Here is a 55,476-nt window from a genome sequence, read left to right as displayed (position 1 = left end):
GCTACGGGCTGGAGACGATGTGCATCGGCGGCGGGCAGGGCATCGCCGCGATCTTCGAGCGCGCCGCCTGAGCATGGCCGATCTTCGTTCTGCGCTCGGGGCCGCCGAGGCCTATCGCGTGGCCGCCGAAACGGCGCTCGCTGACCGACTGACGCAGCGACCGGTCGATCACGAGCAGCGCGCCGCGCATGGCTTTGCGTGGGTGGCGACGACGGTGGCGGCACTCGAAGCGGTACAGGGCTGGATCGAGACCGGGCAGGGTGCGAACCCGCTCGATGCCAAGGTCGCGACGCTCGCCTTTGCCGAGGGGATCGGCCAGCTCGTCGGCGGCTTGCCGATGGGGCAGAACGAGATGTTCCGACCCGCCGACCTGGGCACCGGCGCGGCGGCGCGGGCGCTCGCCGAGGCGTGCGCCGACCTGCTCGACGCCGATCATGCCGCGCTGCGCGCCGATGTTGCCGCGGCGCTCGCGGGTGGCCACTGGCCCAGCGAGACGCTGCACGACGCTGACCTCGACGCGATTCGCGACCAGTTTCGGCGCTTCACCGACGCCGAGATTATACCGCACGCGCATGGCTGGCACCTCGCCAATGCCCTGATTCCCGACGCCACGGTAAAGGCGATGGCCGATCTCGGCACCTTCGGCGTCTGCATCCCCGAGGCGTTCGGCGGACTGGGCCTGTCGAAGCTGGTGATGTGCATCGTCACCGAAGAACTGTCGCGCGGCTGGATCGGCGCCGGGTCGCTCGGCACGCGGTCGGAGATCGCGGGCGAGCTGATCGCGATGGGCGGCACCGACGCGCAGAAAGCCCACTGGCTGCCGCGGATCGCGAGCGGCGAGGTGCTGCCGACCGCGGTGTTTACCGAACCCGATGTCGGATCGGACCTCGGCTCGCTCCAGACGCGCGCGCGGCGGGATGCGGACGGAGCGTGGATCATCGACGGCGCGAAGACCTGGATCACCCACGCCGCGCGGTCGGACCTGATGACGCTGCTGGCGCGAACTTTGCCCGATGCCAAGGGTTACGCCGGCCTGTCGATACTGCTCGTTCCCAAGCCGCGCGGAACGGAAAGCGACCCGTTTCCAGCCAACGGCATGACGGGCAGCGAGATCGAAGTCCTCGGCTATCGCGGGATGCGCGAATATGCGCTGCAATTCGACGCGATGGCGGCGCCCGCCGACGCGCTGCTCGGCGGCGAAGAGGGACAAGGCTTCAAGCAATTGATGCGCACGTTCGAGGGCGCGCGGATCCAGACCGCAGCGCGCGCCGTGGGGGTGGCGCGGCGGGCACTTGAGCTAGGACTGGATTATGCGCTCAGCCGCAAGCAATTTGGCCAGCCGATCGTCCATTTCCCGCGCGTCGCCGACAAGCTGGCGATGAGCCTGGTCGATTTCATCACCGCGCGCGAGCTGAGCCATGCCGCGGCGCGCGCCAAGGATAGCGGCAAGCGCTGCGACATCGAGGCGGGGATGGCAAAACTGCTCGCCGCGCGTGCGGCCTGGTCGAACGCCGATGCCAGTTTGCAAATCCACGGCGGCAACGGCTATGCGCTGGAATATGAGATCAGCCGCATCCTGTGCGATGCGCGCATCCTCAACATATTTGAAGGTGCAGCAGAGATTCAGGCGCGGGTGATCGCCCGCGGCTTGATCGAGCGGCGCAATTGATCGGCGGCTTGCTCGGACGTCATATTTTTATCCGGCCCAAAAAATAATTTGCCCCATAACAGGGTTAATGCGAAAGGCGGCAATCGCCGCGAAGCGAGCATTTTTGGGGGGTTGGATTCCGTTTTGGCCATGCAAAGCGTGGCCGCGTGTCGCCGCCACTAAACTTGATTTCGAATCATGATGCTCTATTCAAATCCCGTGCACGGCGATCCCGACAATTACATCAGCCTGTTGTCTGTCGCGCAGATTGAAACGTTGCGACACGTTTATGAGCACAAAAATTCCAAACAAATTGCGCGGTTGATGCATGTTTCGCCGCATACGGTGGACGAACGGGTTCGACGGGCATTAAAAAAACTCAATGCATCCAATCGGATAGAGGCCGCCCACATCCTGGCAGTTAACGGTGTCTTCGATCATGTTACCCCTTATCAGCCTTTGACATATCAATTGATCGACCTAGCCGACGCCCCCGCGGCCCCCGATGCCGGAACGGGGCGTAGTTCGCTTCGGCGACTTTTCGACATCGGTTTGCCGTTTCCGACCGCGTCCCAGCCGGCCAACCGGCATGGGTTGATGGAAAGGATTATCTGGCCAATCTTGATTGCGTTTGCGACCATTTTGGCTTTCTCCGCGCTCTATTCGATCCTTGTCGGACTTGGTCGGGTGATGACCTGACGTTCGAGCCGAATGCTACGGGGGGGAAACCGGTGGCATTCTTTTTCAAGGAAAAAGAACATGCTGAATGAACGAGTTTCGGCGGCCAAAAAAATCGCAGCCGATCTGCACCAAGCCGAAGACGCCATCGACGAAGCGATGATCCGTATCGCCCAGCTGGCCGCCACCCTGCCCACGGCGCGCCGCGACACGAATATGTCGGCGATCGTCGGTCAGACCGCGATGTCCAAAGTCGCCAACGCGCTCGCAGCGGCCGGCGAAGTCCGCCAGCTGCTCACCGACGCGCACCTGGCGCTGACCGTGACCCAAAAGGAAGTTGGTCTGGGAACGCGCATGTTCGGCGCCGGGGTGAAGCCTGCCAAAGCACAGCTGATCGATCAGGGCAGCAACGATCAGGCGGGTGCCGACATCGCTGCGGTCCCGTTCGCGCAGGCCGTTTAATCATCAGGAAGGGTTAACAGCCACAATGTGGTCCGTGGCGATCTACTATCTGGTACTGCTCATCACCGTGGCCGTCGCGATCAGACGCGGCGGCCCGTTCGAGCGGTGGGCGGCCTATACCGCCTTGATCGCTTCGGTTCTCACCAGCGTTGTGACACCGTTTCCGACCTGGACCGATATTGAACTGAATATCTTTGTGATCGACGTGCTGGTTCTGCTCAGCTTCTGGTTTATCGCCCTGAAGACGCAGAGTTTCTGGCCTTACTGGATCACCGGATGGCAATTAATCGCCATTTTTGGTCACATCCAGAAGTTCATGTTCGCAGAGATATTGGCGCGACCCTATTCGCTCCTGTCGGTTTATATATCCTATCCGATCCTGCTGCTGATCATTTATGCAGCGGGTTCGTCCAGCCGGAATCGCGACGTTCCAACCTGATCCTTGTGGCATCCCAAAAGGTTTTTCGCGGATGCAGCAGTTTTCGAGCCAAGAAGTCGCCGAATTAAAATCGCGGATCGACGCGATACACGAGCTGCTGGCCGGACGCGGCGGCGGCGGATTGTCGGCGCCCGCGCACTCGCGCAACGGGGCCAGCGAGGGGGCGCCGCAAGCGGCGCTGCTGAACCAGCTGTCGCTCAGCATCCAGATCCGGCGCATCCGCCGCAATCATTTTGGCAGCGCCGAACTCGCGGGGCCGATCTGGGATATGATGCTCGACCTGATGCTCGCCGAAAGCCAGGGCCGTGCGCTCAGCGCCAGCGATCTGGCGACGGGGGCCGGGGTGCCGCTGTCGTCGGGGCTGCGGATGATCAGCGCTCTCGAACGGCTCGGGCTGGCGCAGCGGTCGATCGACGAACGCGACCGGCGGCGCACGATCGTCCAACTGACAGCCGACGGCACCGATCGCATGGCAACCTATTTCGAAAAGATCGGCGTGGTCGGGCAGAACAACCAGACGCTTGCCGCCTGACCTCCCTCGACCGGGTGCGATGCCGAACGGGTCGCACACCGCACCCGGTCACTTTTTCGGCCCGTCTCATTCGGTCATCTGGCGCATCATGCGATCAACCTTGGCCATCGCCTCACGCTTGATCTGACAGATCCGCGCTGCGCTGACATCCAGGGTCAGGCCGATCTCGTGCAGATTGAGCTCCTCAAAGAAATAGAGCTGCAACACCATCTGCTCGCGATCCGACAGACAACCGACGCATTGGCGCAGCGCGCCCATCAGATCGGCCTGTTCGCATTGATCCCCGGCGCCGATGCCCTCGTCAGGGAGCAGGAAGGCGCCGATGTCGGTGAGTTCGTCGAGCGAGGTCGATCGGCCATGCGTCGCACTGCGTTCGAGTGCGAAATAATCATCGGCTGACAGACCCAGCGCCGCTGCCATCTCGGTCGCCGCGGGGGCGCGCATCAACTGTTGCTCCAGCGCCGCGCGCGTCGCTTGGATGCGTTTCGTCGCGACCATCGCCGAACGACCGACATCGGCCTCGCGGCGCAGCTGGTCGATCATCGCGCCGCGGATGCGCGTCGTCGCATAGGTGGCAAAGGCAAAGCCGCGCTCTTCATAATTCTGGCTCGCTTCGATCAGCGCGATCAGCCCGGTCTGGATCAGATCGTCGAGTTCGCTCGTCCGCGACACCCGCGAAAATACCTGCCACGCGATCTTGCGGACCAGCGGCGCATATTCATCGACCAGCGCCTCGACGCTTTCGCCGTAACCGCGCGCGCGCGGGGCGCGGGGCGTCGCTGCGGCGAATTGCTCGGCGGGCTCAATTCTCATGCGCTTGGTCCTCCCTGTTGGCGTCCGACCCGGTCGCAAGCCGCGGTACGTCGGCGCCGATCGTCGCAACGATTTCGGTCTGCTTGCTGGCCGGGATCTCGAGGTAGGAAATCACGGCGACGTCGGGGAATGTGGCGCGGATCAAGCGCGACAGCGCCGAACGGCAGATCGGCGAGGCGACCAGCGCAAAGCTGCGCGTCTGGAGCAGCAGCGGTTCGACCGCCTGTCCGACCTGTTCGATGATCTTCATCGCCATGCCATGTTCGAACGGCCATTCGGCCCCCGGATTGGCGCGCACCGACTGGTTGAGCAGCACTTCGATCTCGGGGCTGAAGGTAACGACGGGCAGCGGCATCCGGCTCGGCACGATTGTCTGGACGATCAGTGCGCCGATGCGCTGGCGCACCGCCTCGACCAGGTCGACTTCGCCCAACTGCTGCGCCGCGGTCGCGACCATCGCCTCGGCAATCTTGCGGAAATCGCGCAGCGGCACGCGCTCGACCAGCAGCGACTTGCACAGGCTGGCGACGCGCGGCAACGGATAGCCCTGCGGGCTGAGGTTCTGCGCAAGCTGCGGATAATGGATCTTGAGATTGTCGATCAGCGACTGCGCATCGTCGATCCCGAACAGGTCGGCCGCGGCGCCGACGATGCTGTTGTTGAGGTGGGTGGCGACGACAGTTGCCGGATCGACGACGGTATAGCCCGCGGCGATCGCGTCATTCTGCGTCGCCTTGGGTATCCACAGCGCATCGAGGCCGAAGGTCGGATCCTTGCACGGCCGCCCGATCACCTTGGTGACCAGGTCGCCCGAATCGAGCGCCAGCATCTCATTGGGGAACACCTCGTCCTCGCCGACGATCACCCCGGCGACCGAGATGCGATAGACGTTGCCGGGCAGCGACAGATCGTCGCTGACCTTCACCGGCGGCACGACGAAGCCGAGTTCTTTCGACAATTGGCGGCGGATGCCGGTGATCCGCGTCATCAGCGGCGCACCCTTGCGGTCGTCGACCAGGCTGACCAGCGCGTAGCCGATTTCGAGCTGGCAGGCGCTGGCGTCGCTGACGTCGGCCCATTCGATCAGCGACGGGTCGGGCGCAGGCGCAGCGGGTTCGGGGGCATCGGCGATTGCGGTCGCGGTGCGGCGCAACTGCCAGCCGATCGCAAAAGACAGCGCGGCGGCGGGCAATACGAGCAGCTGCGGCATCGCCGGGACCATCCCCAGGATGAACAGGATACCGCCGACCGCCATCCAGACTGGCGGCGCCGCAAACTGGCTGCTGATCTGACCGCTCAGGTTGAACGGCGATGCGACGCGGGTGACGATGGCCGCGGCAGCGATCGACAGCAGCAGCGCGGGGATCTGCGCCACCAGCGCGTCGCCGATCGCGAGTGTGACATAGGTGCTGCCCGCTTCGGAAAAGCTGAGGCCGTGGCTGAAGATGCCAAGGATCAGGCCGCCGACAATGTTGACGAACAGGATCAGCAGCCCGGCGATCGCATCGCCCTTCACAAATTTCGAGGCGCCGTCCATCGAGCCGTAGAAATCGGCCTCGGTCGCGACTTCGACGCGGCGCGCCTTGGCCTCTTCGGGGCTGAGCAGCCCGGCGTTGAGATCGGCGTCGATCGCCATCTGCTTGCCCGGCAGGGCGTCGAGGGTGAAGCGCGCCGACACTTCGGACACGCGCCCGGCGCCCTTGGTGATCACCACCATGTTGATGATCATCAGGACGAAAAAGACGAACAGGCCGACGACATAATCGCCGCCGATCATCACTTCGCCAAAGGCCTCGATGACATGGCCCGCCGCCGCCGTACCTTCATGTCCGTGGACCAGCACGACGCGGGTCGAGGCGACGTTCAGCGCAAGGCGGAACAGCGTGGCGAGCAGCAAGACGGTTGGAAAAGACGAAAAGTCGAGCGGCTTGGCCGCCGACAGCGCGACCATCAGGATCGCAAGACTGATCATGATATTGGCAACAAAGCTGATGTCGAGGATCAGCGGCGTGACCGGAATGACCATCAGCCCGACGAGGATCAGCATCCCGACGGGGAGCGCCGAAGCGCCTGCCATCCGGCCGATGTTACCGAGATTCAGGCCGCCGGTCATGCCTCGCCGCCCGTCATCGAAGCGAGCCGCCGATAAGCATCGGCGGCAAAGCCCATCGAAAGTTTGCGCGGCATCGGCTGGATTTCCATCATCTGCAGCGGGGGACGTCCCCCGCCGCCCGCCAGGCCGCTCGAACTGCTCGCCGAAGCGTGCCAGCCAGCGGGGGCGAAGGGTTTCATATTTTCGATCTTGCCGCCGTTTTCGAGCTTGACGCGAAAGCGGTCGCGGATCTCGGCCAGGCTGCGCATACTGCCGTCGGGGGCGTAAAAGACCGATCGGTTGGCCGCCGCCGCCTCGGGCATCATCGGCGCTCCGGGCTGGTCGGGATTGGCGTCGAGCGCGGTCAGGAATTTGGCGGCGCCGCCGCTGCCCAGGAAATGCGCGAGATACAGGTCTACGGGTTCGGCGCTGCGGCCGATCCGGCTTTCCAGATAGTCGCGATTGTCGCCGGTCAGCGCCGCGGCCATCGTTGACGCCGCAGCGGGATCGTCGCGCAGGTCGAAAATCTGTTGGCGCAGCGCCGGGTCGGTGACGGTCAGCCGCCCCGATGGATCGCGGCCGATCGCATCGGCTGCCCAAGCCATGCCATGGTTGGCGCCGTGGCGGTCGAGCGTCGCCAGCCAGGTCTGCTTGGTGAATTGGTACAGCCCGCGCGCCGACGAGGTCGATGCCTTGGCGGTCGGATTATAGCCGCTCTCGACGCGGGCGACATCGACCAGATAGTCGAAATCGACGCCGGTTCGCGCCGACGCGTTCTGCATCGCATCCATGACGGGTGCGGCGACGCGGCGCGCGGTTTGAGGATTGTTGATCGCATTCATAATCTGGTTCCGCTGATGCAGCAGGGCTGTCTCGGCAAACCAAAAGCAATCATCGTGCCATTTACGGTTAACGGCAGAAACCTCTTGGGCAATCAGTAGCTTAACGCGGCTCCGCGGTGATGGGTGCCACGGATGTCATGGTTCCTGTCAATCCGCTGACGCGTCCAGTCCTTCAGGACATTGACGCGGATCGCCGCGGCTTCGAGCTGGCGCAGCGTCTTGCCGATCAGCAGTTCGGCGCGCTGTTCGCTGCCGCGCGGGATGCCCGCGCCGCGAAACAGGATGACCGCGGTCGCCAGCTCTTCGGTGGCGGCAATGATCGCCCCGGCGTCGTGGCCGTCGAGCGCACCGACCAGCGTATCGAGCCGCGATTGGACGTCTTCGAGCATCATTCGACCCCACCGGTGTGGAAATCGATCATCGCGCTGGCAATGATCGCGGGATGGACGCCATAGCTGCCGTTTGCGATCGCGGTGCGCAGCGATGCGACGCGTGCGACATCGACCGGGGGTGCCTGGGTCGCGAGGCTGCCTGCAAGGCGGATCAGCCTTGCGGCGGGCAGGTTGTCTGGGGCCGCTTGCAATTGCGTCGCCGCCCGGGCCGGTTGAGCGGCGGTTTCGCTGGTGGCGCTGCGCAGCGGGGTCGTGCGGGCAATGCCGCCGACGGGTCCGATCTTGCTGCTGTCACCTGACATAAAGGCCTCCATCCCGTGCCGTCAGAAAAGTGACGGCGCGGTTCACGAAGGCTTTAACGGACGCAGATTGGGGCGATTAAGTCAGCTTGCCGCAAAAAAGACAAAAGAAAGGCCCGGTGACGTCGGAAAGCCGACAGTCACCGGGCCAGTGGGCAGGGTAAGGTGGGGTAAATCAGTCGCTGAGCCGCGCGCGCCCGGGGCCGATCACCGTGGCGCTCAGCGGTGATTTGGCGTCGCTGCCGCGCAGGCCGATCGTCTCGCCGACCCTGCCATCTTCGGTCGCGACGGCGGTATAGCTGACCGAAAAGCTTTCGGTGTCGATGGTGACGCGTACATTGTCGCCGCGGCGGATCACCGGGGCGCTGGCCGCGGGGCGGCTGTAGCCGGCGGTTACGGGGGCAGCGCCCGCTGGCATCGTCATCGGCACGCGCAGGCGCCAGCCGAGCGAGGCGCAGCGCACTGCCAGCGTGTTGGCGTCGATTGGGGCGACCGATGCCTGTTCGGGGCAGCGCGCCAGCTTGATGCGGCGATCGACCGGGGTAGCGGTGCGGCCCAGGGCGCTGGCGACCATGGCGGTCAGCGCGTCGATCGTCTGCCAATCTTCATTGGCCTGCTGGGCCACAGCGGGATTGGCGGCGGCGGTAAAGGCGGCGAGGCCGAGCGCCAGGCGGGCAGTGATCTGCTGGGACACGATCCATCTCCTTCGGTCCAAAATGGTCATCCGCCATTTTGCAGGAAGCGTGCCAGTCGCGGATTGCCGCGCGATTGGCGTCCGCGCCGCGCGGCGTTGTCGGTTTTTTGACGAGCGCGGCGGCGAGCCATGGACCACTCGTACTAAGCAACGAAAAATAAACGGAAAAACGTGTTTGGCACGGCGATTGCATCGTTCTTTGTGTTTTCCGCGCGTCCGTGTCGCAATCCGGCCCGGACCCCGGTGAAAGGAATTTGATGATGGCATCCGAGAAACTGTTTGGCCTGCACGCGACGGCGCTCCAGCTGCGCAGCCAGCGCATGATGATGCTCGCGTCGAACATCGCCAATGCCGCGACGCCGGGGTACAAGGCACGCGACCTCGACTTTTCCAAAGCGCTCGATCTCGCTCAGCGGGGCGGCTCAACCGCCGATGCCATGCAGGGCGCCATTGCCTATCGCGTCCCGGTCCAAGCGTCGCTCGACGGCAACACCGTCGAAATGGCCACCGAGCAGACCGCCTTTGCCGAAAACGCGCTCGCTTACCGGTCCAGCCTCTCGTTCCTCAGCGGCCGCGTCAACACGCTGACCCGCGCGATCAAGGGCGAATGACGATGGCCAGCAACTTCTCGGTCTTTGACATCAGCGGCCGTGCGATGTCGGCGCAGCTCGTCCGGCTCAACACCACCGCATCGAACCTCGCCAATGCCGGGACGATCGCGGGCAGCGAGGCCGAAGCCTTTCGCTCGCTCAAACCCGTCTTCCGCACCGTGATGGACGATCATGGCCGCGCGACGGTGCAGGTCGATCAGGTGACGACGTCGAAAATGGCGCCGTCGAAACGCCACGATCCGTCGAACCCGCTCGCCGACAAGGACGGCAACGTCTGGCAGGCCGCGGTCGATAGCGCCGCGGAGATGGTCGAGATGGTCGAGACTGCGCGCCAGTATCAGAACAACGTCCAGGTCCTCGAAACCGCCAAGGGCCTGATCAACGAAACCCTCAGGATGGGACAATAACATGGCCGTCAACAACGTCACCAACGCCAACAATGTCGTGCTTCAGCCCAAGGGCGCCGGGCAGCAGATGGGGCAGAGCGATTTCCTGCGCCTGATGACCGCGCAGCTGTCGCAGCAGGATCCGTTCAACCCGGTCGATAACCAGCAGATGGTTGCCCAGATGGCGCAATTTTCCAGCCTCGCCGGGATCAGCGAAACCAACACGACGCTGCAGAAGATTTCCGAACAGCTCACGGCGCAGACCCAGCTGCTCAAAGACATCAAGGCCGCCACTCCGGCGCCTGCCCCCACCACCTAAGGAAGGATAAGCCATGTCATTCTATACCTCGCTTTCGGGCCTCAAGGGCGCCCAGACCGACATGTCGGTCATCTCGAACAACATCGCCAATGCCGGATCGATCGGGTTCAAGCGCAGCAAGGCGCAGTTCGGCGACATCTTCGCCTCGTCGCCGACCCAGTCGACAAAGATGATCGCGGGCCAGGGCCAGCGCCTCAACGGCATCACCCAGCAGTTCACCCAAGGGTCGTATGAATCGAGCGAAAAGACGCTCGACATGGCGATCGTCGGAGAGGGCATGTTTGTCGTCAAAGGCGATCCGCCGCGCGAACAGGTGACCTACACCCGCAACGGCGCCTTCACCGCGACCCCCGATCGTAACGTGATCGATTCAACGGGGCAGAAGCTGCAACTGCTGCCCGTCGATGCGAACGGCAATGTCACCAACAACACGCTGGCCGGGGCGTTCGATTTTGTCCTGCCGCCGGGCGCACCGAGCGATCCCACCGCGCAGCTCGTCAATGTCTCGATCGGCCTCGACGGCCTCGTCACCGCGACCTTCGCCAATGGCGAAGCGCAGACGCTCGGCAAGGTGGCGATGGCGACCTTCCCCGCAATGGAGGGGCTCCGTCCCGTCGGCGACGCGCATTGGCAGTCGTCGGGCGAAAGCGGCCCGCCGACCATCGACGCCGCGACCAACGGCCCGATGGGCGCGATCCGCTCGGGCGCGCTCGAACGCTCGAACGTCGATATCACCGAAGAACTGGTGATGCTGATCGGCGCCCAGCGCAATTTCCAGGCAAATGCCAAGGCGATCGAGGGCGCGTCGCAGCTGTCGCAAACCATCATCAACATGCGCTGATCCAGCGCGACTGACCGACTGCCGGGAGCTTCCCAATGGACCGCCTCATCTACACCAGCCTTACCGCGATGCGGGGCAGTCAGGCCCGGCAGACGGCGATCGCCAACAATCTGGCGAATGCCCAGACCCCCGGGTTTCGCGCCGACATGGCCGAGGCGCAGGCGCTGTGGCTGAACGGCAGCGGGCACGATGCGCGCGCCATGTCGTCGGAGGAAGTGCTCGGCGCCGACATGCGCGCCGGCACCGTCACCGCGACCGGGCGCGATCTCGACATCGCGGTGCAGGGCGATGCCCTGCTCGTGGTACAGGCGAAGGACGGCAGCGAGGCCTATACGCGGCGCGGCGACCTTCAGGTGTCGCCGAGCGGGCTTTTGACCACCGGAGACGGCCACCCTGTCCAGGGCGGTCAGGGTCCGGTGACGATCCCGCCCGCCGACGCGGTCACGATCGACGTCGAGGGCCGGGTATGGATCGTCCCCGCAGGCGGCGATGCCGAAAATCCGCAGGAAGTCGACCGGATCCGCCTCGCCACCCCGACGGGTTCGGACATCGCCAAGGGTCTCGACGGCCTGTTTCGCGTCAAGGGCGAGGGCATTTTGCCCGACGATCCCGAAGCGCGGCTGATCACCCGCTCGATCGAAGGATCGAACGTCGCTGCCACCACGGCGCTGGTCGACATGATCGAGGCGAGCCGCAGCTGGGACACCCAGCTCAAGCTGGTCAGCGACGCGCGCGACATGGACAACGCGACCGCCAATCTGATGCAGCTTCCCCGTTAAGGAGATAGAATAATGAGCTTCGGTGCCTTGCACGTCGCGCGAACCGGTCTGGATGCCCAAGGCTTCCGGATGCAGGTGATCGCCAACAACCTCGCCAACGTGAACACCACGGGCTTCAAGCGCGACCGCGCCAGCTTTGAAACGCTGAGCTATCAGATGATGACCGCGCCGGGTGCGCCGTCGTCGGCCGAAAACCGTTATGCGACCGGGCTCAATCTCGGCACCGGCGTGTCGCTGGGCGGCACGTCGCGCATCGATACGCAGGGGACGTTCGCCACCACCGGCAACGCGCTCGACATGGCGATCGACGGCGCCGGCTATTTCCAGGTCGAAATGCCCGACGGGCGCACCGGCTATACCCGTGCGGGCAATTTCGGCCGCTCGCCCGACGGCACGATCGTGACCTCGGACGGCAAACCGCTGACCCCCGCGATCCAGATTCCCGAGGATGCAACCAATGTATCGATCGGCGCCGACGGCACCGTGTCGGCGACTGGCGCCGACGGGACGCTGACCGAACTCGGCCGGATCGAGCTTGCGCGCTTTGCCAATCCGGCAGGCCTCCAGGCGATTGGCGACAATATGCTCGTCGAAACCGCCGCCTCGGGCGCGCCGCAGGTTGGCGCCGCCGGGCTGGAAGGCCGCGGCAGCTTGCGCGGCGGGATGCTCGAAGGATCGAACGTCAATGTCGTCGAGGAACTCGTCGACATGATCGAGACGCAGCGCGCCTATGAAGTCAATTCGAAGATGATCCAGGCCACCGACGAAATGATGAAAAATGCCGCGCAGACGCTCTAATCTGTCGATCGGCGTGGCCTTTGCCCTCGCGCTCGTGCCGTTCGGCGCGGCGGCGAAGGACAAATTGCCGCCAGACGCTTTTGCTGCGGCGACGCCGGTGCCCCCGGCGCCGCTGCCCGGCAATGGCTCGATCTTTCAGGGCAGCTATGTGCCGCTGACGTCGGGCGGCCGCGCCGGACAGGTCGGCGACATCCTGACCATCCAGCTCGTCGAGCGCACCGCGGCGACCAAAAGCAATGCGGCCGGAACGCAGCGCGACGGAAATATCGGCCTGACGCCGCCCGCCACCGGGCCGCTGTCGCTGTTCAACCCCAGCGATATCGCGATGGGTGGTGGCCAGGCATTCAAGGGCAAGGGCGATGCGTCGCAATCGAACGCCTTATCGGGTGAGGTCAGCGTGACGATCGCTGCGGTCTATCCGAACGGCACGATGCTGGTGCGCGGCGAAAAGCTGCTGACGCTTAATCGCGGCGACGAACGCGTCCAGATTTCAGGGATCGTCCGCGCGATGGATATCAGCCCCGACAACCGCATCCTGTCGACCCGCGTCGCCGACGCCAACATCCGTTACGTCGGCAAGGGCGAGATCGCGCGCGCCAGCAAGCAAGGCTGGTTGCAGCGTTTCTTCTCGATCATCAGCCCGTTCTGAAAAGGATCATAAAGTGTTCCAGCGTCCCACCCTGCTTGCCCTGATCGCGCTCCTGATCGCCAGCCTGACCTTTGCGGCACCGGCGCAGGCGCAGCGCATCAAGGATATGGGTCAGTTTCAGGGGCTGCGCGCCAACCAGCTCACCGGCTACGGCATCGTTGTCGGGTTGGCGGGGACGGGCGACGACAGCCTCGACTATTCGACGCTGGGCATGAAGGGCGCGATCTCGCGCTTTGGCCTGACCTTGCCGCCGGGGGTCAATCCGGCGCTGAAGAATGCCGCTGCGGTGATGATCACCGCCGAACTGCCGCCTTTTGCCAAGCCGGGTCAGCGCCTCGACGTGACCGTGTCGGCGATCGGCAAAGCCAAAAGCCTGCGCGGCGGCACCCTTGTGCTGGCGCCGCTCTATGGCGCCGACGGTCAGATTTACGCGATGGTGCAGGGCAATCTCGTTATCGGCGGGCTCGGCGTCGATGCCGCCGACGGATCGAAAGTGACGGTCAATGTCCCGTCCAGCGGCCGCATCGCCAATGGCGCGACGGTCGAACGCGCCGTCGATACCGGCTTTGCCTCCAGCGAGTGGCTGACCTTCAACCTCCACCAATTCGACGCCACCAATGCCAAGCGCGTCGCCGACGCGATCAACGCGGCGATCCCGGGCAGCGCGTCGATGATCGACGGCGCCAGCATCGCGATCCGCGCCGCGGGCAATGGCGACGACCGGATGCGGCTGATGTCGCAAATCGAAAATTTGGGCGTCCAGCGCTCCGAACCCTCGGCCAAGGTGATCGTCAATGCGCGCACCGGCACCGTGGTGATCAACGGCGCGGTCCGCGTCGGCACCGCCGCGGTCAGCCATGGCAAGCTGACCGTGTCGATCAAGGAATCGCCGACGGTCGTCCAGCCCGCGCCGTTCAGCCGCGGCGAGACCGCGATCGAGCCGTCGAGCGAGATCGACGTCGCCGAGGAGGTGCGCCCCGCCTTTTTGATGAAACCCAACGCCTCGCTCTCCGAACTCGTCGATTCGATCAACCGCCTGGGCGTCTCGCCCGGCGATCTGGTCGCAATCCTCGAGGCACTCAGCCAGGCGGGTGCCCTCACAGCAGAATTGGTGATCATATGACGACGCCTATTTCTTCGACGCCCGCAGCGCGGCCGTTCGTGCCGGCTTCGGCCACTCCGACGCTTGGCGGCGGGGGCGGTGATGGCGGGCTGCGCAAAGCCGCCGAACAGTTTGAGGCGGTGATCCTGCGCCAGCTGCTCGCGTCGATGCGCCAGGCCAAGCTCGGCGATGACATGATGGGATCGAGCGCGACCGACAATTTCCGCGAAATGGCCGACGCGCGCACCGCCGACTCGATCGCCGCGATGCGCCGGTTCGGCATCGCCGACATGGTCGAGCGCCAGTTCCGCGGCCAGCTCGGCGCCGCGGCTGGAGGCATACAATGAGCGATCTTCTCGGCATCGGCTACAGCGGGCTCAAGGCCTATTCGCGCGCGCTGTCGACGATCGGCGACAATATCGCCAACGCGCAGACCCCGGGTTACGCGCGGCGGCGGCTGGAGATGATGGAGCCCGTCAGCGGCAGCGATTCGATCTTTTACCGTGGCAATGTCAATCCGGCGGGTGTCGAGATCCGCGGGGTCAGCCGCTCGGTCGATGCCTGGCTGATCGAGGATTCGCGACTCTCATCGGGCGATTCGGAGCGCGCGGCAACCAAGCTCGGCTGGCTGGGCAAGGTCGAAGGCGCGCTGAGCGACGAGAGCAACGGCATCAAGACCGGGCTGACCAAATTATTCACCACCGCCGACCAATTGACCGCCGATCCCGCGAACAAGACGCTGCGCAGCCAGTTCCTCCAATCAGCTGACGACATTGCTTCGGGTTTTCGCACCGCGGCGGGCCAGCTCGACAAGATGTCGGACGGGATCGAAGGCGCGGCGGCGAGCACGGTCGAAGATTTCAACGCAAACCTGAACGCGCTCGAACAAATTAACATCGGCTTGCGCAAGGCACGGGCGGGATCGACCAACCAGGCGAGCCTGATGGACGAACGCGACCGGCTGCTCGACCGATTATCGTCGCAGGCCGGGGTCAGCGCGACCTTCGAAAACAACGGGTCGGTGACCTTGCGCGCCGCCGGGTCGGGCGACCTGCTCGTCGGCGGCGGCGCGGTCAACCCGATCGCGGTGACCGCGGCGCCCGACGGCCGCCTGTCGTACAGCGTTGGCGGTTCGCCGCTGACGGTAACAACAGGTTCGCTGGCCGGGCAAGCCGAAGCAGCGAACCATGTCGCCGACCAGCGCGCCGGACTCGATACGATGGCGACATCCTTCGCGGCGCAGCTCAACGCGGCGCATCAGGCGGGCACCGACGCCAATGGCAATCCGGGCGCGCCGCTGTTTACCGGAACCAGCGCCGCAACGATGACTGCGAGCGCGCTGACCCCCGAACAGGTGGCCGCCGCCAGCGCATCGGGCAGCAACGGCAATATGCTCGCGCTCGGCACCTTGCGCGGCGCGGGTGATCCCGAAGCGCGCTGGTCGGGACATCTCGCGACGCAGGCGCAGACGACCGCAGCAGCGCGCGCGCAGGACGCCGCCGCGATGACCCGCGCCGACGCCGCCGCCGCAGCGCGCGACGGGGTGAGCGAGGTCGATCTCGACAAGGAAGCTGCCGAACTGCTGCGCTTCCAGCAAGCCTATCAGGCCGCGGCGCGCACGATCCAGGTTGCGCGCGAAACCATGCAAACGCTCTTGAGCTCGATCTAGGAAGGCGACGACGATGATTAACGCCGTGGGCAATCGCATGACGCGCGAAATCGCGCGCCAGCAGAAACTGGCCGACCAGATCGAGCGGACGCAGATCCAGATTTCGAGCGGTAAGCGGTTGCAACGCATGTCCGACGATCCGGTATCGGCGCGGCGGATCGCCACGATCGGCACGTCGCAGGCGAGTATCACCGCTTGGAACAGCAATATCAACACCGCGACGGCGCTGGTGTCGCAGGCCGACGCGGCGCTGAAATCGGTTAGCAATTTGATGACGCGCGCGCGCGAACTGACGGTTGCCGCGGCGAATGACACGACCAGCGCCGCCGATCGCGCGACGATCGCCGCCGAACTTGGCACGATCGCCGACGAAATCGACAGCCTGGCCGCGGCGCGCGATTCGAACGGCGAGCCGGTGTTCGCGAGCGGCACCGCGCGCGTGATGCGCTTCGATGGTGACATCAGCTTTGCGCCGGTTCCCGCCGCCGCCGACGTGTTTGTCATCGCCGGCAACAGCCTGTCGACCGGCATCCGCGATGCCGCCACCGCGGTCGCCGCGGGGAACAAGCCGGCAATGGGCGCTGCGCTGACCGCGCTCAACACCGCGATCGGCCATGTCGCCGACCGCCATGCCGCGCTCGGCCTGTCGGCGGGGCGGCTCGAACGCATCGGCGACGGTCTCGCCGCGCGCAGCATCACGCTGAAGGACGAGCGCTCGTCGGTCGAGGATACCGACCTGTCGGTCGCGATTGCCGAACTCAATGCGCAGGATCTGACGCTTGGCGCCGCACAGGCGGCCTTTGCCAAGATCAACCGGCAGACCTTGTTCGATATTTTGAACTGATCGGCTCAATCTGGTGGCGCTGCTGCCGTTAAGCATGAAGACGCATTTTGAATTTGGGGCTTTCGGCCCGGATGGAGTTGACCCCGCATGTTTCCCGTAATCGGCATCGTTGTTCTGCTGCTGCTGGTGTTCGGGGGCTTTGCGCTGACCGGCGGCAATCTCGGCCCGGTCATGCACGCGCTGCCGCACGAGATGCTGATCATCGGCGGCGCCGCAATCGGATCGCTGATCATCGGCAATTCGGGCGCCGACCTGAAGGCGCTCGGCGGCGGTCTCGCCAAGGTGTTCAAGGGACCGCAATATAAGAAGCAGGATTATCTCGACTGCATCCTCCTCGTCTCGACGCTGATGAAGATGATGCGGACCGAAGGCCCGGTGGCGGTCGAACCGCATATCGAGGATCCAGACAATTCGACATTGTTCCAGCAATATCCCAAGCTGCTCAAGGACAAGACGCTGGTCCACCTGATCTGCGACACGCTGCGCCTCGTCGTCGTGTCGTCGGGAACGCTGGATCCGCATGCGGTCGAGGACGTCATGGACGCCGCGCTCAAGAACCATCACCACCACGCGATCAAACCCGCGGACGGCTTGCAGAATCTCGCCGACGCGCTGCCCGCGCTCGGCATCGTCGCCGCGGTGCTTGGCGTGGTGAAGACGATGGGGTCGATCGACCAGCCGCCCGCGATCCTGGGCGGCATGATCGGGTCCGCGCTCGTCGGCACCTTCCTTGGCGTGCTCCTCGCCTATGGCCTTGTCGGCCCATTCGCGACGCGCGCGCGCACCGTGATCGAAAGCGACGGCGCCATCTATCATACGGTGAAACAGCTGATCATCGCCTCGCTCCACGGCCATCCGCAGCCGCTGGTGATCGAAGCCGCGCGATCGGGGGTCGAACATTCGAACCAGCCGAGCTTCGCCGAAGTCTTTGACGGGATGCGAGGCCGCTAATGGCCGCGCGCCCGAATACCCCGCCGCGTCCGATCATCGTCAAGAAGATCATCGAGGCACCGCACGCCGGCCATCATGGCGGCGCGTGGAAGGTCGCCTATGCTGACTTCGTCACCGCGATGATGGCGTTCTTCCTGCTGATGTGGCTGCTCGGCGCGACGACCGAAAAGCAGCGCAAGGCGCTCGCCGACTATTTCGCGCCGACGATTGTCCAGTCGAAACAGGATACGGCCGGGTCGAACGGATTTTTCGGCGGCGACTCGCTCGTTGCCGTCGATAAATATCCGCATGGTCCGGGCCAGACCGGGACAAAATCGATGACAATCCCGCGCGATGCGAAGGGTGGACCGAAAGAGGCGTCGGGGCGTGAACGCGAGCGGCTGAAGTTCCAGCGTGTCGCTAAGGCGCTGACCGAACGGGTGCAGGCCAAGGGCGAGCTTAGGCGCTTCGCGCGCAACCTGCGCTTCACCGAGACGGTGGAAGGTCTGCGGATCGACGTGATCGACGATGCCGATTTTTCGATGTTCGCCATCGGGACCAGCCAGCTGACCCCCGCCGGTGTGCGGCTGTTCAGCGAGATTGCCGGTCCGGTCGCCGAAATGCCCAACCAGGTGATGGTGCGCGGCCACACCGATGCCGCGCCTTGGTCGGCCAAGTCGGGGACTAACAACTGGCGCCTGTCGGTCGACCGCGCCGAGGTCACGCGGCACTTTCTGGAGTATCGCGGCATCGACAAAACGCGCTTTCAGCGCATCGAGGGCGTCGCCGATCGCGAGCCCTATGTCCCCGCCGACCGATTCGATCCGCGCAACCGCCGCATCTCGATCACGCTCGGCTGGCGTACCGCGTCCGACAATTAGTGCCAGTTTGGCAGTATATTGGATCGTTAACGACGCAATTGCGCCGCTATTACATCCAATCTGGCAATAACCCTTTGTTTTGAAGGGGTTATGACCACATGGATAATCTTTTGTTTACCACTTTCGTCAATCTCTGGGTCCATCGAAAAGGCGCCGGATTTGGGGGGCGCGGTGGAGACCAAAATGACCGTGGGGCAGAACAACAATGCAGCGCTTGAGGCGCTGATCATCGGCAGCAGCGCGGCCGCCGCGCAGCTGCGCGACATGATCCGCCGCGTGGCGCGCTCGAACGCTTCGGTCATGCTCTGCGGTCCCTCGGGCTCGGGCAAGGAACTTGTCGCCCGCGCCATCCACGACGAAGGCGTCCGCGCCGGCAAGGCCTTTTCGGCGATCAACTGCGGCGCCATCCCCGGCGACCTGATCGAATCCGAACTGTTCGGGCATGAAAAGGGCAGCTTCACCGGCGCCCACGCCCGCCGCATCGGCCATTTCGAAGCGAGCGAGGGCGGCACGCTCTTCCTCGACGAAATCGGCGACATGCGCTTCGACATGCAGGTCAAACTGCTCCGCGTGCTCGAAGAACGGACGATCGTCCGGGTCGGCAGCAGCGAAGTGAAGGCCATTGACGTCCGCGTCATTTCGGCCACCCACCAGGATCTCGGCGCCGCGATCGCCGATGGCAAATTCCGCGAAGACCTGTTCTTCCGGCTCGGCGTGGTTGTGTTGCAGGTCCCCAGCCTCGCCAGCCGCGTCGAGGATATTCCCGCCCTCATCCGCCACTTCCAGCGCAAGATGCCGGGTGAGGCGAAATGCCGCTTCGACGGCGACGCGCTGGCGCTGCTGATGCAGCATCGCTGGCCGGGCAATGTCCGCGAACTCAGGAATTTTGTCGAACGCGCCAGCGTGTTGCACGGCGGTGAAACGCTCGGCGCCGACGATGTCACCATTCTTCTGAACCCCACCGCAGCGCCCCGGCCGCGGCAGGCTGTCCCCGGCAGCCTTGCCGCGGTGCAGGCCAGCGCGGATGAACCCGCCCCGGCGATGCCCCACACCAAGGCACCGGCACCGGGCCGCCCGATCGACCTCAAGCGCGAGATCGAAACGATCGAACTCGAACAAATCCACGTCGCGCTCGACCTGGCCGACGGCATCATTTCCGAAGCCGCGCGCCTGCTGACGCTCAAGCGCACGACCTTGATCGAAAAGATGCGCAAATATGGGGTTCAGCAGCAGGCCGCCTGACCGGCGCCCGCGACATAAGTTTCAGCACCCGCTGAAAAAAGGGGGCTCTGGTCCGCCCCCTGACCACCCGGCCGCCCGTCCCCACCCAGGGCGGCCGGGTACCCAGCGGGAATCATTGAAACGGCATCGGCCCGCACCCCTACCCCGGGGTGCGGGCCGATCCTGTTTTAGGGACATGGATTAGGCCGGGTTCAGCGCAGCTGGCGCCAGGCGGCGCTGACCGTCAGCACCCCGTCGAGCAGGTCGGCGAGCGCCTCGCCATCATTCTGCGCCACCGATTCGTCGAGCTTGCGGCGCATGCTGCGATAGACGCGCGACAATGCCGCGGCGACGTCGCCGCCGGCATCGCGGTCGAGACCGGCGTCGAGGCCGATCAGGATCGCGCGCGCACGGTGCGCGGGTTCGGTTGCCGAAATGCGCTGGCCCTGCCGCACCATCGACCCGAGCACGCCGATCGCGGTTTCCAGCTCGTCATAGAGCATCGTCACCAGCTCGATCGGATCGGCGGCGGCGGCGCGGCTTTCATGCTGCAAGCGGCGGTAAAGTCCGGTCGCCCGGACGGTCGAGGCGGTAGCGGTCACGGTCGATGTCCCTAATCGTTACCCTGGTTGGACCAGAGCTTGATCTGTTGTTCGAGATAGGATTGCGTCGCCTTGAACGCCGCAAGCTTGGCGTCGAGCGAGCCATATTGTTTCTCGAGCCGGGCACGATAGGCGTCCTCGCGCGTCTCGATGCTTTCCAGCTGGTCGGCGAGCGTTTCCTTGCGGCTGTTGAGCGACTTGGTCACGCGGTCGATCACCCCGTCGGTGGCGATCGCGCGGTCGCGGATGCTGTCGAGGACAAAGGCGATGCCGGGATCGCTTGCTTCGGTACGCCCGCCGTCGCGGCGCGGGTTGAACAGCGCCTCGACCGCCCCGGCGTCGGATGCCAGAACCTGCGCAAGCTTGGTTTCGTCCAGCGCCAAGAGGCCGTCCTTGGTCGTCGATACGCCGATGTCGGTCAGCTTGTTGATCGTCGGATGGCTGGAAATGACGGTGCCGATCAGACCTGATAATTCGCGTTCCAGTTCGCGCAGCGACGTCGTCGAGCCCGACTGGCCGGCGGCCGACGACAGGCTCTTTTTCAGCTGGTTATAGACCGAAACGAAATCGCCGACGGTCTGTTTGATGATTTCGAGCGGACGGCTGGCGCCGATATCGACCGGCTGGCCGGGAGCCGCTTTCTTCAGGGTCAGCGAAATCCCGGGGATGACGTCGTCGATGGTATTCGACGCGCGGCTGAACGCGACGCCGTCGATGGTGAAGTCGGCGTTGGCGGCGCTCTGGCCCAGCGTCATGCCGCCGCCCGCGCCATAGGCAAAGGCGGAGAGACCCGGATCGGCGCCCGCGTCGGCAGCCAGGGTGAAGGCGTTGGCGGCGCCCGACGGACCTTTCAGGATCAGGCGATGGCCGCCCTGATCGGCAATGATCGATGCGGTGACACCGCCACCGCTCGAATTGATCGCGCTGGCCAGCCCGTCCAGGCTGTTGTTGGTGCCATCGATGGTGATCGTCTTGGCGACCCCGCCGACGGTCAGCGTCATCGTCCCGGTGCCGATCGCCGCGGTGCGATCGGTAACGACAGCAGAATAGGTGCTTTGCGCGCGCGCCAGCTGGCTGACGACGACGGTCGCGGCAAAGCTGTCGGCGTGCAGTCCGGCGCGCGCGGTGGCGCTCAGCACGCTGTCGTCGGATACCGTCGGGGTGCTACGCAGCGTGCCGTCGCTGATCATCTGGCCCAGCGAATCGGCAAAACCTTCCAGGTCGGAGCGCGCCTGCGCCAGCGCGCTGATCCGCGTCTGGTTCTGCTGGGTCAGCGTATTGATGCGCGCGACCTTGGGTTCGCGCGATGCCGCGGCCAGGTCGGTGACCAGCTGTTTGGTGTCGATGCCCGACCCGAAACCCAGGCTGTTGATGATGGAGGTGGTGGCCATGGCAAAATATCCTTCGCACCTGTTAACGGCGGCGCGCGGACGAATTTAAGCCTGACGGCGCCCTTCGGGGTCGAAACGGTGCGTCGGCGGAATATCGACGACCGGCGGCGCGGCACCCTCGGCGACCATGCGTTCGAGTTGGAAGACAAAGGCCAGCACCGTCGCCACGGCGACGAACAATTCCTCGGGAATGACGCGCCCGGCGCGCGCGGTGAAATAGATCGCGCGGGTCAGCTGCGGATATTCGAGCAGCGGGACATTGGCGCCGCGCGCCAGCTCGCGGATCGATAGCGCAACGTCACCGCGCCCGCGCGCAACGACGACCGGCGCCGCATCGACCCCGGGGCGATAACGCAGCGCGACCGAGAAATGGGTCGGGTTGGTAAGCACGACAGTGGCGTCGGAGACCGCCTTGCGCGCCGATCCGCTCAAAATGTCGTGCGCGCGCTGTCGCTGCGCCTGTTTAAGTTCGGGGGCGCCGTCGGACTGGCGCATCTCTTCCTTGATTTCCTGTTTGCTCATCATCAGCCGCTTGTTGCGCTGCAGCCATTGCACCGGGACGTCGATCAGCGCGATAATCACCAGCCCGCCGGCGAGCACCAGCATCGCATGGCCGATCGCCTGCCCGGCCAGCCCGATCGCGGCGAGCAGGTCGGTCGATGCCATCGTCATGATCGCGGGCAAATTTCGGGCGACCAGCCAGTAACCGATGGTGCCGAGCAGCAACACTTTCGCAAGCGCCTTGCCGAGTTCGGTTGCGCCTTGCAGTCCGAACATGCGCTTGAGCCCGGTCAGCGGGTTCATCCGGTTGCCCTTGAAATGCAGCGCCTTGCCGCGCCAGCCGAAGGAACCGAGCAGCGCCGGCCCCGCGACCGCGGCGCCGAGCGCGAGCGCAAACAGGCTGGCGAGCGGCAGCAGGATTTCGGTGCCGTTGCGCATCAGCGCCTCGGCGGGGGCAAAATCGGCGACATCATTGGCGGTCAGGGTGAGCCCGCGGCGCAGCAGGTCGCCGGCCGATTGCACGAACCAGCCGCCCGCGGCGACGATCCAACCGGCGGCGGCGAGCATCATCAGCGCGGTCGCCAGCTCGCGCGACATCAGCACATCGCCTTCGCGCGCCGAGTCTGCCAGCTTCTTGGGGGTCGGCTGTTCGGTTTTCTGGTCCTGCTCGGGTTTGCTCGCCATCGCGTCAGAGCCCCGCGAACATCCGCGCGGCGTCGAGCGCGTCGGACAGGATGCGCATGATCGCCTCGGCCATTGCGGGGGTGGCAACGCCGAGCAGGATAATCCCGGCGAGCAGGGTCGCCGGAATGCCGACCGCGAACAGGTTGAGCGCAGGCGCCGAGCGGCCGATGACGCCCATGATGATCTGGACGAGGATGAGGACAAAGCCGACCGGCATCGCGATCGTCAGCGCCGCGGCGAACATCAGGCTGCCGAACCGCAATATGCCGCCGATCGCGTCGAACGAGGGCAAGGCGTTACCGGGGGGCAGCGCAGCATAGCTGTCGACGATGATCCCGATCAGCACCAGATGGCCGTCGGCGGCCAGGAACAGCGCGGTTGCCAGCATCGACAGGAACTGGCCGATCGCCGAGCTTGATGCGCCGCTGATTGGATCGACCATCGACGCAAAGCCCAGCCCCATCGCGTTACTGATCGCCTCACCCGCCAGCAGCGCGGCGGCAAGCCCCATTTGCAGGACGAAGCCGATGCCGAGCCCGATCACGACTTCGCCGATGACCAGCAGCAGTCCGGGGACCGACACAATGCCTTCGGGGGGCAGCGCCATGCCCGACGCAGCGACCGCGGGCACCCCGACCGCGAGCGCGATCACCAGCCGCAGCTGGACCGGCACGCTGGTTGCACCGAACACCGGCGCGGCGATGAACGCAGCGCCGGGGCGGATCATCCCCAGCATCCACAGCTGGAGCATCGCCTCGATATTCGGGATGTCGGCTGGGTCCACGGCCGGTTTAACGGACGAGGTTGGGGATCTGCGCGAAGATATCGCGGGTGAAATCGGTGAGCAGCACCAAAATGCTACCGCCAAAGATCGCAAGGCATATCGCCGCGACGATCAGCTTCGGGACAAAGGTCAGCGTCTGTTCGTTGATCGACGTCGCCGCCTGCACCATTCCGAGCAGCACGCCGATGACGAGCACGGGGAGGAGCAGCGGTGCCGAGGCGAGGGCGAGGATCCACAACGACTGCTGCGCCATGCCGATGAAATAGTCGGTTTCCATGTCAGGCCCCTGCCTAAGTCCCGAACGAGGCGGCGAGCGACCCCATCGTCAGCGCCCAGCCATCGACGAGCACGAAGAGCAGCAGCTTGAATGGCATCGAGATGATTGTCGGAGAGAGCATCATCATGCCGAGCGACATCAGCGCCGACGCAACGATCAGGTCGATGACGAGGAAGGGCAGGAAGATCAGAAAGCCGATCTGGAATGCGGTCTTGAGCTCGCTGGTGACAAAGGCGGGGAGCAGGATCGAAAAGGGCACGTCCTTGGGGCTGGCATAGGTCGGCGCCTTGGCGATCTTGGCGAACATCATGAGGTCCGATTTGCGCGTTTGTGACATCATGAAGCCATGCAGTGCGACGCCGGAGCGCGACACCGCTTCGCCGATGTCGATCTGTTCCTGACCATAGGGCTCGATCGCGACGCGGTTCACTTCGCTGATCACCGGCTGCATCACGAACAGCGAAAGGAACAGGCTCAAACCGACGAGCACCTGATTCGGCGGGGTCTGTTGCAGCCCCAGCGCGTGGCGCAGGATCGACAGCACGATGATGATGCGGGTGAAGCTGGTCATCATCAGCAGCAGCGACGGTAGCACCGTCAGCAGGCTCATCAGGACCAGGATCTGAAGGGACAGGCTGAGCGGTCGGCCATCGCCGCCGATGTCGTTCACCGCGCGGCTGAGGCCGTCGGCGGTCTGGGCATAAGCGACGGGCGCGGCGATCAGCAGCGCGAGGCCGCCGATGACTGCGGCACCGCGCAGCCAACGCGCGTCAAACAAATTCCGTTTGCCCTGAGCTTGTCGAAGGGCTGTTCTTTCTTCCGGCGGCGTCAAAGAAAAGAACGGTGCTTCGACAGGCTTAGCACGAACGGTGCGAGGAGATGGTGTTGCCTCAGTCGACATGGAAATCCCCCTGCGCGTCATCGGCAATGCGGGTGATGCCGTTGCGCGAGACTGCGACGAGGATCCGCTGCCCGGCAAATTCGACCACCGCGAGCTTCGATCCCGGACCGAGCGGCAGCACGTCGACCATTTCGACCGCGCGTGTCTTGGTACCGCCGCCGACGAGCGGCACGCCCATCTGGACGCGCTTCCACAGCCACAGGCTGCCCCACGCCATGCCGCCGATCAGCGGCAGCAGGATGAGCAGGCGGAGGATATATTCGAACATCAGGCTCTCCGCTCGAAACCTTCGAGGCCGCGCGCCGGGGCGACGACTTCGGCGACCTGAATGCCGTAACGGCCATCGACGCTGACGATCTCGCCCTTCGCGATCAACGTGCCGTTGGCGTAGATGTCGAGCAGGTCGGTTGCGGCGCGGTCGAGTTCGATCACGCTGCCCTCGTCGATCGCAAGCAGTTCGGCGAGGGTCATCGAGGTCGATCCGACCTCGACCGACACGCGCAGCGAGACGCCGGCGAGCAGGTCGAAATTGGGCGCTGCGGCGATCGTCTTGTTGTCGCGGCGGTCGGCGCGGGGCGCCGTCGGCGCGTCGCTGAGATCAGTCATGGTTCGGTCCTTTTTCGATATGTTCGATCATGATGGCGGCGTTGCCATTGGCCTCGCCGATGCTGCCGACCGCAAAGCTGCGGCCCGCGACGGTCACCGGCACATGGCGCGGCATGCCGAGCGGAATGATGTCGCCGACCTCCAGCGCGAGCAGCTTGATCAGGCTGATTTCGGGGCGCGCGAGCACCGAACGGACGGGCAGTCGCACGTCGCGCAGCGCCTTGTTGAGCGCGCTCGCCCACACCGGATTGGCGGCGCCGGGCATTTCGGCCGCGGGCTCGGCGCCCGCGATGCCGCGCAGCGCGGCGAGCGGATAGGCGCAGGCGATCGTCCGCCCCTCGAACGGCGCGCCGCGCAGGATGAAGCGCTGGACGAACAATTCGTCGTCGGCGCGCACCGCGGCGAGTTTGGCGGGGTCGCAGGTGACGCAGTCGAGCTCGGGTTCCAGCGTCAGCTTGTCGCCCCATGCGGCGGCGAGTTGCAGCCCCATGTCGCGCCCGAGCCGTGCCGCAAAGCGGTCTTCGGCGTCGGTCAGCTCTTCGCGCTCGGCAGCCAGCCCGCCCTTGCCGCCATAGAAAATGTCGACAAGCTGGAGCAGCAACGGCCGCGGCGCCGCGAGCAGCACCGGCCCCTTGAGCGGCGGCGCATGATAGCGCCAGAAGATCGCCGGGGCGGTCGCCGCGGTCCAGTCGGCAAAGCTGATCGTTTCCGCCTCGCCGCGCTCGACCTGGATCGACGGCACGCCGAGCGCGCGGATCAGGTCGCGCAGGCTGCGGCCGAACTGCACCGCGACGCTGTCGAGCGCCGGAAAGGCATAGCTGTCCGCCGCCTTGCGCAGCAGCAATGACGCCTTGGCGTCAACCGCGTCGGTCGTCGGCGCGGCGGGCGGCTTCACGGCTTTGACGGATTTTTCGCGCACGCTCACTGGATCACCAGGCTCGTGAAATAGACATTGTCGATACCACCAAAGCCTTCCTTCTCGCGCAGCACATCGTTGATTGCCGCGGTCAATTGCCGCTGCAGCCGTTGTTTCCCCTGCGATGTCGAGAGCAGCGCCGGATCCTGTTCGGACAGGACCATAAGCACGACCGAGCGGATCGGCACCGCCTGGCGTTTGATATTATTGATAACCTTGCCGTCATAAAAGGTCGAAAGGCTGATACCGGCCTGCAAAAAGCCCGACCCGTCGGCGAGGTTGGTGGTGAAGGCATCGGGGATCTGGAAGTACGTGACTTCATATTTGCGCGGGTCGACCTTGAACTTGTCGTTGGGCACCGCGACGGTGCCGACCTTGGGCGCGGCTTCCTTGTCGTCGCCTTCGGCGGCGGGCGCTTCTTCGTCGCCGCTGCTGCGCACGACCAGCTTGGGAAAATGATCCTCTGGCTTGGCCTCATGCGCCGACAGCGCACCGAAATAGATGCCCGCACCAGCGCCCGCACCGATCAGGACGAGCGCGCCGACACCGATGAACAGCAGCTTCTTGAGCTTGCCCTTCGGTTTGGGCGCGGCGTCGGTTTTATCCTTGGTCATCGTCATATCCCTTATGCTCAGGCGAAGCGGCCGCGGCGATCGGCGGCCTCTTCTGCGTCGCGCGCCTTGACGCGCTCGGTCACGGTTTCGATCAGGTGGCTGACGTCCTGCGCGCCGCCGCGGCCCTGACCCTGCGACTGGCCCTGCATCTGGCGGCTGGTGTCGCCGGGGGTGCAGGTGACTTCGCTGGCGGAGACGCGGACGCCCTGCTGGCGCAGGTCTTCGACCAGGCGGCCCTGCGCCGCGGCGACGATCGTCGCGGTGGCTTCATGCTGTGTGTCGAGTTTCAGTGAGACGCCCGCGTCGCCCATCACCATCGCGACGTCGAGACGGCCAAGGTGGCGCGGCATCAGGCGAAAGCTGATGTCGCCGCTGTCCGATTTGGTCGCGGCAATGTCGTGCGCCAGCTGGTCGATCCACGCGCCATCGCTGGTCAGGTCGAGCACGCGTTCGGCCATCGTGACCGGCGCGGCGGTACCCGCCAGCATCGCGGCGCCCGCCGTCATCGGCTGGGCGAACTGGATCGTCATCGACGGCGCCGCGTCGGCGGGCTTGGCGGCGACAGGCTCGGCACCCGTGAATACAAGGTCAGGCTGCGGCACGGCGCGCGGCTTGCCTGCCGCGGGCGCGGCGATCACCGTTTCGATCTCGGGTACAGCGGGTTTGGTTTCGGCGTTGCGCGGTTTGTCGGCGGTCGGCGCGGTGGCGACGACCTCAGCGGTTGGCGGTGCGTCGCTGGTCGAAGCCGTGGTGGTGTCGCCAGCCTTGACGGGCTTGCCCACGACCGCCGCAACCACTGCCGCTGCGACAGGGGATGCGGCGATGGGCAGCGCGGTTGCGGGGGCCGGGGTTGTCGTCGTAGCGGGGGTTTCGGACACCGCGACCGTTTCAGCGGATTTGGTGGCTGTCGTATCGTTTTCAGCGGCTGCTGTGCCGTCGGTCTTGACCTCGGTTTCGACCGCTTTGAGCGATTTCGTTTCGGGCTTGGCGGCGCTGCCGTTCAATTCGATCAGCAATTTTGCTGCCGATGCAGCGACCGTATCGGGGTCGGCCTTAGGCGCGGCGTTCGTGGCGTTCGCAACCGGCGCTTCGACGGTGACATCCATGGCGGCCACGTCGCTCGTAGCAGCCGGGGGGGCGACAACGGTCGTAGCCGCGACGGCGGTTGGCGTCACGACGGCAACCGGCGTGACCGGCGCGGTCTTGGGCGCAGCGACATCGATCGCCGGAATGGCCGCGAGCAACTGCTCAAAACCCCCGTCTTCGCCGCTGCCGGTCGGCGTCTGGCCGATCGTGCTAAGGAAGGCGGCAAAGCCCGCGGGTGCCGATGCCGGCGGATTGGGGAGGGAGGCGCCCATCATGCCGCGCCGCCTTCGATCAGGCGCAGGCGCATGCCGCCGCGCGCGCGGTGCGGGCGGTTGGCGTCACGGCGGCGTTCGGCCTCGGCTTCGGCCGATTTACGGCTGCGTTCGTACAGGCGCACGGCGGACTCTTCCTTGGCCATCGCGCTTTGCGCGAGCACCCCGGCCTGGTCGCGGCGCGCGCTGGCATTCACCAGCGGCGCGGTCAGATTTTCCTGCGCGATGTCGAGCCGCATTGCGAGCTCGCCGATCGTGTTGAGCGCGCCGCCGGCGACCGCGCCCTTGGCCATCGCCAGATCGACGCGCAGCGTTTCGAGGCGGCGGGCAAGTTCGACCAGGCTGGCGAGTTCGCCATTAGCCCGCGCCAGATTGGCCTCGGCCATCTGATGTTCGACGGTGCGCACGCGGATGATACGTTTGCGGCGTGCGGTACGGGCGGTCATGCGGAATATCCTTCAATCAGGGTCTGGCGGGAAATATCGTAATCGACCTGCGCCATGGCGGGCTGGGTCACAAAGGCGAGCTGGTCGGCGTGGCAGGCGATGGCGGTGTCGAGCACCGGATCGCTGCCGGCGACATAAGCGCCCATCAGCATCAGATCGCGGTTCTCTTCATAGGCGGACCACAGCTGGCGAAAGCGCGCGGCGGCGGCGGCATGTTCGGGATCGACCGAATCGACCATCGTGCGCGACAGCGACCGGGCGACGTCGATCGCCGGATAGACGCCCTGTTCGGCCAGCTGGCGCGACAGGATGATATGGCCGTCGACAATCGCCCGGGCGCTGTCGACGACGGGGTCGTCGATGTCGCCGCCATCGGCGAGCACGGTGTAGAGCGCGGTGATCGATCCGCCGGTTTCGCGGTCGATCCCGGCACGTTCGCACAGCGAGGGGATCAGCGCGAACACCGACGGCGGATAACCCTTCATCGTCGGCGGCTCGCCCAATGTCAGCCCGATCTCGCGCTGCGCATGCGCGACGCGGGTCAGGCTGTCGATCAGCAGCAGCACTTTCTTGCCGTCGGCGCGGAACGCTTCGGCGATCGCGGTGGCGCGCATCGCGGCACGCAGGCGGAGCAGCGGCGGATGGTCGGCGGGAACCGCGACGACGACCGCCTTCTTGCGGACTTCGGGGGGCAGCTTGGTTTCGACAAAGTCGCTGACTTCGCGGCTGCGTTCGCCGATCAGCCCGACGACGATGACGTCGCATTCGGTCCCGGCGATCATCTGGCCCATCAACACCGATTTGCCGACGCCCGATCCGGCGATGATCGCGACGCGCTGGCCTTCGCCGACGGTGAGCAGGGCGTTGATCGCGCGCACGCCCATATTGAGCGGCCGGGTGACGCGGCCGCGGCGCAGCGGATTGACCTTGCGCCCGGCGAGCGGCCACTGAAATTGCGATTGGACCGGGGGGCGGCCGTCGAGCGGGTTGCCCTGCGCGTCGATGATGCGGCCGAGCAGCGCCTTACCGCACGCGACCATGCTGCTCGCGCCATGCGGTTCGACCGGCGCGCCGGTGACGAGCGGCATATTGGTGTCGAAGGGGAGGACGAGGCTGCTCTGGCCGCGAAAGCCGACAACCTCGCCATAGACATAGTCGTTGTTCGCCGACTTGATGCGGACATTGCTGCCCAGCGGCTGCGGGAACCCCGACACTTCGAGCATGATGCCTTCGTGCGACACGAGCGTGCCGATGCGGCGCGGGCTGGCATTGGTCAGGTCGATCGGGTCGAGCAGTTGCTGTGCGGAGAGGGCGAGACGGCGCGTCATGACGCGGCCCCTTCGCCCAAGGCAACGCGCAGTTCGTCGAGATAGACGGCGCGGCCATGTTCGATCCAACCGGTCGATGTTTCGATGCGGACGGTGCCGCGCATCATCCCTGGGTCGCTGGCGAGCGCCAGCGGCAACGGACAATCGCTCAGCAGCGCGGCATCGTCGGGGTGAACCCACAGGGTGCGCGCCTTGTCGGCGTCGGCGACCAGCGCTGCGGCGGTTTCGGCCTGCGCCTGAAGCCAGGCGGCGTCGATCGGGGCGTCGGCGACAATCTGATGCACCAGCCGTTCGACGGTGCGTGCGATCAGCTGCGCCAGTTCTTCGCTCGGTTCGTCCTGCAAGGCTTCGGCATTGGCGAGCAGCGCGAGCAGTTGGTGGCGCTCGGCGACATAGGCGGCTTCGGCGACGCGCTGCCCTTCGGCCAGGCCGCGGGCAAAGGGGTCGTCGAGGTCGAGTTCGGCGGCGCTGCCGTCGGCGGCTTGCGGCGCGCGGGCACCACCGCCAAAGGCCAGCGGGCGAAAGCCGCTGCTGCGTGCCATCGCTTCGGCGAGGGTAACGGGGGCAAAGCCGGTTTCGGCGGCGCGATCAGACATAATCGTCGCCCCCGCCCGCGATGATAATTTCGCCTGATGCCGTCATCTGGCGGACGATCGTCATCACGCTCTTTTGCGCGTCATCGACGTCGGCGCGCTTGACCATTGTCATTTCGGCCATTTCGTCGCGGATCGTTTCCGCCGCGCGCTGCGACATGGTGGCAAGGCACAGCTCGACCATGTCCTCGTCGGCACCCTTGAGCGCGACCGCAAGCTGCGCGGCATCGACCGAACGCAGCACTGCGCTGAGGCTCTTCTTGTCGAGATCGCGGAGATTTTCGAAGATGAACATTTCTTCCTCAATCGCCTGTGCCAGCGCCTTGTCGGTTTTCTTGAGGGCGCGGATCGTGCGTTCGCTCAGCGATTTCGGCATCTTCTTCATGATCTTGGCGACATCGCTCGGGCCGCCGATCGCCTGTTTGGCGACGCGCTGGCCATCGACATTCGCGCTGGCGAGCACCGATTCCAGATCTTCGATCGCCGCGGCGGGGACCGAGGTCAGCATCGCGGCGCGCAGCACCAGGTCGGCCTGCAAAATTTCGTCGAGCGTTTCGATCGCGCGCGCGGCGACGTCGGGGACGAGCACCGACAGGATCAGCGCGCCGACCTGCGGATGTTCCTGCGCCAGCAGGCCGCTGATCGCCTCGACGTCCATCCAGCGCAGGATTTCGAGCGACGCGGCGCTGCGCTGCGGCGCGACGGCGGCCAGGATATTGTCGGCGCGGACATTGCCCACCGCCTGGTTCATCACGGTGCGGATGCGGACGTCGGCGCCGATGGCGAGCGCGCTGACGTCGCGGCTGCGCACGACGAAGCGATCGAGCGCCTGCCCGATCTGCTGCTCGCTGGCATTGGCGGTGTCGAACATCGCTTTGGCCAGCTGGCGCACTTCGTCGGGGGCGAGATGTTTCAGGATCGTCGCGGCTTCATTTTCGTCGAGCAGCATCAGCAGGATCGCGGCGGCGGCCGATCCTTCGATGGCGGGTTTTGTCGGCGCGTCCATCATCTCGGCGGCGTCAGGCACGGGCGCCCTCCTGCATCAGCTGGCGGACGACGAGCGCGGCGCGCGCCGAATCCTGACGGACAAAGGCGCGGACCAGATTGGCGCGCGTTTCATAGCTTGGCGCCTGTTCGATCATTTCGAGGGTGATTTCGCGGCCCGCGGCGGGGCCGGCGAGCGCGGGGCGTCCGTCGGTCGCGGCGAGCAGTGTTTCCTCCAGCGCGGCATGGCGTTCGGCGCGCTCGGCGGCGCGCGCCTTGGCGGCGCGGATCAGCGGACGACCGATGAACAGAAAGGCGAGCAGCGCGGCAAGGATCGCACCGACCTGCTTGACGAGCGGCAGGAACCACGCCTGATCGTAAAAGGCCGGTTCCGCGGCTTCGACCTGCACGAAAGGACGCTGGCTGATCGCGACCTGATCGCCGCGCGTCGCGTCGAACCCGATCGCGCCTTTGACCAGGCTGTCGATCTTGGTCATGTCGGCCTGGGTCAGCGCCTTCTTGCCCTGATTGAGCGCGACGGCGACCGAGACGCGGCGCAGTTTGCCCTGCGGCGAGTGCGTTACTGAAATCTCGCGGCCGACTTCAAAGGCGCGCGCGGCGTTTTCGTTGCTTTCGGTGCCGGGGGTGGGGGCAGCGGTCGGCGTCGGGGTCGGTGCGTTCGCGGTGACCGTCGTCGCCTGCGGCGGCTGGTTCGACAGCGCACCGGGGATGCCGACGGCGGGCGGAGTGCCAGAGCCGCTGACCGTGCGGGTGACCTGTTCGCTGGTCATTGCGCGGTCGTTTTCGGGAAAGCTTTCGCGCGTCGCCTGGCTTTCGGACATATCGACGTCGGCGTGGACCTCGACGCTATAATTGCCCGCGCCAAGCATCGGGCTGAGCAAGGTATCGAGCGCACGGCGGAAACGGTCTTCGACCTGCACCTGCAGCTGAAACGCTTTCATGTCGCTACCCGACGCGGTGTCGGACAGCAGCGCACCGCGCTGGTCGATTACCGACACCTGATCGGCGTTCATCCCAGGGACCGACGAAGCGACGAGGAAGCGAATCGCCTGCACCTGACCGTCGCTGAGCGAGCGGCCGTTCTGCAGCGTCAGCATTACCGACGCGGTGGAGGGCTTGTCGTCGCGGACGAACAGGCTGGGTTCGGCGGCGGCGACATGGACGCGCGCGCTTTTGACCGCATCGATTGTTTCGATCGTGCGCGACAGGTCGGCTTCGCGCGCCGAACGCAGCGCTTCGCCTTCGATCGCGCGGCTCGACCCCATCGGCAGCGCCGCGATCAGGCTGTCGCCGCTCGGCGCCGCCTTGGGCAGGCCTTGTCCGGCGAGCGCGATGCGCGCCTGATGCAATTTGTCGGCATCGACGGTCAGCGCGCCGGTGCTCGCGTCGATGCTGTGCGCGATGCCCTGCGTCTGGAGCGCCTCGGCGACCGCGGCTTTGTCCATGTCGTCGAGCCCGGCGAACAGCTGCGCCTGCGGCGCCGCGTTCATCGTGAAGTAAGCGAGCGCGGCAATGCCGATCGCCGACGTCATGGCGATCGCGGGCAGCGCGCGCTGCACTGCGGGCTGGCGGACGAAACCAGTGAGCGGGGCGAAGCGGTTGCCGAACGCGGGGGCGGGCAGGCGGTTGGTGTGGCCGTCGTCAACGGGGGTGAGGATCTGGGTGTCGGCCATGGCTTAAACCGGCATGTTCATGATGTCGCGATACGCGGACAGCAGCTTGTTGCGGACCTGCAACGTGGTTTCAAAGCCGAGCGAGGCCTTCTGCCGCTCGATCATCACGCTGACGATGTCGTGGGTGTCGCCGCGCTCATAGGCTTCGGTGATCTCGCTCGCCTTGGACTGCTGGGCGTTGACCTGTTGCAGCGCGTTGTTGATTGCCGCGCCGAAATCGGGGGTTCCGCCAGCGCCCTCGACGCCGCCCTCGATGCCGCCAATGCCGCCGCGACCGGCGGCGCGTTGCAGCGCCTGGTTCTGATTGAGGATCGAACTGCGCATCTGCAGCAGCCGGCTCGGGTCAATCGTGCTCATTGCTTTCCATCCGTCCTGTGCGCAGCGGTGCGCCGCACGGAAAGAACAATGCAAAGGCCATGCCAAAAGGATTAGCTCAGTTTTTTCAATTGCTTGAATTGTCAGGCCAGTCGCCGTGGACAAGCTTCGGCATTTTTTTGACGGCGCGCCCTTAAGCGCCGCCGCCGCCCGCCGTTACTGCTTTCCGTGACCGCTCCTCGAGCCCTCACATCACGGGAATGGCCATCGAGGCCGGAAAGGAACAACAATGACTGTCATCAACACCAATGTGAGCGCGCTTCGCGCCCAGAATAACTCGCGTGTTGCCGAACGCGCCCAGTCGCAGGCGATGGAACGTCTGTCGAGCGGCAAGCGCATCAACAGCGCCAAGGACGACGCCGCCGGCCTCGCCATCGCCACCCGCATGGACGCCAGCGTCCGCGGCCTGACGCAGGCCGTTCGTAACGCCAACGACGGCATTTCGCTCGCGCAGACCGCCGAAGGCGCGATGGGCGGCATTTCGAACATCCTCGTTCGTATGCGTGAACTGGCAGTTCAGTCGGCCAACGGCACCAACAGCGCGACCGACCGCACCGCGATCCAGACCGAAGTCACCGCGCTGCTGTCGCAGATCGGCGATATCGCCACCCGCACGACCTTCAACGGCACCAACCTGCTGTCGGGCGGCGCCAGCATCGACATCCAGACCGGCACCGCTTCGGGCCAGACGGTCAACATCGCGATCGGCGACCTTACTGCCACCGGTCTTGCGGTCGGCGCGGTCGATCTGTCGACCGCGGCTGGCGCCGGCACGGCGCTCGGCCTGCTCGACACGGCGATCCAGACGGTTGCCACGCAGCGCGCCAACCTCGGTGCCCAGCAGAACCGCCTCGAATCGGCTGTCGACAATTTGACGTCGACTGTCACGAATCTGTCGGCATCGAAGTCGCGCATCGAAGACGCCGACTTCTCGGCGGAATCGACGAAGCTGGCTGCCGCTTCGATCCTGTCGCAGGCATCGACCGCGATGCTCGCCCAGGCGAACCAGAGCCAGCAGGGCGTGATGAACCTGCTCCGCGGCTAATCCCCGCGAACGACTTTCAGGCTATATTCGGTTGGTCCCTTAGATAGCCTGATCCGATGCCCCGGCCCCCACAGCCGGGGCATCAACTTTTTTGCCGTTCGGCATAGCCGAACAGGGAGCGGGCTGGTGCCGTTCGCCGACGTCAGCCTCCCACCATCAATGAAAATCCCGCGACCTGGGCAGGATGCGAACGTCGCGCGGATGACCGTGTTTTGCCGCATAGCCCCGCGGCAGCTGCGGATGCGCGACCTCGTCGGCGCGGCACAGCTCGGGCCGTACTTTGCGCCCGTCGCCCAAGGTGTCGAGCATCGCCGTTCGATCGACAATCCGCGTCGCCATCAGGTGGATCACCCCCTCCTTGCTCCGCTGCACTTCGCCCTCGGCCAGCATCAGCCGCGACGCCATGACGGCGCGGCGATAGCGCTCGAAATGGCGCGCCCACAGCAGGATATTCACCACCCCGCCCTCATCCTCAAGCGTGATGAAGATCGCATTGCCCTTGCCAGGGCGCTGGCGGATCAGCACGACGCCCGCGGTGCGGACGATCGACCCGTTCTTTGCCGCTATCACCTGCGCCGCGCTCAGCACCCCCTCGCGTGCGAAATCATCGCGCAGAAACGCCATCGGATGCCCTTTCAGCGACAGCCGCGTCGTCTGGTAATCGGTCAGCACATTTTCGACGAGCGGGGTCGGGGGCAACTGTGCGTCGGCTTCGGCGCCCAGTTCGTCGGCTTCGGCGGCGCCGAACAGCGGCAACACCCCCTGCCGCACCCGCCGCGCATCCCACAGCGCGGGACGGCGGTCGAGCCCCATCGACCGGCAGGCATCGGCTTCGGCCAGCAGGCGCAGCGCGCGCGAGGGCAGGCCGGCGCGGCGAGCGAGTTCTTCGATGCTGGCAAAGGGCGATGTCCGGGCATCGACGATCTGCGCCGCCCACGCTTCGCGGAACCCATCGACCTGCCGAAAGCCGAGCCGCAGCGCGAGGCTGCCGTCATCCCGGCGCTCAAGGCTGTTGTCCCACCCGCTGGCGTTGACATCGACCGCGCGCACCTCGACCCCATGTTCCTGCGCATCGCGCACCAGCTGCGCGGGAGCGTAAAAGCCCATCGGCTGCGAATTGAGCAGGCCGCAGGTGAAGACGGCAGGGTGATGGCATTTCAGCCAGGACGAGACATAGACGAGCTTGGCAAAGGATTGGGCATGGCTTTCGGGGAAGCCATAGCTGCCGAAACCCTTGATCTGGTTGTAACAGCGTTCGGCGAAGTCGCGTTCATACCCACGGCGAATCATGCCATCGATCATTTTCGCTCCGAATTGATCGATGGTGCCGACGTTGCGAAAGGTCGCCATCGCCCGCCGCAGGCCATTGGCTTCGTCGGGGGTAAATTCGGCTGCGACGATCGCCAGTTTCATCGCCTGTTCCTGAAACAGCGGCACGCCAAATGTTCTGTGAAGAAGATGGTTAAGCTCGTCGGGGTCGTGCGGCGGGGCGGGTGACGGATAATCGACCGGTTCCTCGCCATTACGGCGCTTCAAATAAGGGTGGACCATATCGCCCTCAATCGGTCCCGGTCGGACGATCGCGACCTGGATGACAAGGTCATAAAATTCCTTCGGCCGGAGCCGCGGCAGCATGTTGATCTGCGCCCGGCTTTCCACCTGGAACACACCGATGCTGTCGCCCTTGCACAGCATGTCGTATACGACCGGATCTTCGGGTGGCACGCTCTTGAGATTGTGGTCACTCAAATCGTGCAACCGCATCAGGTCGAAACATTTGCGGATGCAGGTCAGCATCCCGAGCGCGAGTATATCGACTTTCATCAATTTCAGTGCATCGATGTCGTCCTTGTCCCATTCGATGAAGGTGCGGTCTGCCATCGCGGCGTTGTGGATCGGCACCATTTCGTCGAGCCGGTCTTCGGTCAGGACATAGCCGCCGACATGCTGCGACAGATGGCGCGGGAAGGTCAGGAGCTGTTCGACGATCCATTTCAATCGGGCAACGTCGGTCTGTTCGATATCGAGCCCCGCTTCGGCAAAGCGTTCGTCGGGCATCTCGCTACCCCAACTGCCCCAGCTGGTGTCGGCGAGGCGCGCGGTGACATCCTCGCTGAACCCCAGCGCCTTGCCGACCTCGCGCACCGTGCTGCGCGGGCGATAATGAATCACCGTGGCGGCGATCCCCGCGCGCCGCCGGGTGTAGCGGCGATAGATATATTGCATCACCTCCTCGCGCCGCTCATGTTCGAAATCGACGTCGATATCGGGGGGCTCGCGGCGTTCTTCGGAGAGAAAGCGGGTAAAGAGGAGGTTGTTGGCGATCGGATCGATCGAAGTGATTTCGAGCAAATAACAGACGAGCGAATTGGCGGCAGAACCGCGCCCTTGGCACAGGATCGGAGGTTTTTGGGTCCGAGCAAAATTGACGATGTCGTGAACGGTCAGAAAATAGCAGGCAAAATTGCATTTGCGGATGAGCGACAGTTCTTCGTCTAGGGCGTCCTGCCAGCGTTTGGGCAATCCATCGGGGTGATGTTTTGCCGCCGCGTCCATCACCAGATGTTCCAGCCAGCGTTGCGGATTCCATCCTGCAGGGACCGGCTCGTGCGGATATTCATAGGCGAGTTGTTCGAGCGAAAAGGCGATGCGATCGAGGATCGCTATGCTTTGCGCGATCGCTTCCGGGGCATGACGGAACAGGCGCTGCATTTCTTGCGGGGATTTCAGATGCCGTTCGCCATTGGCATGCAGGCGGCGACCGGCATCGTTGATGGTCGTGCCTTCGCGAATGCAGGTGACGACATCGTGAAGGGGGCGCTGTTCGCGCGTCGCATACAGCGCGTCGTTGGTGGCGAGCAAAGGAATGCCGACACGGTCGGCCAAGGCGTGCAATCGGGCGAGACGGCGGCGATCGCTGCCACCCCTGGGCATGGTGATCCCGAGCCATAAGGCGCCGGGTGCGGCTTGGGCGAGGCGGCGCAGGACGACTTCGTCTTTCTCCGTCGCCATCGCGATCAACAACATATCCTCGCAATGGATCAGCAAATTTTTGAATTTCATCACGCAATCGCCTTTTGTGGTGCGACGATTGCCGATGGTGAGCATGCGCGTCAGGCGGCCCCAGCCGTGGCGCGTGATCGGATAGGCGATGATGTCGGGGGTGCCATCGTCGAAAACCAGTCGGGCGCCGACCACGAGTTTAAAGGGCGGAAGCTCCATCCCTCCTTCAGCGGCTTTTTCGCCTAACTTTCGCAGCCCGACCAGCGCCCGCACCACCCCCGCCACGCTGTTGCGGTCGGCGATGCCGATGCCGGTCATGCCCAGATTGATCGCCTCTGCCACCATTTCGGCGGGGTGTGAGGCGCCGCGAAGGAAGCTGTAGTTGGTCGCGGCGACCAGTTCGGCGAAAACGGGCTCGGGGGTGGGCGCCTCCCTCATGCGAACAGCCCGTGGATGTACCAGCGCGGATCGGGCTTTTCGTCGTACAGCCCGTGGCGAAACAGCCAGTAGCGGCGGCCGCGCTCGTCCTCGACGCGGTAATAGTCGCGGGTGAGGCCAGCATTGTCCTTGCGCCGCCACCATTCGCTCGCGATCCGTTCCGGCCCCTCGTAACGGCGGATCGCGTGGGTCGCCCGGCGCCAGCGAAAGCGGTGCGGCGGGCCGTCGGGCACTTCGGCGATCACTTCGATGACCTGCGGCGGATCGAAGAGATAGAAGGGGCGGAGCGGCGGCTCGCCGGGTTCGGGGGCGGGCCAAGGCGTGGGCGGCGCGGCATCGATCGCGGGCAAAGCGAGCTGTGCCTGTTCGGGGATGTGGGTATCGGCGGCAATGAATTTGCGCACGCTGCCGCGGCCGATCCGCGTCGCCAGCCGGTCGACCAGTTCGGTCATCGCCGCGGCGCGCACTTCCCCGCCTTCGAGCTTGAGCTGCGTCGCGGTCAGCGCTTCGAGCCGCGGCACCGCGAGGCGCATCATGTCAAACCCGAAACCCGGGTCGAGCGGATCGCGCAAAGTATCCATCCGTTCGGCGAACAGGCGCATGACGAGGGTGCTGTCCCGCGTGGGATGGCCGGTCTCGACCGCGATGCTGCGCGCCAGACCGTCGCTGCGAAAAAAGGTGGCACGGAAATGGCGCCCGCCTTTGCCGCGCTCGGCCAGCTCGCCGATCGCTTCATCGACCAGTTCGGTCAGAATCTGGGTCGCATGGGGCATATTGGCCACGGGTTCGGCGAAGCGGCGTTCGGTGGCGACCGGCGGCGGAGCAATGCGCGGATCGAGCGGACTCGGCGCGTCGCCGAGCAGGCGGCGCAGCGCGGTCGCGGTGTTGGCGCCAAAACGCGCGGCGATATTCGCCATCGGCCGCGCCGCGAGGTCGCCGATCGTCTTGAGCCCGGCGCGGACGAGCGCGGTCCCCGCCTCGGCGTCGAGTTCGAGCGCGGCGACGGGCAGGCGGCGGATCGCGCTGGCTTCGTCGGGGGCGGGGCGCGTCTGGTAGCGCGCCAGCGCGCGGGCGGCGTCGGCAGTGGGGCCAAGCGCATGGCGCAGCGTCATCCCGAGCCGGTTCAGCCGCCGGTCGATGTCGTCGATCAACCCCGCCTCGCCCTCGAACAAATGGGTGCAGCCGGTGATGTCGAGGATCAGCCCGTCGGGCGAATCGAGCGCAACGAGCGGGGTGTAGCGCGCGCAGCCCTGCGCCAGTCGGTCGAGCCAGTTCTGGTCGAGCACAGGGTCGTGCGGCACGATGGCCAGATCGGGCACCTGCGCCCGCGCGTCGGCGAGCGGCATGCCGACCCGAAGCCCAAGTGCCTGCGCGCGCACATCGATGCTGGCGAGGCGCAGCGCGCCGCGCTGCTTCTCGGCAAAGACGAGGGGAAGGTCAGGCGGCTTCGGCGCCGAGCGGTTGAACCGTTCGGCGGGCAGCCAGGGGAAGAACAGCGCCAGATAGCGCCGCGTCCCGGAAAACTTGCTCATCTTTATCCCAATCGAGTCGCCAGCGCGTTCCGGCAGGGCCGCCGCGCCAGCGCAGCAGTTCGAGGTCGAAGGCGGGTGCGCCGGGGGCGTCGGCTTCGAGTTCGCGCGACGGTGCGGCGACGATGCTCCAGCGCGTTTCGGCGACGCTCGGGGTCGGCGCGGCATTCAACCGCAGCATCAGCAGCGTCGTCCCCGCATCGCGCGCGCCGAGCGTCAGGCGGCGTCCCGCGGTGAGATCGAGCAGCGGGAATTTGCCCCAGCTTTCGACGATTACCGCCGCCGATCCCGCGCAGCGCACGGCATCATTGGCGCAAGCGAGCAGCATTTTGGGATCGGGGGTCTCGATCAACAGCAACCGATCGGGATCGCCGCCGAGTTCGGCGATGCCGGGGGCATAGATGTGTCCGGTGCGGCGTCCGGCATCGACGGTGCGCAGCCACAGCAGTGGTGCCTGGCCCGGGGTGCGCAGCGCGAGCAGCGCCGCGAATGCGGCGGCGCTGGCGCCATCGAGCGCGTCGGCGGCAAAAAACTCATGCGTGCGACCGACCATCAACCCGCCGCCGATGGCCGCATCGAACGCGCCATGTCCCGACGCCAGCCAGCCCTCGGCCGGGCGGCTTTCGGGGCCACCCGTGGCGGCCAGCCGGGCGATGCGCTGGCGCAGCCCGGCGAGAGGTTGAGACGACTCGCGCATATATGTTCCTGATTTGTTCTATTAGCGCGCGAGCGAAGGGGATTGTCAAGAAAGAGTCGGATTTTCCAAAGTCTCGTCATGCCGGACTTGATCCGGCATCCATGCAGCGTCGTCGTCATGGACCCCGGATCGAGTCCGGGGTGACGAGGGTTGCTAGGAGTTGGGAGGCGCCGCCCCCGCGCCGCTGTCGCCGCCCAGCGCGCGGAACAGCGCGATGCGGGTCTGCACAAGCAGCAGTTGGATCGCGATTTCGCTGCGCCGCGCTGCATAGAGGCTGCGCTGCGCGTCGAGGCTGGCAAGGAAGTTGTCGATGCCGCCCTTGTACCGCGCATCGGTGAGTGTTGCGGTGTCGGCGGCGGCGGCGGTGTTCGCGGCGGCGGCGCGCGCCCGTTCGGCGATCGTGCCTTGCACCGCGAGCGCGTCGGCGACCTCGCGAAACGCCGTCTGGATCGCGCCTTCATAGCCCGCCAGCGCGGCGTCGCGCTGCGCCTCGCTCACCGCCACCCCGGCGCGGCGACCGCCGGCGTCAAAGATCGGCGCGGTGACGTCGCCGCCCGCCGACCAGTTGAACGATCCGCTGTCGAACAGGCTGGACAGCGCGTTGCTGGCAAAGCCGAGCAATCCGGTCAGCGAGATCGACGGGAACAGCTGCGCGCGCGCAACCCCGATGTCGGCGTTGGCGGCGCGCAGGCCATATTCGGCTTCGATCACATCGGGACGGCGGAGCAGGATTTGCGAGTTCACTCCCGCCGGAAGCGAGGCGATCGCAGGCGTCACGTCGGCCAGCCCGGTGGGAAGCAGCGCACGATCGACATCGCCGCCGACGAGCAGGCGGATTAGATTCTCATCCTGCGCCAGCGCCGTCCTTTGCTGCGCGATCGCATCCTCGGCGGTCGCGAGTATCTGTTCGGCCTGGCGCAGGTCGGTGCGCGGCGCGACGCCGCCGTCGAGCCGCGCTTTGGTCAGCCGCACGCTTTCGCGCGCATTCGCCGCGGTGTCCTCGGCGATTTTCAAGAGGTCGCGGTCGGCGCCATAGGTCGCCCAGGCTTCGGCCAGATTGGCGATCAGCGCGAGGCGCACGGTGCGCGACGCGGCCTCGGTCGCCAGCGCGCGGTTACGGTCGGCCTCCGTCGCATTGGCCAGCTTGCCGAACAGGTCGAGTTCGAACGCGGTGACCCCGCCGCGCAGCGAGAAGTCACCCCTGCCGCCTCCGCCGCCCGTGCTGCTTCCGCTTCCGCTGCTGCTGCTGCCATCCGAATAGCCGGCGCCGCCGCTGATCCCGATTTCGGGGAATTGTCCGGCGCGGGTGACACGCGCCTGCGCGCGCGCCGCGGCGACATTGGCGTAAGCGACGCGCAGGTCGCGGTTGTTGGTCAGCGCCTGCTCGGTCAGTGTCTGCAACCGCGGGTCGGTAAAGACGCTTTGGTACGACAGGATCGGCAGCGCCGCCTCGCTTTGCAGCAGATAAGCGTCGCCGACCGGCCAGCTTTGCGGCACCGGCGGGTCCGGTAGCACCGTCTTGGGCGCCAGCGAACAGCCCGCGAGCGCGAATGTGCTGGCCAGCAGCAGGGCGCGGATGCCGATCATGCCGGAACCCCGGCGGCGCCGTCAGTCTTGCCCTTGCCATAGCGCCTGCGAACCGCCGCGATCCCGTCGCGCACCCCGCGGCGGACGAGGACAAAGAATAACGGAATGAAGAAGATCGCGAGCAGCGTTGCGGTCAACATGCCGCCGATCACCGATGTGCCGATCGCGATGCGACTGTTCGCGCCGGCCCCCGACGCCAGTGCCAGCGGCAGCACGCCGAAGATGAAGGCAAAACTGGTCATCAAAATCGGGCGCAGGCGGATGCGTGCCGCGGTGATCGCGGCTTCAATGACACGTTTGCCCTTGCGCTCTTCCTGCTCGGCAAATTCGATCATCAAAATCGCATTTTTGGCCGCCAGTCCCATTGTCGTCAGCAGCCCGATCTGGAGATAGACGTCGTTTTCGAGTCCGCGCAGCGTGACGGCAAAGACCGCACCGACCAATCCGAGCGGAATGACCAGCAGCACGGCAACCGGGATCGACCAGCTTTCGTAAAGCGCCGCGAGGCACAGAAAGACCACCAGCAGCGATAGGGCATAGAGCAAGGGCGCCTGCCCCGACGAGAGCCGTTCCTGATACGATGCGCCCGACCAGGCGACACTGGTGCCCGGAATTTCCGCCGCGAGCGCCGCAATCTCGTCCATCGCTTCGCCCGAGCTGGTACCAGCGGTCGGCTGGCCCGAGATTTCGAAGGCAGGAACGCTTTGAAAGCGCGAGGTCGTGCTGGGCGTGGTCGACCAGCTGATCTGCGAAAAGGCGGAAAAAGGGGACATCTCGCCATCGGCCGAGCGCACATACCATTGGCTGAGGTCTTCAGGCTTCGACCGATAGGGCGCATCGCCCTGGACATAGACGCGCTTGACGCGCCCTTCGTCGATGAAATCATTGACGTAGCGGCCGCCCCACGCGGTCGATAGTGTGTTGTTCACATCGGCGTTGGTCAGCCCGTAAGCAGTGAGCCGCTGGGTATCGACGTCGATTTTCAGCGTTGCCAAGTCGGGCAGGTCGCTCAGCCGCACCGAGGTGAGCTTGGGATTGGCATTGGCGGCGGCGATCAGGCGATCACGCGCCGCGGCAAATTCTTCGCGCGTCATGCCGCTACGGTTCTGGAATTGCATCGTAAAGCCCGACGTATCACCCAGCCCCCGCACCGCGCCGGGGACCAGTGCAAACACCTGCGCGTCACGCAGACCGGCAAAGGCCTGACGGGTGCGCTCGGCGATGGCGTCGGCGCTATTTTCCTTGCCGGGCCGGTCGTCCCAATGGGCCAGGTTGACGAAACCTTGTCCGGTGTTCTGTCCCGACGCGCCGCCCCCGCCGCCGCCGGCGTTGAGGAACAGCGATTCGATATTCGCCTTTTCGGCGCTGAGCAGATGATCCTCGATCGCATCGCGGACCTCCAGCGTGCGTTCCTGCGTCGCGCCCGCAGGCAGGCGGAACTGGATCTGCACCCGGCCCTGATCCTCACCGGGCAGGAAGCCGCTGGGCAGACGCAGGAACAGAAACGCCAGCAGGACCAGGATGATCAGATAGAGGCCCAGAAAGCGCCATTTGCGCTCGACCACACGCTCGACGCTGCCGACATAGCGGTCGGTCGTGCGCTCGAAGCTGGTATTGAACCAGGTCTTGGCACGCGTCAGCGCGGCATCGACGCGCGGGAACCGTCCGGGCCGCGTATCGCCGTGATCGCGCGGTTTGAGCAGGGTCGATGTCAATGCCGGGCTGAGAATCAGCGCGACGAACACCGACAATACCATTGCCGAGACAACGGTGATGGAAAACTGGCGATAAATGACGCCGGTCGATCCGCCGAAGAAAGCCATGGGCAAAAAGACCGCCGACAGCACCAGGCCAATGGCGATCAACGCGACCTGAAGCTCTTTCATCGACTGAACGGTCGCCTCGCGGGCGCTCATGCCGGGATTTTCTTCCATCAATCGCTCGACATTTTCGACGACGACGATCGCGTCATCGACGAGCAGCCCGATCGCCAGGACCAGGCCGAACAACGTCAATGTGTTGATGCTGAACCCCGCAAGATAGAAGATGGCAAAGGTGCCGAGCAGCACGACCGGCACGGCAATTGCGGGGATCAGCGTTGCGCGCCAGCTTTGCAGAAAAACGAACATGACGATGATGACCAGCAGGATCGCTTCGAACAGCGCTTTCTGCACTTCGCTGACCGACAGCTTGATGAAGGTCGTCGTGTCGTTGATATAGGCATAGTCGAGCCCGTCGGGCATGTTCTGCGCCAGCTCGGTCATCCGCGCCTTGACGCGTTCCACTGTCGCCAGTGCGTCGGCTCCCGGTGACAGCGAGATGGCCATGCCCGAGCTTGGTTGGCGGTTCAGGCGCCCGACCGAGCTGTAATTTTCTGCCCCGATTTCGACCCGCGCGACGTCGCGAATGCGAACCGCCGACCCGTCGGGCAGCGTCTTCAGAACGATGTTCTGGAACTCCTCCGGCGTTTGCAGTCGCGACTGGGCGGTCACCGTAGCCGTCAACAGCTGGCCTTGCGGCGACGGCAGACCGCCGACCTCGCCCGCGGCAACCTCGCTATTCTGGGCGGTGATCGCCGAGATCACGTCGCCGGGCATCAGCGACACCGCGGCCAGTCGCTGCGGGTTCAGCCAGATCCGCATCGCGTGCGGTGAGCCAAAGATGTTGACGTCGCCAACCCCCTCGACCCGCGACAGCGGATCCTGGATGTTGGTGGTCAGATAATCGGACACGTCATAATTGTTGCGGGTGCGCGTCTTGTCATAAACGCTGACGATCAACAGCGTGTCCGCATTGGATTTGCTGACCCGCACCCCCTGTTGCTGCACCTGTTGCGGCAGGCGCGACACTGCCGATTCGATCTTGTTCTGGACCTGCACCTGGGCAATGTCGGGGTCGGTGCCCTTGTCGAAGATGGCCGTGATGCTTGCCTGTCCGCGCGAGCTGGAACTCGAACTGAAATAGAGCAGCCCGTCGATCCCGGTCAGCTGCTGCTCCAATATCTGGGTGACGCTGTTCTCGATCGTTTCGGCTGAGGCGCCGGGATAGCTGGCGCGGATATTGACCTGGACCGGCGCGATGTCGGGATATTGTTCGATCGGCAGCGCGCGCAGCGCGCCAAAGCCCGCCAGCATGACGACGATCGCCAGTACCCAGGCAAAGATCGGCCGGTCGATGAAGATACGGGACATGAGGGGCTATTTACTCTTTTCTGCTGTCTGGCCCGCCGGGGGAGCCCCCACCCGCTGCGGACTGCTGGCCGGGACCGGCCGAATGTCGGCGCCGTCGCGCAGATTGCCGACCCCCTGCGTGATGACGCGGTCGCCGGCGCGCAGGCCCTCGGTGACGATCCAGCTGCCACCGACGGTGCGCGATGTGGCGATCTTGCGGCGGATCGCCTTATTGTCCTTGCCTGCCAGATAGACAAAGGCCGATCCGTCGAAATCGCGCTGGACGGCGGGTTGCGGTACCAGGATTGCGGTCGGATCGATCGCTTGCTCAAATGTTGCGGTTACAAACATGCCAGGCAGCAACAGGCCGCCCGGATTGGGGAAACGCGCGCGCAAGGTCACCGTGCCGGTCGCCTCGTTCACCGTCATTTCGGAAAATTCGACCGAACCGGTCAAGCCATAAGCACTGCCGTCCTCAAGCCGCAGCCGCACCGCGGCGCTGCCTTGCGACACGCCGCCATTGGCGATCGCTTGGCGCAGTGTCGTCAGTTCGGCGCTCGATTGCTGCATATCGACATAAATCGGGTCGATGCGCTGGATCGTGGTCAGTGGCGTCGCCTGGCTCGCGCTGACCAGCGCGCCGGGGGTGGCAAGGCTGCGGCCGATACGCCCGCTGATCGGCGCCGTGATCGTCGCATAGCGCAGGGTGATGCGCGCGGTTTCGAGCGCGGCGGCATTTTGTGCGACGGCGGCCCGCGCAACGCGGGCCTCGGCCAGCGCGTCGGTATAATCCTGTTCGGCGATCGCCTGCATCTTGGCGAGCGGGGCGAAGCGGCGGACGCGCTCGTCCGCCGCCTGCGCGCTGGCGCGGGCGCTGGCAAGATTGGCGGCGGCCTGATCGGCCGCGGCCTGATAGAGGCTGGCATCGATCTGATAGAGCGGCTGTCCGGCGCGCACGAATCCGCCTTCGGTGAACAGGCGGCGGCGGATCAGGCCGTTGACCTGCGGCCGGACTTCGCTGGTCTCGAACGCGACAGTGCGCCCGCCAAGCGACGTCGTAACCGGCACCGGTTCGACCTTCACAACAACAAAGCCAACCTGCGGGGCGCCGCGGCCGCCCTTGCGCTCGTCGTCCTGACCCGAACAGGCGCCCAGCGACAAGGTTGCGGCGCATAAGGCTCCGGCCAGCAACAGCGAGCTCTTCTTCGGCATAATGGTTATTCTCGTATCGGCGCGCCGCACGGCGGGGGAGGAATCGCGCCTATTCAACCGATTGATTTGTCGCTGGCAAGCGCAATGCAGGATTTGCGACAAATTACGACAAATTTTCTCTCGCTGGCTACTCTCGCTTATCTTTGCGACAGCAACGCCCGGCTGTCCCGGACTTCCGCGTCGAGCCAGTCGATAAAGGCGCGGATGCGCGGTTGCGGCGCGACGTCGCGGTGCAGTGCCAGCCAGAAACTGCGCCCGATCATCTGATCGGGCCGCACCCGCACCAGTGCCGGATCGCCCGCTGCAAGGAAGCAGGGCAGCACGCCGACCCCCGCGCCGCCCGCAATCATCCGCCGCTGCGCCAAAATGCTCGATGACCGGATCGTCGCGCGCAGCCCCGGTTCGATCTCACCCAGATAGTCGAGTTCGGGCGCATAAAGGATGTCGGGCATATAACCGATCACGGGAATGTCGGCGCGCGACAGCGGCAGGGCCGTTGCCGCATCCTGCCAGTCGCGCCGCTCGGCGGGGGCATAAAGACCGAGGCTGTAATCCGACAGTTTGCGCGTGATCAGCGGGCCTTTGCGCGGCCGCGCCAGCAGCACCGCCATATCGGCTTCGCGCCGCGACGGATTGAGAAAGCCCGACGAGGCGACGAGGTCGATTTCGAGTTCGGGGTGCGCGGCCGTGAACCGCGCGAGGCGCGGCGCGATGAAGCTGCCCCCGAAACCCTCAGACACGCTGACCCGCAACTGTCCCGACAATCCCGCGCCGCTGTCGGCCATATGGATGCGCGCCGCCGCCGCCGCCATCGCCTCGGCATGCGGGACCAGCGCGCGCCCGGCTGCCGTCGGAATGAAACCGCTGGGCGCGCGTTCGAACAATGTCTGTTGCAACGCGCCTTCCAGTGCGCGCACCCGGCGGCTGACCGTCGTGGCGTCCAGTTGCAGCGCCTGCGCGGCGCGGGCCACCGTCCCTTGGCGGGCTACCGTCAGGAAAATTTGCAGGTTATCCCAATCCATGACCTGCGAATATGCAGGTTACTGCTGCAAGTCTATCCCTTGCAAATCGCGCGTACATCGTCTGTTGCAACGGCAACCAGAAACGGGAGACTCGACCATGCGACAGATTGATCACCATATCGTCGGCGGAGCCGGCGGCAGCGTCCGTCAGGGCGACGTGTTCGACCCCAATAATGGCAGTGTGCAGGCACAGGTCGCGCTCGGTGACGCCGCACTGCTCGAACGCGCCGTTGCCGCTGCGAAAAACGCGCAGCCCGCCTGGGCCGCGACCAACCCGCAGCGCCGCGCGCGCGTGATGTTCGAGTTCAAGCGCCTCGTCGAAGCCAATATGGACAGCCTCGCGCACATGCTGTCGAGCGAACATGGCAAGGTGATCGCCGATTCGAAGGGCGACATTCAGCGCGGGCTGGAGGTCATCGAATTCTGCTGCGGCATCCCGCATGTGCTCAAGGGCGAATATACCCAGGGCGCCGGTCCTGGCATCGACGTCTATTCGATGCGCCAGCCGATCGGCATCGGCGCCGGCATCACCCCGTTCAACTTTCCTGCGATGATCCCGCTGTGGATGTCGGGCGTCGCGATCGCGACCGGCAACGCCTTCATCATCAAGCCGAGCGAACGCGATCCGTCGGTCCCGGTGCGCCTCGCCGAGCTGTTCATCGAAGCCGGACTGCCCGAGGGCATCTGCCAGGTCGTGCACGGCGACAAGGAAATGGTCGACGCGATCCTCGACCATCCCGACATCGGCGCGGTCAGCTTCGTCGGCTCGTCGGACATTGCGCATTATGTTTACAATCGCGGCGTTGCCAACGGCAAGCGCGTGCAGGCGATGGGCGGCGCGAAGAACCACGGTATCGTCATGCCCGACGCCGATCTCGACCAGGTCGTCAATGATTTGACCGGCGCGGCATTCGGCTCGGCGGGTGAGCGCTGCATGGCGCTGCCGGTCGTCGTCCCGGTTGGCGAGGACACCGCCAATCGCCTGCGTGAAAAGCTGATCCCCGCGATTGCGGCGCTGCGCGTCGGCGTATCGACCGATGCCGAGGCGCATTACGGGCCCGTGGTGACGCAGGCGCACAAGGAAAAGATCGAAGGCTGGATCCAGAAATGCGCCGATGAAGGCGCCGAACTCGTCGTCGACGGCCGCGGCTTCAGTCTCCAAGGCCACGAAAAGGGCTTCTTCATCGGCCCGACCCTGTTCGACCATGTCACCACCGACATGGAAAGCTACAAGGAAGAGATTTTCGGGCCGGTGTTGCAGATCGTCCGCGCCGCCAATTTTGAGGAGGCGCTCGCTCTCCCGTCGAAGCACCAGTATGGCAACGGCGTCGCCATCTTCACCCGCAACGGCCACGCCGCGCGCGAATTCGCCGCGCGCGTCAACGTCGGCATGGTCGGCATCAACGTGCCGATCCCGGTACCCGTTGCCTATCACAGCTTTGGCGGCTGGAAGCGCTCGGCTTTCGGCGACACCAACCAGCACGGCATGGAGGGTGTGAAATTCTGGACCAAGGTCAAGACAATCACCCAGCGCTGGCCCGACGGTTCGCCTGACGGGGGCAACGCGTTCGTCATCCCGACAATGGGTTGACGGGGCGAACGCATGAAACCCGGCTCGGCCATCGCGCATTTCCCTTCGCAAAGGAGAGAGGCGATGATGCGATGGACGATGCCTGCCGTTCTGTTGATGCTCGCCGCGTGCAGCGGCAGCGAGGACAAGTCGCAGCCCGAAGACAGCGCCGCGATCTCGCCGATGCAAAAAGCCGAGCCGCCTGCCCCCGCCAAGACGGTAGAACCGGCGATCGACGCTGACCTGCCCGATGGTGCGGACGAAACTCTGGCAAAGGTCGAACCTAAGACCGCGGGCGACGGTCAAACGATCCCGGCCGCGATTCGCGGCCGCTGGGCGCTGAAACCCGCCGATTGCGCCGCGAAGAAGGGCACCGACCTCACCGCGCTGACGATCGACGCGACCAACCTGCGCTTCTACGAATCGCACGGCGAACTGACGCGCGTTCGCACCAGCGAACCGGGCCGCATCGACGCCGACTATAAATTCAGCGGCGAAGGCGCGACTTGGGATCGCCGGATGCAGCTCGACCTCGCCGATGGCGGCAAAACGCTCGTTCGCCGCGATCAGGGCGAGGGTGCCGCCGCCGGTCCGATGCGCTATACGCGCTGCACCTGATGGTTTTGAAAGGGAGAGACTCATGATGGACATTCGCTTGCTTGCCATGGCCGCCGCGCTGCCACTCGCCGCTTGCACCCAGGAACGGCCGCCCGAATCGACCCCGACGCCGCCCACCGAAATGACGTGCAAGGCTGACGCGGCACAAAGCTATATCGGCCAGACGGCAACGCCCGACCTCGGCGGCGCAATCGTCAAGGCGACCGGTGCGCGCACGCTGCGCTGGGGGCCGCCGCGCTCGGCGATGACGATGGATTATCGTCAGGACCGGGTGAACGTCATGTACGACGACGCCTACAAGATCACGCAGGTCACCTGTGGCTGATTCCAGTCGTCGCAATCACAGCTCGGCGTCTCCCTTCGAACCGATCTACGGCTACAGCCGCGCGGTTCGCGTTGGCAACCGCATCGATGTCGCGGGCTGCGCACCGATCGAGCCTGACGGCACCTCGACCCCCGGCGACGCAGGCGCGCAGGCGGCGCGCTGCATCGCGATCATCGGCGAAGCGCTCGCAGCGCTCGGCGGCAGCTTCGCCGATGTCGTGCGCACCCGCATGTATATCACCGACGCTGCCGACGCCGATCTTGTCGGACTGGCGCATGGTGCGGCATTCAAAAACGTCCGTCCGGCATCGACGATGCTGGTGGTGCCGGCGCTGATCCGGCCCGAATGGAAAGTCGAAATCGAAGCCGAAGCCATTATCGAGAAACGACCATGACCGACCAGTTCCAGCTTACCGACGACCAGCTCGCCATTCAGGACATGGCGCGCAAATTCACCGCCGACCGCATCACGCCGTTCGCGGCGGAGTGGGATGAGAAATGCCATTATCCCGTCGATGTGTGGAAGGCGGCGGGCGAGCTGGGTTTCGGCGCGATTTATGTCGCCGAGGAATCGGGCGGCATCGGTCTGGGCCGGATGGAGGCGGCGCTGATCATGGAGGCGATGGCCTATGGCTGCCCCGCGACCAGTGCCTATATCTCGATCCACAATATGGCGGCGTGGATGATCGACCGCTTCGGCGGCGCGGCGATCAAGGACCGCTTCCTGCCCGACCTCGTCAGCATGGAAAAGATCGCGAGCTATTGCCTGACCGAACCGGGTTCGGGGTCGGACGCCGCGGCGCTCAAGACGACCGCCCGGAAAGACGGCGACCATTATGTGCTCAACGGCACCAAGCAGTTCATCTCGGGCGCCGGGATCAACGACATCTATGTCTGCATGGTCCGCACCGGCGAGGAAAAGTCGAAAGGCATCAGCTGCCTCGTCGTCGAAAAGGACACACCGGGACTGAGCTTTGGCGCGCCGGAGAAAAAGCTCGGCTGGAACGCGTCGCCCACCGCGCAGGTAATCTTCGAGGACTGCCGCGTGCCGGTCGAGAATCTGGTCGGCGCCGAGGGCGACGGCTTCCGCTTCGCGATGGCGGGGCTCGATGGTGGCCGCCTCAATATCGGCGCCTGCTCGCTCGGCGGCGCGCAGCGCTGCCTCGACGAAGCGGTCGCCTACACCAAGGACCGCCAGCAGTTCGGGCAGCCGATCGCCGATTTCCAGAACACCCAGTTCATGCTCGCCGACATGGCGACCGATCTGGAGGCGGCGCGCGCGCTGCTTTACATGGCGGCTGCGAAAGTCACCGCCAACGCCCCCGACAAGTCGCGCTTTTCGGCGATGGCCAAGCGGCTCGCGACCGATAGCGGCAGCAAGATCGTCAATGACGCGCTGCAATTGTTCGGCGGCTATGGCTATTTGAAGGATTATCCGATCGAGCGCTTCTGGCGCGACCTGCGCGTCCATTCGATCCTCGAGGGGACCAACCAGGTGATGCGGATGATCGTCGGAAGGGACTTGCTGCGCCAATGATGATGACGATGCCGATCCTCCCCCAAGGGGGGAGGGGGACCATGCAAAGCTTGGTGGAAGGGCACGCGCCCCGATACGCAGTGTTTGGGCGAGGGTACCCCTCCACCACCTTCGGTGGTCCCCCTCCCCGTTCCGGGGAGGATCGGCGATGACCGAAGACGTTCTCATTTCGACCGAAGGCCGCTCCGGCCGCCTGTCGCTCAACCGCCCCAAGGCGATCCACGCGCTCAACCTGGCAATGTGTCAGGCGATGATCGACGCGCTGCTGAAATGGCGCGACGACGACGCCATCGAAGCGGTGATCATCGACCATAGCGAAGGCCGTGGTTTCTGCGCGGGTGGCGACATTCGCATGCTCGCGGATAGCGGCGCGAAGGACGGCAAGGAAGCGCGTCAATTCTTCCACACCGAATATCGCCTCAATCACCTGCTCTTCACCTATCCCAAGCCCATTGTCGCCTTCATGGACGGCATCACCATGGGCGGCGGGGTCGGGATTTCGCAGCCGGCGAAATATCGCGTCGCGACCGAACATACGCGCTTCGCGATGCCCGAAACCGGGATTGGCCTGTTCCCCGATGTCGGCGGCGGCTGGTACCTGCCGCGGCTCGAAGGCCGCGTCGGGGTGTTCCTCGCGCTCACGGGCGCGCGGCTCGACGGCGCCGAATCTTTGGCGCTCGGCCTCGCGACCCATTATCTGCCGTCCGAAAAGCTGGATGACGCAAAGGCGCGTATCGCCGCACATCCCGACCGCATCGGCGGGATCCTGGGTGAGCTGTCGGTCACCGCGCCGCCTGCCGCGATCACCCAGCATATCGACAAGATCAACCGGCTGTTCGCGAGCGACACCTATGAGGAGATCCTCGCCGCGCTCGAAGCCGACGGCGGCGAATGGGCGACGAAGGAACTTGGCGTCCTGCACAGCAAATCGCCACAGACGTGCAAGGTCGCGCTGCGTCTGCTGAAGGAAGGCGGCGAGATGCACGACTTCGCGGCGCAGATGACACAGGAATATGCGATCGGCAGCCGCGTCGTGCAGATGCACGACTTCATAGAAGGCGTGCGCGCGCTGATCATCGACAAGGACAACAGCCCGAAATGGGATCCGGCCAAACCCGAAGCGGTGACCGAGGACTGGATCGACGCCATCTTTGCGCCCTTGCCCGATGATGAGAAATGGACGCCGCTCAATTAGCTTCGTCACCCCGGACTTGATCCGGGGTCCATTCGGCCCCGTCGGAATGGATGCCGGATCAAGTCCGGCATGACGATTTTCAGGAGATCATTGGAATGACCTACGAAACCCTCCTCGTCGAACAGCGCGGCGCCGTCACCTTGGTGACGCTCAACCGCCCGCAGGCGCTGAATGCGCTCAATTCACAGGTGCTGGGCGACCTGATCGCCGCCTTCGCGGCCTTCGAAGCCGACCCCGGCCAACGCTGCGCCGTGCTCACCGGCTCGGGCGACAAGGCGTTCGCCGCGGGCGCCGACATCAAGGAAATGGCCGACAAGCCCGCCTCCGATTTCTACCTCGAAGACTTCTTCTCGAAATGGACGAGCGATTTCGTGAAGAAGGTCCGCAAGCCGTGGATCGCCGCGGTCAACGGCTTCTCGCTCGGCGGTGGCTGCGAACTCGCGATGATGGCCGATTTTATCATCGCGTCGGACAAGGCGAAATTCGGCCAGCCCGAAATCAAGCTCGGCGTTGCGCCGGGCATGGGCGGGTCGCAACGGCTGACCCGCGCGATCGGCAAGGCGAAGGCGATGGAAATGTGCCTGACCGGCCGGATGATGGACGCCGCCGAGGCCGAACGCTCGGGCCTCGTCGCGCGTGTGGTTCCGCATGAGACGCTGGTCGAAGAAGCGGTAAAGACCGCGACTGTCATCGCCGCAATGCCGCCGATGGCCGCGATGGTGAACAAGGATATGGTCAACGCCGCGTTCGAAACCACGCTCGACCAAGGACTGATCTACGAACGCCGCCTGTTCCAGATTTTGGCTGCGACCGAGGACAAGGCCGAAGGCATGGCGGCGTTTATCGAGAAACGCGAAGGCGTGTGGAAGGGGCGGTGACATGAGAATTGCATTTATCGGACTCGGCAACATGGGCGGCGGCATGGCCGCAAATCTCGCGAAGGCGGGGCATGAGGTGCGTGCTTTCGACCTTAGCGAAGAGGCGCTCGCGCGCGCGGCCGAGGCCGGTTGCATGCGCGCTGCGTCGGCGGCTGAGGCCGTCACCGGCGCCGAGGCAGTGGTGACGATGCTCCCCGCGGGCAAGCATGTCGCGTCGGTCTATGAAAGCGACGTCTTTCCGAATGCTGCACCCGGAACCTTGCTCCTAGATTGCTCGACGATCGACGTCGCCACCGCGCGCTCGAACATCGAAGCCGCGACTGCCAATGGCCTTGTGGCGGTCGATGCGCCAGTGTCGGGCGGCATCGCCGCCGCCAACGCCGGGACGCTGACCTTCATGGTCGGCGGCACCGACGAAGGCTTTGCCCGCGCGCAGCCGATCCTGGCGCAGATGGGCAAGGCGGTGATCCACGCCGGTGACGCGGGGGCGGGGCAGGCGGCGAAAATCTGCAACAACATGCTGCTCGGCGCCTCGATGGTCGCGACGTGCGAAACGCTCGCGCTGGCGCTCAAGCTCGGGCTCGACCCGCAGAAATTCTTCGACATCGCCAGCGTGTCGTCGGGGCAATGCTGGTCGCTGACCAGCTACGCACCGCTCCCCGGCGTCGGCCCGACGACGCCCGCCGACAATGATTACAAGGGCGGGTTCGCCGCGGCGCTGATGCTCAAGGATCTGCGGCTGGCGATGGAGGCAGCGGTCAGCGTTGACGCCGATGTCCCGATGGGCGCGAAGGCGCGCGAATTGTATGAGGCGTTTGTTGCGGCAGATCAGGATGGCCGCGACTTTTCGGCGATTATCCGGACGTTGCAGGGCTGACGCATTGCACCCAACGCCGTTCGCATCGAGCGAAGTCGAGATGCGTCTGGCGCTGTTTTGGCGTGTCTCGACTTCGCTCGACACGAACGGAAGTTTGAGTCCGTTCTAGTAAAAATCCGCCGTCTCGCCGCCATCCTTGCGCTCGCCCCGATGCACCTGCGTCGGCGCGTGGCGGTCGCCCGTCCGCACCTCGATCCGGCCGTCGACCCGCCGCACCTCGGCAGGCGCCAGGATGCGCGCCCGCGCCACGCCAACCGCGCTCGCGGGCGGTGCCGCCACCGGAGCGGTGACCGGAACGCTGCCGGTGAGCAGCAACAGGGCGAGAAACCACATGGCAATCATGCTCTGCCGTAACGGCAGGTGTGACCAGCGCTTTAACCCTGAATCGCAACTATTTGCGTCCACCCGCGGCGGCCGCAGACCAAAGCAAAGGCCGCCTGCCCCGCGGTGGGACAGCAGAAGCCCCTCCCCTTAAGGGGAGGGGTTGGGGTGGGGTCCATCGGTCTTGCGCAAGGCCGATGGACCCCACCCGCTGCGACTAAGCCAGCAAGCTGGCAAGTCTCGCAGCCCTCCCCTGAAGGGGAGGGCACATAGGATTTAGAAGCCCGACTTCGCCTCGGCCTTTTCCTTGAGCAACGGCGCGATCTCGAATCCGTGCTTTTCCAGCGCCGCGACGATCTTGTCGGTGCCTTCCAGCCCGGCCCAGAACATCGGGCCGCCGCGATAGACCGGCCAGCCATAGCCATAGATCCACACGACATCGATGTCCGACGCGCGCTGCGCCTTGCCTTCGGACAGG

61 protein-coding genes (1 of these 61 only partly in view) are annotated in these 55,476 nt (G+C 65.3%); 29 read left to right on the top strand and 32 right to left on the bottom strand.

What is annotated here, in order from left to right; all coding sequences use genetic code 11:
• From VGN68_RS02080 to VGN68_RS02055, 6 genes are all read left to right on the top strand, one after another.
• On the top strand, positions 1-71 hold the 3' portion of the coding sequence (locus VGN68_RS02080) for an acetyl-CoA C-acetyltransferase (protein ID WP_327473442.1). It extends 1,159 nt beyond the left edge of the window; the window shows 71 of its 1,230 coding nt (coding positions 1,160-1,230); its start codon lies beyond the left edge, outside the window; the stop codon is at positions 69-71.
• A gap of 2 nt (positions 72-73) precedes the next feature.
• A complete protein-coding gene (locus VGN68_RS02075; RefSeq protein ID WP_327473440.1) occupies positions 74-1,669 on the top strand; it encodes an acyl-CoA dehydrogenase family protein in 1,596 nt (531 codons plus the stop codon).
• 177 nt (positions 1,670-1,846) lie between these two features.
• Positions 1,847-2,347 carry a helix-turn-helix transcriptional regulator gene (locus VGN68_RS02070; RefSeq protein ID WP_327473438.1) on the top strand — a complete coding sequence of 167 codons (501 nt, stop codon included), beginning with the start codon at positions 1,847-1,849 and terminating at the stop codon, positions 2,345-2,347.
• Positions 2,348-2,407: 60 nt separating this feature from the next.
• Positions 2,408-2,788, top strand: a complete 381-nt coding sequence (locus VGN68_RS02065; RefSeq protein WP_327473436.1) for a hypothetical protein — start codon at positions 2,408-2,410, stop codon at positions 2,786-2,788.
• A gap of 25 nt (positions 2,789-2,813) precedes the next feature.
• Positions 2,814-3,227, top strand: coding sequence for a hypothetical protein (locus VGN68_RS02060; protein WP_327473534.1), 414 nt, complete (start codon positions 2,814-2,816; stop codon positions 3,225-3,227).
• A gap of 31 nt (positions 3,228-3,258) precedes the next feature.
• On the top strand, positions 3,259-3,759 hold the full coding sequence (locus tag VGN68_RS02055) for a MarR family winged helix-turn-helix transcriptional regulator (RefSeq protein ID WP_327473434.1): 501 nt from the start codon (positions 3,259-3,261) through the stop codon (positions 3,757-3,759).
• A 66-nt stretch (positions 3,760-3,825) separates the two neighbouring features.
• Here VGN68_RS02055 and VGN68_RS02050 read toward each other — a convergent pair whose 3' ends face one another.
• The 6 genes from VGN68_RS02050 to VGN68_RS02025 form a co-directional block, all read right to left on the bottom strand.
• Complete coding sequence (locus VGN68_RS02050; protein WP_327473432.1) at positions 3,826-4,572, bottom strand: FliA/WhiG family RNA polymerase sigma factor; 747 nt, start codon at positions 4,570-4,572, stop codon at positions 3,826-3,828.
• Positions 4,562-6,685: a flagellar biosynthesis protein FlhA gene (gene flhA / locus VGN68_RS02045; protein ID WP_327473430.1), complete on the bottom strand. Its 2,124-nt coding sequence runs from the start codon at positions 6,683-6,685 to the stop codon at positions 4,562-4,564. The genes VGN68_RS02050 and flhA overlap by 11 nt, the downstream gene beginning before the upstream one ends.
• Positions 6,682-7,506, bottom strand: a complete 825-nt coding sequence (locus VGN68_RS02040) for a transglycosylase SLT domain-containing protein (protein WP_327473428.1) — start codon at positions 7,504-7,506, stop codon at positions 6,682-6,684. The genes flhA and VGN68_RS02040 overlap by 4 nt, the downstream gene beginning before the upstream one ends.
• 92 nt (positions 7,507-7,598) lie before the next feature.
• On the bottom strand, positions 7,599-7,898 hold the full coding sequence (locus VGN68_RS02035) for a hypothetical protein (RefSeq protein ID WP_327473426.1): 300 nt from the start codon (positions 7,896-7,898) through the stop codon (positions 7,599-7,601).
• A complete protein-coding gene (flgM, locus tag VGN68_RS02030; protein WP_327473424.1) occupies positions 7,895-8,200 on the bottom strand; it encodes a flagellar biosynthesis anti-sigma factor FlgM in 306 nt (101 codons plus the stop codon). Before flgM ends, VGN68_RS02035 begins: the two co-directional genes overlap by 4 nt.
• Before the next feature lie 172 nt (positions 8,201-8,372).
• Positions 8,373-8,891, bottom strand: a complete 519-nt coding sequence (locus tag VGN68_RS02025) for a flagella basal body P-ring formation protein FlgA (protein WP_327473422.1) — start codon at positions 8,889-8,891, stop codon at positions 8,373-8,375.
• Between the two features lie 257 nt (positions 8,892-9,148).
• On the opposite strand from VGN68_RS02025, the gene flgB reads away from it, so the two are divergent.
• The 14 genes from flgB (at position 9,149) to VGN68_RS01955 (ending at position 19,942) form a co-directional block, all read left to right on the top strand.
• On the top strand, positions 9,149-9,502 hold the full coding sequence (gene flgB, locus VGN68_RS02020) for a flagellar basal body rod protein FlgB (protein ID WP_327473420.1): 354 nt from the start codon (positions 9,149-9,151) through the stop codon (positions 9,500-9,502).
• A complete protein-coding gene (gene flgC, locus VGN68_RS02015) occupies positions 9,499-9,909 on the top strand; it encodes a flagellar basal body rod protein FlgC (RefSeq protein ID WP_169714527.1) in 411 nt (136 codons plus the stop codon). Before flgB ends, flgC begins: the two co-directional genes overlap by 4 nt.
• Position 9,910: 1 nt before the next feature.
• Positions 9,911-10,207, top strand: coding sequence for a flagellar hook assembly protein FlgD (locus VGN68_RS02010; RefSeq protein ID WP_327473416.1), 297 nt, complete (start codon positions 9,911-9,913; stop codon positions 10,205-10,207).
• Between the two features lie 13 nt (positions 10,208-10,220).
• Positions 10,221-11,048: a flagellar hook-basal body complex protein gene (locus tag VGN68_RS02005; protein WP_327473414.1), complete on the top strand. Its 828-nt coding sequence runs from the start codon at positions 10,221-10,223 to the stop codon at positions 11,046-11,048.
• Between the two features lie 35 nt (positions 11,049-11,083).
• Complete coding sequence (locus tag VGN68_RS02000) at positions 11,084-11,827, top strand: flagellar basal body rod protein FlgF (RefSeq protein ID WP_327473412.1); 744 nt, start codon at positions 11,084-11,086, stop codon at positions 11,825-11,827.
• A gap of 12 nt (positions 11,828-11,839) precedes the next feature.
• Positions 11,840-12,625 carry a flagellar basal-body rod protein FlgG gene (gene flgG / locus VGN68_RS01995; protein WP_327473409.1) on the top strand — a complete coding sequence of 262 codons (786 nt, stop codon included), beginning with the start codon at positions 11,840-11,842 and terminating at the stop codon, positions 12,623-12,625.
• Positions 12,606-13,274 (top strand): flagellar basal body L-ring protein FlgH, encoded by a 669-nt coding sequence (locus VGN68_RS01990; protein ID WP_327473407.1) that lies wholly within the window; start codon positions 12,606-12,608, stop codon positions 13,272-13,274. The genes flgG and VGN68_RS01990 overlap by 20 nt, the downstream gene beginning before the upstream one ends.
• Before the next feature lie 13 nt (positions 13,275-13,287).
• Positions 13,288-14,397: a flagellar basal body P-ring protein FlgI gene (locus VGN68_RS01985; protein WP_414712997.1), complete on the top strand. Its 1,110-nt coding sequence runs from the start codon at positions 13,288-13,290 to the stop codon at positions 14,395-14,397.
• The gene (locus VGN68_RS01980; protein ID WP_327473405.1) at positions 14,394-14,723 is read left to right on the top strand and encodes a rod-binding protein; all 330 of its coding nucleotides are present in this window, start codon (positions 14,394-14,396) and stop codon (positions 14,721-14,723) included. Before VGN68_RS01985 ends, VGN68_RS01980 begins: the two co-directional genes overlap by 4 nt.
• Entirely contained in the window at positions 14,720-16,045 is a 1,326-nt protein-coding gene (gene flgK, locus VGN68_RS01975; protein WP_327473403.1) for a flagellar hook-associated protein FlgK, read from the top strand. Before VGN68_RS01980 ends, flgK begins: the two co-directional genes overlap by 4 nt.
• Positions 16,046-16,058: 13 nt before the next feature.
• A complete protein-coding gene (locus tag VGN68_RS01970; protein ID WP_327473400.1) occupies positions 16,059-16,889 on the top strand; it encodes a flagellin in 831 nt (276 codons plus the stop codon).
• Positions 16,890-16,976: 87 nt separating this feature from the next.
• The gene (gene motA, locus VGN68_RS01965; protein ID WP_293701111.1) at positions 16,977-17,840 is read left to right on the top strand and encodes a flagellar motor stator protein MotA; all 864 of its coding nucleotides are present in this window, start codon (positions 16,977-16,979) and stop codon (positions 17,838-17,840) included.
• Complete coding sequence (locus tag VGN68_RS01960) at positions 17,840-18,700, top strand: flagellar motor protein MotB (protein ID WP_327473396.1); 861 nt, start codon at positions 17,840-17,842, stop codon at positions 18,698-18,700. The genes motA and VGN68_RS01960 overlap by 1 nt, the downstream gene beginning before the upstream one ends.
• A gap of 183 nt (positions 18,701-18,883) precedes the next feature.
• Positions 18,884-19,942 (top strand): sigma-54 dependent transcriptional regulator, encoded by a 1,059-nt coding sequence (locus VGN68_RS01955; protein ID WP_327473394.1) that lies wholly within the window; start codon positions 18,884-18,886, stop codon positions 19,940-19,942.
• Between the two features lie 191 nt (positions 19,943-20,133).
• Here the strand turns inward: VGN68_RS01955 and fliS are convergent, their stop codons facing one another.
• The 17 genes from fliS to fliE all read right to left on the bottom strand — a co-directional run bounded on the left by fliS (position 20,134) and on the right by fliE (position 33,957).
• Positions 20,134-20,523 (bottom strand): flagellar protein FliS, encoded by a 390-nt coding sequence (gene fliS / locus VGN68_RS01950; RefSeq protein WP_327473392.1) that lies wholly within the window; start codon positions 20,521-20,523, stop codon positions 20,134-20,136.
• Between the two features lie 11 nt (positions 20,524-20,534).
• Complete coding sequence (gene fliD, locus VGN68_RS01945; protein ID WP_327473390.1) at positions 20,535-21,914, bottom strand: flagellar filament capping protein FliD; 1,380 nt, start codon at positions 21,912-21,914, stop codon at positions 20,535-20,537.
• A 45-nt stretch (positions 21,915-21,959) separates the two neighbouring features.
• A complete protein-coding gene (locus tag VGN68_RS01940; RefSeq protein ID WP_327473388.1) occupies positions 21,960-23,099 on the bottom strand; it encodes a flagellar type III secretion system protein FlhB in 1,140 nt (379 codons plus the stop codon).
• A gap of 4 nt (positions 23,100-23,103) precedes the next feature.
• Positions 23,104-23,883 (bottom strand): flagellar biosynthetic protein FliR, encoded by a 780-nt coding sequence (fliR, locus tag VGN68_RS01935; protein ID WP_327473386.1) that lies wholly within the window; start codon positions 23,881-23,883, stop codon positions 23,104-23,106.
• A gap of 7 nt (positions 23,884-23,890) precedes the next feature.
• The gene (locus VGN68_RS01930) at positions 23,891-24,160 is read right to left on the bottom strand and encodes a flagellar biosynthetic protein FliQ (protein ID WP_327473384.1); all 270 of its coding nucleotides are present in this window, start codon (positions 24,158-24,160) and stop codon (positions 23,891-23,893) included.
• Positions 24,161-24,173: 13 nt separating this feature from the next.
• Complete coding sequence (gene fliP / locus VGN68_RS01925) at positions 24,174-24,938, bottom strand: flagellar type III secretion system pore protein FliP (protein WP_327473382.1); 765 nt, start codon at positions 24,936-24,938, stop codon at positions 24,174-24,176.
• A gap of 112 nt (positions 24,939-25,050) precedes the next feature.
• Entirely contained in the window at positions 25,051-25,329 is a 279-nt protein-coding gene (locus VGN68_RS01920; protein WP_327473380.1) for a flagellar biosynthetic protein FliO, read from the bottom strand.
• The gene (gene fliN, locus VGN68_RS01915) at positions 25,329-25,667 is read right to left on the bottom strand and encodes a flagellar motor switch protein FliN (RefSeq protein WP_327473378.1); all 339 of its coding nucleotides are present in this window, start codon (positions 25,665-25,667) and stop codon (positions 25,329-25,331) included. Before fliN ends, VGN68_RS01920 begins: the two co-directional genes overlap by 1 nt.
• Positions 25,660-26,586 (bottom strand): FliM/FliN family flagellar motor switch protein, encoded by a 927-nt coding sequence (locus VGN68_RS01910; protein WP_327473376.1) that lies wholly within the window; start codon positions 26,584-26,586, stop codon positions 25,660-25,662. Before VGN68_RS01910 ends, fliN begins: the two co-directional genes overlap by 8 nt.
• Before the next feature lie 2 nt (positions 26,587-26,588).
• Positions 26,589-27,197, bottom strand: coding sequence for a flagellar basal body-associated FliL family protein (locus VGN68_RS01905; RefSeq protein ID WP_327473374.1), 609 nt, complete (start codon positions 27,195-27,197; stop codon positions 26,589-26,591).
• A gap of 17 nt (positions 27,198-27,214) precedes the next feature.
• Positions 27,215-28,558: a flagellar hook-length control protein FliK gene (locus tag VGN68_RS01900; protein WP_327473372.1), complete on the bottom strand. Its 1,344-nt coding sequence runs from the start codon at positions 28,556-28,558 to the stop codon at positions 27,215-27,217.
• The gene (locus VGN68_RS01895; protein WP_327473370.1) at positions 28,555-29,001 is read right to left on the bottom strand and encodes a hypothetical protein; all 447 of its coding nucleotides are present in this window, start codon (positions 28,999-29,001) and stop codon (positions 28,555-28,557) included. The genes VGN68_RS01900 and VGN68_RS01895 overlap by 4 nt, the downstream gene beginning before the upstream one ends.
• The gene (locus VGN68_RS01890; RefSeq protein WP_327473368.1) at positions 28,998-30,329 is read right to left on the bottom strand and encodes a FliI/YscN family ATPase; all 1,332 of its coding nucleotides are present in this window, start codon (positions 30,327-30,329) and stop codon (positions 28,998-29,000) included. The genes VGN68_RS01895 and VGN68_RS01890 overlap by 4 nt, the downstream gene beginning before the upstream one ends.
• A complete protein-coding gene (locus VGN68_RS01885; RefSeq protein ID WP_327473366.1) occupies positions 30,326-30,925 on the bottom strand; it encodes a FliH/SctL family protein in 600 nt (199 codons plus the stop codon). The genes VGN68_RS01890 and VGN68_RS01885 overlap by 4 nt, the downstream gene beginning before the upstream one ends.
• On the bottom strand, positions 30,918-31,949 hold the full coding sequence (gene fliG, locus VGN68_RS01880; protein ID WP_327473364.1) for a flagellar motor switch protein FliG: 1,032 nt from the start codon (positions 31,947-31,949) through the stop codon (positions 30,918-30,920). The genes VGN68_RS01885 and fliG overlap by 8 nt, the downstream gene beginning before the upstream one ends.
• Positions 31,942-33,600 (bottom strand): flagellar basal-body MS-ring/collar protein FliF, encoded by a 1,659-nt coding sequence (gene fliF / locus VGN68_RS01875; RefSeq protein WP_327473362.1) that lies wholly within the window; start codon positions 33,598-33,600, stop codon positions 31,942-31,944. The genes fliG and fliF overlap by 8 nt, the downstream gene beginning before the upstream one ends.
• A gap of 3 nt (positions 33,601-33,603) precedes the next feature.
• On the bottom strand, positions 33,604-33,957 hold the full coding sequence (fliE, locus tag VGN68_RS01870; protein ID WP_327473530.1) for a flagellar hook-basal body complex protein FliE: 354 nt from the start codon (positions 33,955-33,957) through the stop codon (positions 33,604-33,606).
• Positions 33,958-34,204: 247 nt separating this feature from the next.
• Between fliE and VGN68_RS01865 the strand changes: the two genes are divergently transcribed.
• Positions 34,205-35,020, top strand: a complete 816-nt coding sequence (locus VGN68_RS01865; protein WP_293701093.1) for a flagellin — start codon at positions 34,205-34,207, stop codon at positions 35,018-35,020.
• A 156-nt stretch (positions 35,021-35,176) separates the two neighbouring features.
• Here VGN68_RS01865 and VGN68_RS01860 read toward each other — a convergent pair whose 3' ends face one another.
• The 7 genes from VGN68_RS01860 to VGN68_RS01830 form a co-directional block, all read right to left on the bottom strand.
• Positions 35,177-38,461 carry an error-prone DNA polymerase gene (locus tag VGN68_RS01860; RefSeq protein ID WP_327473357.1) on the bottom strand — a complete coding sequence of 1,095 codons (3,285 nt, stop codon included), beginning with the start codon at positions 38,459-38,461 and terminating at the stop codon, positions 35,177-35,179.
• Positions 38,458-39,993, bottom strand: a complete 1,536-nt coding sequence (locus VGN68_RS01855) for a DNA polymerase Y family protein (protein WP_327473355.1) — start codon at positions 39,991-39,993, stop codon at positions 38,458-38,460. The genes VGN68_RS01860 and VGN68_RS01855 overlap by 4 nt, the downstream gene beginning before the upstream one ends.
• On the bottom strand, positions 39,899-40,687 hold the full coding sequence (locus tag VGN68_RS01850; RefSeq protein WP_327473353.1) for a hypothetical protein: 789 nt from the start codon (positions 40,685-40,687) through the stop codon (positions 39,899-39,901). Before VGN68_RS01850 ends, VGN68_RS01855 begins: the two co-directional genes overlap by 95 nt.
• 153 nt (positions 40,688-40,840) lie before the next feature.
• Positions 40,841-42,274: an efflux transporter outer membrane subunit gene (locus tag VGN68_RS01845; RefSeq protein WP_327473351.1), complete on the bottom strand. Its 1,434-nt coding sequence runs from the start codon at positions 42,272-42,274 to the stop codon at positions 40,841-40,843.
• Positions 42,271-45,465: an efflux RND transporter permease subunit gene (locus VGN68_RS01840; protein WP_327473349.1), complete on the bottom strand. Its 3,195-nt coding sequence runs from the start codon at positions 45,463-45,465 to the stop codon at positions 42,271-42,273. The genes VGN68_RS01845 and VGN68_RS01840 overlap by 4 nt, the downstream gene beginning before the upstream one ends.
• Before the next feature lie 6 nt (positions 45,466-45,471).
• Positions 45,472-46,656, bottom strand: a complete 1,185-nt coding sequence (locus tag VGN68_RS01835) for an efflux RND transporter periplasmic adaptor subunit (protein ID WP_327473347.1) — start codon at positions 46,654-46,656, stop codon at positions 45,472-45,474.
• Positions 46,657-46,793: 137 nt separating this feature from the next.
• Positions 46,794-47,678: a LysR family transcriptional regulator gene (locus VGN68_RS01830; protein WP_327473345.1), complete on the bottom strand. Its 885-nt coding sequence runs from the start codon at positions 47,676-47,678 to the stop codon at positions 46,794-46,796.
• A 97-nt stretch (positions 47,679-47,775) separates the two neighbouring features.
• Between VGN68_RS01830 and VGN68_RS01825 the strand changes: the two genes are divergently transcribed.
• The 8 genes from VGN68_RS01825 (at position 47,776) to mmsB (ending at position 54,677) form a co-directional block, all read left to right on the top strand.
• On the top strand, positions 47,776-49,269 hold the full coding sequence (locus VGN68_RS01825) for a CoA-acylating methylmalonate-semialdehyde dehydrogenase (protein WP_327473343.1): 1,494 nt from the start codon (positions 47,776-47,778) through the stop codon (positions 49,267-49,269).
• A 63-nt stretch (positions 49,270-49,332) separates the two neighbouring features.
• Positions 49,333-49,866, top strand: a complete 534-nt coding sequence (locus VGN68_RS01820) for a hypothetical protein (protein ID WP_327473341.1) — start codon at positions 49,333-49,335, stop codon at positions 49,864-49,866.
• A 22-nt stretch (positions 49,867-49,888) separates the two neighbouring features.
• Positions 49,889-50,191, top strand: a complete 303-nt coding sequence (locus VGN68_RS01815; RefSeq protein ID WP_327473339.1) for an I78 family peptidase inhibitor — start codon at positions 49,889-49,891, stop codon at positions 50,189-50,191.
• A complete protein-coding gene (locus VGN68_RS01810) occupies positions 50,184-50,585 on the top strand; it encodes a RidA family protein (protein WP_327473336.1) in 402 nt (133 codons plus the stop codon). The genes VGN68_RS01815 and VGN68_RS01810 overlap by 8 nt, the downstream gene beginning before the upstream one ends.
• Positions 50,582-51,727, top strand: coding sequence for an acyl-CoA dehydrogenase family protein (locus tag VGN68_RS01805; RefSeq protein ID WP_327473334.1), 1,146 nt, complete (start codon positions 50,582-50,584; stop codon positions 51,725-51,727). The genes VGN68_RS01810 and VGN68_RS01805 overlap by 4 nt, the downstream gene beginning before the upstream one ends.
• A gap of 148 nt (positions 51,728-51,875) precedes the next feature.
• The gene (locus VGN68_RS01800; protein WP_327473332.1) at positions 51,876-52,922 is read left to right on the top strand and encodes an enoyl-CoA hydratase/isomerase family protein; all 1,047 of its coding nucleotides are present in this window, start codon (positions 51,876-51,878) and stop codon (positions 52,920-52,922) included.
• A 95-nt stretch (positions 52,923-53,017) separates the two neighbouring features.
• Positions 53,018-53,800, top strand: coding sequence for an enoyl-CoA hydratase-related protein (locus VGN68_RS01795; RefSeq protein WP_327473330.1), 783 nt, complete (start codon positions 53,018-53,020; stop codon positions 53,798-53,800).
• A 1-nt stretch (position 53,801) separates the two neighbouring features.
• Positions 53,802-54,677, top strand: a complete 876-nt coding sequence (gene mmsB / locus VGN68_RS01790) for a 3-hydroxyisobutyrate dehydrogenase (RefSeq protein WP_327473328.1) — start codon at positions 53,802-53,804, stop codon at positions 54,675-54,677.
• A 105-nt stretch (positions 54,678-54,782) separates the two neighbouring features.
• On the opposite strand, the gene VGN68_RS01785 is transcribed toward mmsB, so the two are convergent.
• Positions 54,783-55,010, bottom strand: coding sequence for a hypothetical protein (locus VGN68_RS01785; RefSeq protein WP_327473326.1), 228 nt, complete (start codon positions 55,008-55,010; stop codon positions 54,783-54,785).
• Positions 55,011-55,274: 264 nt separating this feature from the next.
• Positions 55,275-55,476 (bottom strand): hypothetical protein (locus VGN68_RS01780; RefSeq protein ID WP_327473324.1); only part of this gene is annotated, 202 nt, incomplete at its 5' end.

It is taken from the genome of Sphingopyxis sp. (assembly GCF_035998965.1).
GTDB lineage: Bacteria > Pseudomonadota > Alphaproteobacteria > Sphingomonadales > Sphingomonadaceae > Sphingopyxis.
The sequence above is the reverse complement of the archived record's forward strand: the minus strand, read 5'-3'. Positions and strand labels throughout refer to the sequence as shown.

Excerpts from the sequence above, each read along its gene's own strand:
- fliD (WP_327473390.1), bottom strand. The coding sequence starts at position 21,914 with ATGGCCACCACCTCCATCATCAACAGCCTGGGTTTCGGGTCGGGCATC.
- fliE (WP_327473530.1), bottom strand. The coding sequence starts at position 33,957 with ATGAGCACGATTGACCCGAGCCGGCTGCTGCAGATGCGCAGTTCGATC.
- VGN68_RS01990 (WP_327473407.1), top strand. The coding sequence starts at position 12,606 with ATGCCGCGCAGACGCTCTAATCTGTCGATCGGCGTGGCCTTTGCCCTC.
- VGN68_RS01980 (WP_327473405.1), top strand. The coding sequence starts at position 14,394 with ATGACGACGCCTATTTCTTCGACGCCCGCAGCGCGGCCGTTCGTGCCG.
- VGN68_RS01825 (WP_327473343.1), top strand. The coding sequence starts at position 47,776 with ATGCGACAGATTGATCACCATATCGTCGGCGGAGCCGGCGGCAGCGTC.
- VGN68_RS01830 (WP_327473345.1), bottom strand. The coding sequence starts at position 47,678 with ATGGATTGGGATAACCTGCAAATTTTCCTGACGGTAGCCCGCCAAGGG.
- VGN68_RS02010 (WP_327473416.1), top strand. The coding sequence starts at position 9,911 with ATGGCCGTCAACAACGTCACCAACGCCAACAATGTCGTGCTTCAGCCC.
- VGN68_RS01895 (WP_327473370.1), bottom strand. The coding sequence starts at position 29,001 with ATGACCGCCCGTACCGCACGCCGCAAACGTATCATCCGCGTGCGCACC.
- VGN68_RS02035 (WP_327473426.1), bottom strand. The coding sequence starts at position 7,898 with ATGATGCTCGAAGACGTCCAATCGCGGCTCGATACGCTGGTCGGTGCG.
- VGN68_RS01855 (WP_327473355.1), bottom strand. The coding sequence starts at position 39,993 with ATGAGCAAGTTTTCCGGGACGCGGCGCTATCTGGCGCTGTTCTTCCCC.
- VGN68_RS01955 (WP_327473394.1), top strand. The coding sequence starts at position 18,884 with ATGACCGTGGGGCAGAACAACAATGCAGCGCTTGAGGCGCTGATCATC.
- VGN68_RS02075 (WP_327473440.1), top strand. The coding sequence starts at position 74 with ATGGCCGATCTTCGTTCTGCGCTCGGGGCCGCCGAGGCCTATCGCGTG.
- VGN68_RS02070 (WP_327473438.1), top strand. The coding sequence starts at position 1,847 with ATGATGCTCTATTCAAATCCCGTGCACGGCGATCCCGACAATTACATC.
- VGN68_RS01860 (WP_327473357.1), bottom strand. The coding sequence starts at position 38,461 with ATGAGGGAGGCGCCCACCCCCGAGCCCGTTTTCGCCGAACTGGTCGCC.
- VGN68_RS01795 (WP_327473330.1), top strand. The coding sequence starts at position 53,018 with ATGACCTACGAAACCCTCCTCGTCGAACAGCGCGGCGCCGTCACCTTG.
- VGN68_RS01930 (WP_327473384.1), bottom strand. The coding sequence starts at position 24,160 with ATGGAAACCGACTATTTCATCGGCATGGCGCAGCAGTCGTTGTGGATC.
- flgB (WP_327473420.1), top strand. The coding sequence starts at position 9,149 with ATGATGGCATCCGAGAAACTGTTTGGCCTGCACGCGACGGCGCTCCAG.
- VGN68_RS02000 (WP_327473412.1), top strand. The coding sequence starts at position 11,084 with ATGGACCGCCTCATCTACACCAGCCTTACCGCGATGCGGGGCAGTCAG.
- VGN68_RS01940 (WP_327473388.1), bottom strand. The coding sequence starts at position 23,099 with ATGGCGAGCAAACCCGAGCAGGACCAGAAAACCGAACAGCCGACCCCC.
- VGN68_RS02040 (WP_327473428.1), bottom strand. The coding sequence starts at position 7,506 with ATGAATGCGATCAACAATCCTCAAACCGCGCGCCGCGTCGCCGCACCC.
- VGN68_RS01815 (WP_327473339.1), top strand. The coding sequence starts at position 49,889 with ATGATGGACATTCGCTTGCTTGCCATGGCCGCCGCGCTGCCACTCGCC.
- VGN68_RS02055 (WP_327473434.1), top strand. The coding sequence starts at position 3,259 with ATGCAGCAGTTTTCGAGCCAAGAAGTCGCCGAATTAAAATCGCGGATC.
- VGN68_RS02060 (WP_327473534.1), top strand. The coding sequence starts at position 2,814 with ATGTGGTCCGTGGCGATCTACTATCTGGTACTGCTCATCACCGTGGCC.
- flgG (WP_327473409.1), top strand. The coding sequence starts at position 11,840 with ATGAGCTTCGGTGCCTTGCACGTCGCGCGAACCGGTCTGGATGCCCAA.
- VGN68_RS01905 (WP_327473374.1), bottom strand. The coding sequence starts at position 27,197 with ATGACCAAGGATAAAACCGACGCCGCGCCCAAACCGAAGGGCAAGCTC.
- VGN68_RS01885 (WP_327473366.1), bottom strand. The coding sequence starts at position 30,925 with ATGTCTGATCGCGCCGCCGAAACCGGCTTTGCCCCCGTTACCCTCGCC.
- VGN68_RS01960 (WP_327473396.1), top strand. The coding sequence starts at position 17,840 with ATGGCCGCGCGCCCGAATACCCCGCCGCGTCCGATCATCGTCAAGAAG.
- VGN68_RS01850 (WP_327473353.1), bottom strand. The coding sequence starts at position 40,687 with ATGCGCGAGTCGTCTCAACCTCTCGCCGGGCTGCGCCAGCGCATCGCC.
- VGN68_RS01785 (WP_327473326.1), bottom strand. The coding sequence starts at position 55,010 with ATGTGGTTTCTCGCCCTGTTGCTGCTCACCGGCAGCGTTCCGGTCACC.
- fliF (WP_327473362.1), bottom strand. The coding sequence starts at position 33,600 with ATGGCCGACACCCAGATCCTCACCCCCGTTGACGACGGCCACACCAAC.
- VGN68_RS02050 (WP_327473432.1), bottom strand. The coding sequence starts at position 4,572 with ATGAGAATTGAGCCCGCCGAGCAATTCGCCGCAGCGACGCCCCGCGCC.
- VGN68_RS01970 (WP_327473400.1), top strand. The coding sequence starts at position 16,059 with ATGATTAACGCCGTGGGCAATCGCATGACGCGCGAAATCGCGCGCCAG.
- VGN68_RS02065 (WP_327473436.1), top strand. The coding sequence starts at position 2,408 with ATGCTGAATGAACGAGTTTCGGCGGCCAAAAAAATCGCAGCCGATCTG.
- VGN68_RS02005 (WP_327473414.1), top strand. The coding sequence starts at position 10,221 with ATGTCATTCTATACCTCGCTTTCGGGCCTCAAGGGCGCCCAGACCGAC.
- VGN68_RS01820 (WP_327473341.1), top strand. The coding sequence starts at position 49,333 with ATGATGCGATGGACGATGCCTGCCGTTCTGTTGATGCTCGCCGCGTGC.
- VGN68_RS01840 (WP_327473349.1), bottom strand. The coding sequence starts at position 45,465 with ATGTCCCGTATCTTCATCGACCGGCCGATCTTTGCCTGGGTACTGGCG.
- flgC (WP_169714527.1), top strand. The coding sequence starts at position 9,499 with ATGACGATGGCCAGCAACTTCTCGGTCTTTGACATCAGCGGCCGTGCG.
- mmsB (WP_327473328.1), top strand. The coding sequence starts at position 53,802 with ATGAGAATTGCATTTATCGGACTCGGCAACATGGGCGGCGGCATGGCC.
- VGN68_RS01920 (WP_327473380.1), bottom strand. The coding sequence starts at position 25,329 with ATGTTCGAATATATCCTCCGCCTGCTCATCCTGCTGCCGCTGATCGGC.
- VGN68_RS01890 (WP_327473368.1), bottom strand. The coding sequence starts at position 30,329 with ATGACGCGCCGTCTCGCCCTCTCCGCACAGCAACTGCTCGACCCGATC.
- VGN68_RS01835 (WP_327473347.1), bottom strand. The coding sequence starts at position 46,656 with ATGCCGAAGAAGAGCTCGCTGTTGCTGGCCGGAGCCTTATGCGCCGCA.
- VGN68_RS01865 (WP_293701093.1), top strand. The coding sequence starts at position 34,205 with ATGACTGTCATCAACACCAATGTGAGCGCGCTTCGCGCCCAGAATAAC.
- fliN (WP_327473378.1), bottom strand. The coding sequence starts at position 25,667 with ATGACTGATCTCAGCGACGCGCCGACGGCGCCCCGCGCCGACCGCCGC.
- flgM (WP_327473424.1), bottom strand. The coding sequence starts at position 8,200 with ATGTCAGGTGACAGCAGCAAGATCGGACCCGTCGGCGGCATTGCCCGC.
- flhA (WP_327473430.1), bottom strand. The coding sequence starts at position 6,685 with ATGACCGGCGGCCTGAATCTCGGTAACATCGGCCGGATGGCAGGCGCT.
- motA (WP_293701111.1), top strand. The coding sequence starts at position 16,977 with ATGTTTCCCGTAATCGGCATCGTTGTTCTGCTGCTGCTGGTGTTCGGG.
- VGN68_RS01900 (WP_327473372.1), bottom strand. The coding sequence starts at position 28,558 with ATGATGGGCGCCTCCCTCCCCAATCCGCCGGCATCGGCACCCGCGGGC.
- VGN68_RS01845 (WP_327473351.1), bottom strand. The coding sequence starts at position 42,274 with ATGATCGGCATCCGCGCCCTGCTGCTGGCCAGCACATTCGCGCTCGCG.
- flgK (WP_327473403.1), top strand. The coding sequence starts at position 14,720 with ATGAGCGATCTTCTCGGCATCGGCTACAGCGGGCTCAAGGCCTATTCG.
- VGN68_RS01805 (WP_327473334.1), top strand. The coding sequence starts at position 50,582 with ATGACCGACCAGTTCCAGCTTACCGACGACCAGCTCGCCATTCAGGAC.
- VGN68_RS01800 (WP_327473332.1), top strand. The coding sequence starts at position 51,876 with ATGACCGAAGACGTTCTCATTTCGACCGAAGGCCGCTCCGGCCGCCTG.